Annotated in this window: 61 protein-coding genes and 1 riboswitch (2 of these 62 running past the window's edge); of the genes, 46 read left to right on the top strand and 15 right to left on the bottom strand. The window is 42.4% G+C overall.

Annotated features, from left to right (window positions below; all coding sequences use genetic code 11):
• The 3 genes in view from ribD to MKY18_RS17915 are tightly spaced (each overlapping or abutting the next) and all read right to left on the bottom strand, a layout consistent with a single transcriptional unit that may run on beyond the window.
• Positions 1 to 551 carry the 5' portion of a bifunctional diaminohydroxyphosphoribosylaminopyrimidine deaminase/5-amino-6-(5-phosphoribosylamino)uracil reductase RibD gene (gene ribD / locus MKY18_RS17925; protein WP_044140304.1) on the bottom strand. 541 nt of this gene lie to the left of the window's left edge, so 551 of the gene's 1,092 nt are visible here — the first part of the coding sequence; the start codon lies at positions 549 to 551; the stop codon falls past the left edge of the window.
• Positions 538 to 1,299: a GTP cyclohydrolase II gene (locus MKY18_RS17920; protein WP_044140303.1), complete on the bottom strand. Its 762-nt coding sequence runs from the start codon at positions 1,297 to 1,299 to the stop codon at positions 538 to 540. The genes ribD and MKY18_RS17920 overlap by 14 nt, the downstream gene beginning before the upstream one ends.
• Positions 1,277 to 2,170: a VOC family protein gene (locus MKY18_RS17915; protein ID WP_113767888.1), complete on the bottom strand. Its 894-nt coding sequence runs from the start codon at positions 2,168 to 2,170 to the stop codon at positions 1,277 to 1,279. Before MKY18_RS17915 ends, MKY18_RS17920 begins: the two co-directional genes overlap by 23 nt.
• Before the next feature lie 175 nt (positions 2,171 to 2,345).
• Here MKY18_RS17915 and MKY18_RS17910 point away from each other — a divergent pair, with 175 nt between their 5' ends.
• From MKY18_RS17910 to cydC, 15 genes are all read left to right on the top strand, one after another.
• The gene (locus MKY18_RS17910) at positions 2,346 to 2,678 is read left to right on the top strand and encodes a helix-turn-helix domain-containing protein (RefSeq protein ID WP_106065983.1); all 333 of its coding nucleotides are present in this window, start codon (positions 2,346 to 2,348) and stop codon (positions 2,676 to 2,678) included.
• A gap of 369 nt (positions 2,679 to 3,047) precedes the next feature.
• A complete protein-coding gene (locus tag MKY18_RS17905) occupies positions 3,048 to 3,506 on the top strand; it encodes an NEAT domain-containing protein (protein ID WP_342487564.1) in 459 nt (152 codons plus the stop codon).
• Between the two features lie 20 nt (positions 3,507 to 3,526).
• The gene (isdC, locus tag MKY18_RS17900; protein WP_044140380.1) at positions 3,527 to 4,183 is read left to right on the top strand and encodes a heme uptake protein IsdC; all 657 of its coding nucleotides are present in this window, start codon (positions 3,527 to 3,529) and stop codon (positions 4,181 to 4,183) included.
• Between the two features lie 18 nt (positions 4,184 to 4,201).
• Positions 4,202 to 6,010 carry an NEAT domain-containing protein gene (locus MKY18_RS17895; protein WP_342497620.1) on the top strand — a complete coding sequence of 603 codons (1,809 nt, stop codon included), beginning with the start codon at positions 4,202 to 4,204 and terminating at the stop codon, positions 6,008 to 6,010.
• A 75-nt stretch (positions 6,011 to 6,085) separates the two neighbouring features.
• Complete coding sequence (gene isdE / locus MKY18_RS17890) at positions 6,086 to 6,973, top strand: heme ABC transporter substrate-binding protein IsdE (protein ID WP_268453235.1); 888 nt, start codon at positions 6,086 to 6,088, stop codon at positions 6,971 to 6,973.
• Between the two features lie 33 nt (positions 6,974 to 7,006).
• A complete protein-coding gene (locus tag MKY18_RS17885) occupies positions 7,007 to 7,993 on the top strand; it encodes an iron ABC transporter permease (protein ID WP_268453234.1) in 987 nt (328 codons plus the stop codon).
• Entirely contained in the window at positions 7,980 to 8,750 is a 771-nt protein-coding gene (locus MKY18_RS17880; protein ID WP_111911679.1) for an ABC transporter ATP-binding protein, read from the top strand. Before MKY18_RS17885 ends, MKY18_RS17880 begins: the two co-directional genes overlap by 14 nt.
• A gap of 26 nt (positions 8,751 to 8,776) precedes the next feature.
• The gene (srtB, locus tag MKY18_RS17875; protein WP_185108076.1) at positions 8,777 to 9,529 is read left to right on the top strand and encodes a class B sortase; all 753 of its coding nucleotides are present in this window, start codon (positions 8,777 to 8,779) and stop codon (positions 9,527 to 9,529) included.
• 18 nt (positions 9,530 to 9,547) lie between these two features.
• Positions 9,548 to 10,486, top strand: coding sequence for an ABC transporter substrate-binding protein (locus tag MKY18_RS17870; protein WP_185108074.1), 939 nt, complete (start codon positions 9,548 to 9,550; stop codon positions 10,484 to 10,486).
• A complete protein-coding gene (locus tag MKY18_RS17865) occupies positions 10,483 to 11,496 on the top strand; it encodes an iron ABC transporter permease (RefSeq protein ID WP_044140293.1) in 1,014 nt (337 codons plus the stop codon). Before MKY18_RS17870 ends, MKY18_RS17865 begins: the two co-directional genes overlap by 4 nt.
• Before the next feature lies 1 nt (position 11,497).
• Positions 11,498 to 12,619: a heme oxygenase gene (gene isdG / locus MKY18_RS17860; RefSeq protein WP_321160732.1), complete on the top strand. Its 1,122-nt coding sequence runs from the start codon at positions 11,498 to 11,500 to the stop codon at positions 12,617 to 12,619.
• 331 nt (positions 12,620 to 12,950) lie between these two features.
• Entirely contained in the window at positions 12,951 to 14,366 is a 1,416-nt protein-coding gene (locus MKY18_RS17855; protein ID WP_106066957.1) for a cytochrome ubiquinol oxidase subunit I, read from the top strand.
• Positions 14,353 to 15,369, top strand: a complete 1,017-nt coding sequence (gene cydB / locus MKY18_RS17850; protein WP_185108070.1) for a cytochrome d ubiquinol oxidase subunit II — start codon at positions 14,353 to 14,355, stop codon at positions 15,367 to 15,369. The genes MKY18_RS17855 and cydB overlap by 14 nt, the downstream gene beginning before the upstream one ends.
• The gene (cydD, locus tag MKY18_RS17845) at positions 15,369 to 17,105 is read left to right on the top strand and encodes a thiol reductant ABC exporter subunit CydD (protein WP_185108068.1); all 1,737 of its coding nucleotides are present in this window, start codon (positions 15,369 to 15,371) and stop codon (positions 17,103 to 17,105) included. Before cydB ends, cydD begins: the two co-directional genes overlap by 1 nt.
• Entirely contained in the window at positions 17,095 to 18,828 is a 1,734-nt protein-coding gene (gene cydC / locus MKY18_RS17840; protein ID WP_126740978.1) for a thiol reductant ABC exporter subunit CydC, read from the top strand. Before cydD ends, cydC begins: the two co-directional genes overlap by 11 nt.
• 57 nt (positions 18,829 to 18,885) lie before the next feature.
• On the opposite strand, the gene MKY18_RS17835 is transcribed toward cydC, so the two are convergent.
• Entirely contained in the window at positions 18,886 to 19,923 is a 1,038-nt protein-coding gene (locus MKY18_RS17835) for a pectate lyase (protein WP_044140379.1), read from the bottom strand.
• Between the two features lie 474 nt (positions 19,924 to 20,397).
• Between MKY18_RS17835 and sigY the strand changes: the two genes are divergently transcribed.
• The 13 genes from sigY to MKY18_RS17770 all read left to right on the top strand — a co-directional run bounded on the left by sigY (position 20,398) and on the right by MKY18_RS17770 (position 31,692).
• Positions 20,398 to 20,931: an RNA polymerase sigma factor SigY gene (gene sigY / locus MKY18_RS17830; RefSeq protein WP_106066959.1), complete on the top strand. Its 534-nt coding sequence runs from the start codon at positions 20,398 to 20,400 to the stop codon at positions 20,929 to 20,931.
• Positions 20,928 to 21,239: a YxlC family protein gene (locus tag MKY18_RS17825; protein WP_065099263.1), complete on the top strand. Its 312-nt coding sequence runs from the start codon at positions 20,928 to 20,930 to the stop codon at positions 21,237 to 21,239. Before sigY ends, MKY18_RS17825 begins: the two co-directional genes overlap by 4 nt.
• Entirely contained in the window at positions 21,236 to 21,448 is a 213-nt protein-coding gene (locus MKY18_RS17820) for a transcriptional regulator (protein ID WP_185108066.1), read from the top strand. The genes MKY18_RS17825 and MKY18_RS17820 overlap by 4 nt, the downstream gene beginning before the upstream one ends.
• Before the next feature lie 307 nt (positions 21,449 to 21,755).
• A complete protein-coding gene (gene gdhA, locus MKY18_RS17815; RefSeq protein WP_044140284.1) occupies positions 21,756 to 23,126 on the top strand; it encodes an NADP-specific glutamate dehydrogenase in 1,371 nt (456 codons plus the stop codon).
• Positions 23,127 to 23,209: 83 nt separating this feature from the next.
• Positions 23,210 to 23,323 (top strand): hypothetical protein, encoded by a 114-nt coding sequence (locus MKY18_RS17810; RefSeq protein WP_003214702.1) that lies wholly within the window; start codon positions 23,210 to 23,212, stop codon positions 23,321 to 23,323.
• A 126-nt stretch (positions 23,324 to 23,449) separates the two neighbouring features.
• On the top strand, positions 23,450 to 24,832 hold the full coding sequence (locus tag MKY18_RS17805) for a copper amine oxidase (protein WP_185108064.1): 1,383 nt from the start codon (positions 23,450 to 23,452) through the stop codon (positions 24,830 to 24,832).
• 77 nt (positions 24,833 to 24,909) lie between these two features.
• On the top strand, positions 24,910 to 25,524 hold the full coding sequence (locus tag MKY18_RS17800) for a class F sortase (RefSeq protein ID WP_185108062.1): 615 nt from the start codon (positions 24,910 to 24,912) through the stop codon (positions 25,522 to 25,524).
• Between the two features lie 237 nt (positions 25,525 to 25,761).
• Positions 25,762 to 27,705 carry a PRD domain-containing protein gene (locus MKY18_RS17795; protein ID WP_342497618.1) on the top strand — a complete coding sequence of 648 codons (1,944 nt, stop codon included), beginning with the start codon at positions 25,762 to 25,764 and terminating at the stop codon, positions 27,703 to 27,705.
• Between the two features lie 122 nt (positions 27,706 to 27,827).
• Positions 27,828 to 28,133: a PTS sugar transporter subunit IIB gene (locus MKY18_RS17790; RefSeq protein WP_003214824.1), complete on the top strand. Its 306-nt coding sequence runs from the start codon at positions 27,828 to 27,830 to the stop codon at positions 28,131 to 28,133.
• A gap of 14 nt (positions 28,134 to 28,147) precedes the next feature.
• A complete protein-coding gene (gene celB, locus MKY18_RS17785; RefSeq protein ID WP_113767876.1) occupies positions 28,148 to 29,497 on the top strand; it encodes a PTS cellobiose transporter subunit IIC in 1,350 nt (449 codons plus the stop codon).
• 26 nt (positions 29,498 to 29,523) lie between these two features.
• Entirely contained in the window at positions 29,524 to 29,850 is a 327-nt protein-coding gene (locus tag MKY18_RS17780; RefSeq protein ID WP_003215078.1) for a PTS lactose/cellobiose transporter subunit IIA, read from the top strand.
• Positions 29,847 to 31,175: a 6-phospho-beta-glucosidase gene (locus MKY18_RS17775; protein ID WP_265208707.1), complete on the top strand. Its 1,329-nt coding sequence runs from the start codon at positions 29,847 to 29,849 to the stop codon at positions 31,173 to 31,175. Before MKY18_RS17780 ends, MKY18_RS17775 begins: the two co-directional genes overlap by 4 nt.
• A 118-nt stretch (positions 31,176 to 31,293) precedes the next feature.
• Entirely contained in the window at positions 31,294 to 31,692 is a 399-nt protein-coding gene (locus tag MKY18_RS17770) for a hypothetical protein (protein ID WP_113767874.1), read from the top strand.
• Positions 31,693 to 32,009: 317 nt separating this feature from the next.
• On the opposite strand, the gene MKY18_RS17765 is transcribed toward MKY18_RS17770, so the two are convergent.
• Complete coding sequence (locus MKY18_RS17765) at positions 32,010 to 33,101, bottom strand: branched-chain amino acid aminotransferase (protein WP_003215056.1); 1,092 nt, start codon at positions 33,099 to 33,101, stop codon at positions 32,010 to 32,012.
• A 368-nt stretch (positions 33,102 to 33,469) separates the two neighbouring features.
• On the opposite strand from MKY18_RS17765, the gene MKY18_RS17760 reads away from it, so the two are divergent.
• The 5 genes from MKY18_RS17760 (at position 33,470) to MKY18_RS17740 (ending at position 39,714) form a co-directional block, all read left to right on the top strand.
• Complete coding sequence (locus MKY18_RS17760) at positions 33,470 to 34,897, top strand: right-handed parallel beta-helix repeat-containing protein (protein WP_185108058.1); 1,428 nt, start codon at positions 33,470 to 33,472, stop codon at positions 34,895 to 34,897.
• 116 nt (positions 34,898 to 35,013) lie between these two features.
• Positions 35,014 to 35,123, top strand: a riboswitch (SAM riboswitch).
• A gap of 169 nt (positions 35,124 to 35,292) precedes the next feature.
• A complete protein-coding gene (locus tag MKY18_RS17755; protein ID WP_185108056.1) occupies positions 35,293 to 36,411 on the top strand; it encodes a sugar ABC transporter substrate-binding protein in 1,119 nt (372 codons plus the stop codon).
• Positions 36,412 to 36,480: 69 nt separating this feature from the next.
• Positions 36,481 to 37,977: a sugar ABC transporter ATP-binding protein gene (locus MKY18_RS17750; RefSeq protein ID WP_185108054.1), complete on the top strand. Its 1,497-nt coding sequence runs from the start codon at positions 36,481 to 36,483 to the stop codon at positions 37,975 to 37,977.
• Positions 37,974 to 38,987: an ABC transporter permease gene (locus MKY18_RS17745; RefSeq protein WP_044140271.1), complete on the top strand. Its 1,014-nt coding sequence runs from the start codon at positions 37,974 to 37,976 to the stop codon at positions 38,985 to 38,987. Before MKY18_RS17750 ends, MKY18_RS17745 begins: the two co-directional genes overlap by 4 nt.
• Positions 38,988 to 39,081: 94 nt before the next feature.
• Positions 39,082 to 39,714 (top strand): GTP pyrophosphokinase family protein, encoded by a 633-nt coding sequence (locus tag MKY18_RS17740; protein ID WP_003215004.1) that lies wholly within the window; start codon positions 39,082 to 39,084, stop codon positions 39,712 to 39,714.
• Between the two features lie 47 nt (positions 39,715 to 39,761).
• Here the strand turns inward: MKY18_RS17740 and MKY18_RS17735 are convergent, their stop codons facing one another.
• Positions 39,762 to 39,902, bottom strand: coding sequence for a hypothetical protein (locus MKY18_RS17735; RefSeq protein WP_165840211.1), 141 nt, complete (start codon positions 39,900 to 39,902; stop codon positions 39,762 to 39,764).
• A 19-nt stretch (positions 39,903 to 39,921) separates the two neighbouring features.
• Entirely contained in the window at positions 39,922 to 41,007 is a 1,086-nt protein-coding gene (locus MKY18_RS17730; protein WP_342497617.1) for a Rap family tetratricopeptide repeat protein, read from the bottom strand.
• A gap of 527 nt (positions 41,008 to 41,534) precedes the next feature.
• On the opposite strand from MKY18_RS17730, the gene MKY18_RS17725 reads away from it, so the two are divergent.
• The 3 genes from MKY18_RS17725 (at position 41,535) to MKY18_RS17715 (ending at position 43,738) form a co-directional block, all read left to right on the top strand.
• Positions 41,535 to 42,299 (top strand): transporter substrate-binding domain-containing protein, encoded by a 765-nt coding sequence (locus MKY18_RS17725; RefSeq protein WP_342497616.1) that lies wholly within the window; start codon positions 41,535 to 41,537, stop codon positions 42,297 to 42,299.
• A gap of 69 nt (positions 42,300 to 42,368) precedes the next feature.
• Positions 42,369 to 43,013, top strand: a complete 645-nt coding sequence (locus MKY18_RS17720) for an amino acid ABC transporter permease (protein WP_265208714.1) — start codon at positions 42,369 to 42,371, stop codon at positions 43,011 to 43,013.
• The gene (locus MKY18_RS17715; RefSeq protein ID WP_342497615.1) at positions 43,010 to 43,738 is read left to right on the top strand and encodes an amino acid ABC transporter ATP-binding protein; all 729 of its coding nucleotides are present in this window, start codon (positions 43,010 to 43,012) and stop codon (positions 43,736 to 43,738) included. Before MKY18_RS17720 ends, MKY18_RS17715 begins: the two co-directional genes overlap by 4 nt.
• Positions 43,739 to 43,815: 77 nt before the next feature.
• Here the strand turns inward: MKY18_RS17715 and MKY18_RS17710 are convergent, their stop codons facing one another.
• Complete coding sequence (locus MKY18_RS17710) at positions 43,816 to 44,199, bottom strand: VOC family protein (RefSeq protein WP_342497614.1); 384 nt, start codon at positions 44,197 to 44,199, stop codon at positions 43,816 to 43,818.
• Between the two features lie 118 nt (positions 44,200 to 44,317).
• Here MKY18_RS17710 and MKY18_RS17705 point away from each other — a divergent pair, with 118 nt between their 5' ends.
• A complete protein-coding gene (locus MKY18_RS17705) occupies positions 44,318 to 45,499 on the top strand; it encodes a class I SAM-dependent rRNA methyltransferase (protein WP_278177096.1) in 1,182 nt (393 codons plus the stop codon).
• Between the two features lie 38 nt (positions 45,500 to 45,537).
• Here MKY18_RS17705 and MKY18_RS17700 read toward each other — a convergent pair whose 3' ends face one another.
• Positions 45,538 to 46,218 (bottom strand): CidB/LrgB family autolysis modulator, encoded by a 681-nt coding sequence (locus MKY18_RS17700; RefSeq protein WP_044140267.1) that lies wholly within the window; start codon positions 46,216 to 46,218, stop codon positions 45,538 to 45,540.
• Positions 46,212 to 46,595, bottom strand: coding sequence for a CidA/LrgA family holin-like protein (locus MKY18_RS17695; RefSeq protein WP_012011691.1), 384 nt, complete (start codon positions 46,593 to 46,595; stop codon positions 46,212 to 46,214). Before MKY18_RS17695 ends, MKY18_RS17700 begins: the two co-directional genes overlap by 7 nt.
• A 165-nt stretch (positions 46,596 to 46,760) precedes the next feature.
• Between MKY18_RS17695 and MKY18_RS17690 the strand changes: the two genes are divergently transcribed.
• The 4 genes from MKY18_RS17690 (at position 46,761) to MKY18_RS17675 (ending at position 49,654) form a co-directional block, all read left to right on the top strand.
• Positions 46,761 to 47,648, top strand: coding sequence for a LysR family transcriptional regulator (locus MKY18_RS17690; protein WP_003214744.1), 888 nt, complete (start codon positions 46,761 to 46,763; stop codon positions 47,646 to 47,648).
• A 17-nt stretch (positions 47,649 to 47,665) separates the two neighbouring features.
• Positions 47,666 to 48,490 carry a hydroxyethylthiazole kinase gene (thiM, locus tag MKY18_RS17685; protein WP_217012703.1) on the top strand — a complete coding sequence of 275 codons (825 nt, stop codon included), beginning with the start codon at positions 47,666 to 47,668 and terminating at the stop codon, positions 48,488 to 48,490.
• Positions 48,477 to 49,145, top strand: coding sequence for a thiamine phosphate synthase (gene thiE, locus MKY18_RS17680; RefSeq protein ID WP_044140264.1), 669 nt, complete (start codon positions 48,477 to 48,479; stop codon positions 49,143 to 49,145). Before thiM ends, thiE begins: the two co-directional genes overlap by 14 nt.
• Before the next feature lie 134 nt (positions 49,146 to 49,279).
• Positions 49,280 to 49,654 carry a nuclear transport factor 2 family protein gene (locus MKY18_RS17675; RefSeq protein WP_217012702.1) on the top strand — a complete coding sequence of 125 codons (375 nt, stop codon included), beginning with the start codon at positions 49,280 to 49,282 and terminating at the stop codon, positions 49,652 to 49,654.
• 26 nt (positions 49,655 to 49,680) lie between these two features.
• Here MKY18_RS17675 and MKY18_RS17670 read toward each other — a convergent pair whose 3' ends face one another.
• The 3 genes from MKY18_RS17670 to MKY18_RS17660 all read right to left on the bottom strand — a co-directional run bounded on the left by MKY18_RS17670 (position 49,681) and on the right by MKY18_RS17660 (position 52,217).
• On the bottom strand, positions 49,681 to 50,019 hold the full coding sequence (locus MKY18_RS17670; RefSeq protein ID WP_044140262.1) for a DUF4288 domain-containing protein: 339 nt from the start codon (positions 50,017 to 50,019) through the stop codon (positions 49,681 to 49,683).
• 345 nt (positions 50,020 to 50,364) lie between these two features.
• The gene (locus MKY18_RS17665) at positions 50,365 to 51,906 is read right to left on the bottom strand and encodes a cation acetate symporter (RefSeq protein WP_003214799.1); all 1,542 of its coding nucleotides are present in this window, start codon (positions 51,904 to 51,906) and stop codon (positions 50,365 to 50,367) included.
• Complete coding sequence (locus MKY18_RS17660; protein ID WP_106066975.1) at positions 51,903 to 52,217, bottom strand: DUF485 domain-containing protein; 315 nt, start codon at positions 52,215 to 52,217, stop codon at positions 51,903 to 51,905. The genes MKY18_RS17665 and MKY18_RS17660 overlap by 4 nt, the downstream gene beginning before the upstream one ends.
• A 323-nt stretch (positions 52,218 to 52,540) precedes the next feature.
• Between MKY18_RS17660 and MKY18_RS17655 the strand changes: the two genes are divergently transcribed.
• Together MKY18_RS17655 and MKY18_RS17650 are read left to right on the top strand one after the other, a co-directional pair.
• On the top strand, positions 52,541 to 52,777 hold the full coding sequence (locus tag MKY18_RS17655) for a hypothetical protein (protein WP_106072007.1): 237 nt from the start codon (positions 52,541 to 52,543) through the stop codon (positions 52,775 to 52,777).
• 177 nt (positions 52,778 to 52,954) lie between these two features.
• Entirely contained in the window at positions 52,955 to 53,332 is a 378-nt protein-coding gene (locus tag MKY18_RS17650; RefSeq protein ID WP_106030652.1) for a hypothetical protein, read from the top strand.
• Between the two features lie 466 nt (positions 53,333 to 53,798).
• On the opposite strand, the gene MKY18_RS17645 is transcribed toward MKY18_RS17650, so the two are convergent.
• The gene (locus MKY18_RS17645; protein ID WP_340962103.1) at positions 53,799 to 54,377 is read right to left on the bottom strand and encodes a hypothetical protein; all 579 of its coding nucleotides are present in this window, start codon (positions 54,375 to 54,377) and stop codon (positions 53,799 to 53,801) included.
• A 604-nt stretch (positions 54,378 to 54,981) separates the two neighbouring features.
• Between MKY18_RS17645 and MKY18_RS17640 the strand changes: the two genes are divergently transcribed.
• The 3 genes from MKY18_RS17640 to MKY18_RS17630 all read left to right on the top strand — a co-directional run bounded on the left by MKY18_RS17640 (position 54,982) and on the right by MKY18_RS17630 (position 56,847).
• A complete protein-coding gene (locus MKY18_RS17640) occupies positions 54,982 to 55,152 on the top strand; it encodes a hypothetical protein (protein WP_161792787.1) in 171 nt (56 codons plus the stop codon).
• Positions 55,153 to 55,481: 329 nt separating this feature from the next.
• Positions 55,482 to 56,609, top strand: coding sequence for an aspartate phosphatase (locus tag MKY18_RS17635; protein WP_342497613.1), 1,128 nt, complete (start codon positions 55,482 to 55,484; stop codon positions 56,607 to 56,609).
• Entirely contained in the window at positions 56,599 to 56,847 is a 249-nt protein-coding gene (locus MKY18_RS17630; protein WP_342497612.1) for a hypothetical protein, read from the top strand. The genes MKY18_RS17635 and MKY18_RS17630 overlap by 11 nt, the downstream gene beginning before the upstream one ends.
• Positions 56,848 to 57,098: 251 nt before the next feature.
• On the opposite strand, the gene MKY18_RS17625 is transcribed toward MKY18_RS17630, so the two are convergent.
• On the bottom strand, positions 57,099 to 57,671 hold the 3' portion of the coding sequence (locus MKY18_RS17625; RefSeq protein ID WP_106066017.1) for a glycosyltransferase family protein. Its footprint extends 96 nt past the window's final position; the window shows 573 of its 669 coding nt (coding positions 97-669); its start codon lies beyond the right edge, outside the window; it ends in the stop codon at positions 57,099 to 57,101.

The following is a 57,671-nucleotide window of genomic DNA, read 5'->3' as shown; positions in this document are numbered from 1 at the left end:
ATATGATGAGCATCATAACGGGATGTCTCAGATGTAATCCATTTGCTGTCAGACGTAGCAGACGCAATTTTTCCATCTAAGGTAATACCTGCCTTGAGCGTCACGAAAGGTGTTTTTTTCGTAATAAAATGATTAAACACTTCATTCATGAGAATGGATTCCTGCTCAAGTACGCCTGTAATCACTTGGATGCCAGCATCTTGTAAAATGGCGATTCCGCGGCCAGCGACAAGCGGGTTCGGGTCAAGTGCTGCCACGACAACGGTTTCGACGCCTGCTTTCACAAGTGCCTCCGCACAAGGACCTGTACGGCCATGGTGAGAGCAAGGCTCGAGGGTCACATAAATGGTGGCTCCTTTTGCCTTGTCTCCAGCCATTTTAAGTGCATGAATTTCAGCATGTGGTTCACCGGCTTTCATGTGAGCACCGACTCCAACAATTTCATTATCGCGCACAATCACAGCCCCGACGAGCGGGTTCGGTGATGTCTGTCCTTTCATTGCACGTGCATTTTCTAGGGCTAGATTCATATATCGCTCATGATGTGGCAATCGTATGCACCTCTTGCTCCGCCTTCATATGACCTGAGCGGTTGATTTTTGTCTGCAAGTATTTTTCATTAAACTCTGAGACATCACCCCAAAGCGGAATACGTCCAGAAAGAGATAAACCTGCATGGCTGATGGCATCTGTCTTTTTCGGATTATTGGTAATGAGTCTGACTGGCTTTGTACGAAGTGTTTGAAGAACCGCGATGGCTTCTTCATATTGACGCGTGTCATCTTCAAAGCCGAGTGCTTCGTTCGCTTCTACTGTATCGTAGCCGTTTTCTTGGAGGATATAAGCCATGGCTTTCGTGAAAAGTCCAATACCGCGGCCTTCATGGTTGGCTAAATAAAACAGGGCACCTGCACCATTGTCCTCAATCATTCGCATGGACTGCTTCAATTGGAATCCGCAGTCGCAGCGCTTGCTTCCGAAAATATCACCAGTGTGACAAATGGAATGCATGCGGATAAGGGCTTCGTCAGCGTGCTCGAAATCTCCATACACTAGCACGCTTGACTGCTGATGATCGGCAAGCTGGCGGGACGAGAGGCTTTCGATTAAAGCTTCATCTGACAATGGCTCTAACCCATCGTCTTTTAACCATGAATACCAGTTGAACATCACCGTTCTGCCGTCTAAATTCACTGGCAATTTAATGGGTCCAGTGATATATATATACCCGTCCTCTTGCTGTACTCGTTTGATTTTATCTTTTAAAATGGCTGTTTTAAGATCTGTGTGTTTGTCCATATTCTGCACCTTCTTTTTTGTCTGTTTCTTCAATCTGTAAACGAACGAGAACGCCAAATGGATCAACAAATTCGTTACTTTTTCCTATTGTTTTCACTTGAGTGCCTGCTGTTGTTAGACGCTCAACGACGGACTGTCTGTCTGCTTCTTGTGGGAATACGAGTGTATAGCTTCTAATTCCTGAAAAACGTGGATCAATGGCTCCTTTTCGTCCGCGTCCCCATGCATTAAAGGCAAGGTGATGGTGGTACACACCAGCGGCGATAAATACGCTTGCTGGTGGAGCCATTCGGATATGAAAACCGAGCGTATTGACATAAAAGGAATCAGCTTCTTCTGGGTTCAGATGGAAATGTAAGTGTCCCATCACTGTGCCAGCCGGAAGTCCTTCCCACGTCGTATCAGCGGCTTCTTGCAGGAGACCATCTCCATCAAGAGGTGCATTTCCGCCACCTTTCAGTTCCCCATGCTCACCTACCCAAACGTCCTCAGGGCGATCAGCATATATTTCTACGCCAATGCCGTCAGGGTCACTTAAATAAATGGCTTCACTGAAAAAGTGATCGCTTGCTCCAATTAAAGGATAGCCTTTTTTCATCACATGTGCCAGCCATGTGCCCAGGTTTTTTCTGGTAGGTAATAAAACAGCAAAATGATAAAGTCCTGGCTCATGATCAGGCTTCTCCTTGAGCTGTGCATCTTCTTTTAACAAAAGAATGGGTTCCTTTGCATTGCTTCCAAGAGTTGTGGTGGATTCCGTCTGTTCTAATATGGTAAATCCTAAAATGTCTGTATAAAAAGGTAAAGAACGCTCAAAGCTGGATACATGTAACTCTGTTACACCCAATCTTAGCTTCTCAATTGTCTTCAAGCTCGGTCATCTCCTTCATGATATATGCATCGCATGTTCAAATGTTTTTGAAAATATATAAAAATGAATACCTTGTTACTTAAAGTAACTAAACTATATAATAGTTAGTTGCTTATTTCAAGTAATTAATTATGTTATAATGAAAAAAAGAGAGAAAAGCGGGAGGGAGTAAGATATGGCTCAAGTAGATGGCTGTCCAATCACAGATGCCATGGAGATTCTAGGCAAGAAGTGGGTCATTCTCATCATCAATCAGCTTCTGACAGGCCCTAAGCGTTTCTGTCAGCTTGAAAATGAAATGAACATCAGCGGACGATTATTATCAGAAAGGCTGAAGGATTTAGAAGCTGAAGGACTCGTTGAGAAAAACGTATACCCTGACATTCCAGTACGGATTGAATACGAATTAACAGCGCAAGGGAAGAAAATTGAGCCGATTATTCGTGAAATGTATGATTGGTCTTTAGAACGTAAAAACAGCAAAAAAGGGGAACATGTCCCTTCCTAATCGATTTCGATCAGTCTGTCTGATCGAAATTTTTTTGTGCGATTTTCCAGAAATCTAAGTCAATAGTATGAAAAATGATGTTGACAATAAATTCACTCATCATATAAGATCAAGAAGAAGAGGGTTCTTTTCCCTGTAATGGAATGGAGGTCATGCCATGGTATCATGAATGGGACAGATTGCCTAAAACACGTGTCAAATCATCATTTAGAAACAGACATCTTTGGCTTTCAGGAAGCAAAGATTTATTTTTTCAACTCAATTGATAATGATTATCATAATCATCTATAAGCGTGATCCAGCGCCTATGAAGGTTATTTTTTTATTATCCATTGAGAATAATTATCAATATCATTTAGGAGGGTTCACATGAAAGCCATTCGTTCAACATCACACGTATTATTGTTCTTTAGTTTTGTTCTATTATTTGCTCTAGCCCCGATTAGCTCAGCCTCAGCAGCAGGCTTAGCAGATGGTCAACATTCAGTACAATATGTGGTATGGAAGGCAGATAGCGATTCGACTTCAACAGCGAATACGTATTTTGAAAAACCAGCCAAGCTTGTTGTGAAGGAAGGAAAAATCAAAGCACAAGTCACGTTAACGAATAGCTCTTGGATCACAAGCTTTAAAACACTTGATCAAGGTGTCTACAAAGATGCGAAGGTGATTAATACAAACACAGCTGCGAATAAGAGAACAGTAGAATTCAACGTGAACAGCCTGACAGAAGTCGTACCAGCAAAAGTGAGCGTGACTGTACCGGTCATCGGATATACAGGCAATTATGACGTCCGTCTCAAGTTTGATGCAGCATCTGTTCAATAAAAAGGGAGGAAATTCGCTTGATGAAAAAAATGATGAGGCTATCAGTCTTCATGACCGCTTTATTATTGGCACTCATGCTGCCTTTTTCAAACGCACAGGCTGCCACGTTAAAGGATGGTACATACTCCGTCAACTATACTGTGCTGAAGGCTGAAGGAAATGCGGTCTCCATGGCAAATGATTACTGGCTGAAGCCAGCAAAAGTGATTGCAAAAAATGGGAAGCTGACAGTACAAATGACCATTAAAAATAGCAGCTGGGTGACGGAATTTAAAGTCCCCGAAAATGGCGGCTATGTCGATACAACGGTTCTCTCAACCAATAAAAAAGCCAACACAAGGATTGTTCAGTTCCAAGCTCAGAGCTTGTCTAAACCAATCAAGTCAAAAATTCATGTCACTGTAAAATCTGCTGATTATGATCATGATTATACCATTCAGCTGAAATTTGATGAGAGCAGTATCAAGTCACTTTCTTCTAACAGCTCAAACGAAACAGCGGGTGCAGCAGAAAATCATCAATCATCAAAGGAATCAACCAAAAAATCTGATTCATCCACTCATACGAAACAAGAAGAGAATCCTCAAACTGGTGATACAAACCAGACAGGGTGGCTCCTTGTGCTTGCTCTATGCTCAGGCGGATTTTTAGCAAGAAAGTGGATCATCAAGCATTAAGGAAGGAAGTGTCACCATTTGAAACGTCTTTTTCACCTAAAGGCAGCCATTCTGCTCGTTTTATTCAGTTTATTGACTGCATTTCAGATTCCTCAAGGAACGGCTCAAGCTGCATCATTTGTTGATGGTGAATACACGGTCGGATTCACTGTTTTAAAAAATGGCAGCACAGAAGCGTCCATGATGGATACGTATACAGAAAAGCCAGCTAAGCTGATTGTGGAAAATGGCAAGACGACTGCCTATGTCACACTGAAGCAAAGCAAAGAGATTACAGATTTCAAGGTCGAACAAAATGGCGCTCTTGTCACCACTGAAACCGTCAGTGAAGATGAAACTGCCAATACACGTGTGATCAAGTTTGATGTTGCCGACTTATCAGCCAAATTAAACGGCTGGGTGAAAATTTACTGGGATTTAGGCGGCCTTATTTATGACGAAGCTTATGACGTACAGCTTGCATTCGATCAAAGCAGCCTAACGCTCGTTACACCTGCAAAGCCAGACGATAACGAAACAAAACCAGATGACCAAACTGGCACAAAGCCAGACGATAACGAAACAAAACCAGATGACCAAACTGGCACAAAGCCAGACGATAGCGAAACAAAGCCAGATGATCAAAACGGTACAAAGCCAGATGATAGCGAAACAAAACCAGATGATCAAAATGGTACAAAGCCAGATGATTCTGCGCAAAATCAATTAAAAGATGGTGTGTATCGTGTCAATTACAGTGTGCTAAAAGGGGATGAGGACGAGGCATCTCGGATGAACCAATACTTCTCACATCCTGCATCCTTAACCGTCAAAAACGGAAAGCAAACCATTTCCTTTACGGTGAAGGACAATACGTCGGTTGCTTCTTTGAAAACAGAGAAAAACGGCTCTTATCAAGAAGTGAAAACCGTCAGCACAGATCAAGCAAAGAACACAAGAATCGTCTCATTTGATGTAGCTGATTTGAAAAAAGCTGTCAAAGGAAAAGTACACATTGTGGTGGCAGCTGCTCACTATGACCAAACCTACGATATTCGTTTTCAATTTGATTCAAAGAGTATCTCTCCACTTAAGGACGGTCAGGTAGAGGAAGAAACACCAGCCACTCCAGAAACACCAAAACCAAATACACCAGCACCAGAAACAAATAACGGTGGAGCTGGTCAAGAGACAGCTCAACTAAAAGATGGTGTATACAAGCTTCCTTTTTCAATGAAGAAAGCAGACAAGGATGAGCCTTCTCGAATGAACGATTACGTCGTGAGCCCTGCGACATTGGTGGTGAAAAATGGCCGCCATTTCGTTTCATATACAGTGAAGAACAGCTCAGCCATCACGTCCTTCCAAGTAGGGACAGGCGGGAAATATGAAGAGACTCTTGTCGCAAAAACAGATCAAAAAGCAGATACAAGAGTGATTCAATATGAAGCAAAAAGTTTAAGCAATGACCAGGCAGCACGCGTGAAAATTGACATTCCAGCTGCGAATTACCATGAGCAGTACGATGTCAAACTTGTTTATGACACAAAAGGCATCGCACTTGGTGAAGGAAGCGGAATTGCGACGGTTATTGGAGACGATGAGAGTATCGGCTTTGTCAAAAATCCAAATGATCGCGATTCTCAACCAAATCAACTTGAGAATTTAGCGCCAGAGGAAACAGGCGCAGAGCAGATGACATTTACGCCATCAGATGACCAAACCAAGTCTGAGACTGGACAGCTGAATCCGAAAACAGGAGATACCTCTCTTCTCTGGATGTATATTCTTTTATTCGGCGGGTCGTTATTCGTGCTCGTGAGAAAGTATCAAACTAAGGCAAGATAGATTGTTTATTTTAAGTGAGATGCGCCATTCAACTCGGCGCATCCACTCTCTTTTTTCGAAAGGAGGCTTCTGTTTTTGAAGCATCGAATGTTACGTTCCCTGATCGCTGCTTTAAGTGTGTGCGTGATCTTGTCAGGGTGCTCACAGTCGGCTGAAAGCTCAGCGAAAGGCAAGAAAAGCGCGGAATCAAGTGCGCGCATTGTGGCAACGACTGTAGCTGCTGTGGAGATCATGGATGCTTTAGAGGTGGATCTTGTCGGGGTGCCAACAAGTCAAAAATCCTTGCCAGCTCGTTACAAAGGACTGCCAGAAGTCGGCAACCCAATGAGCCCGGACATGGAAATCATCCAATCACTTCAACCGACAGATGTCCTGTCCGTTACAACCCTTCAATATGATTTAGAGACACCCTTTCAACAAGCAGGTGTCCCTGCCACATACTTAAATCTCGAGAGCATGGCTAACATGGAGAAGGCGATTACGAAGCTTGGAGCTCAGTATGACAGAAAGAAACAAGCCGAGCGCATTGTGTCTGACTTTGAGCAAAAAAAGAAAGACATACAAGAGAAGACGAAGGGAAAACGAAAGCCATCCGTTCTGATTTTGCTTGGTGTACCAGGCAGTTATTTGGTGGCGACAGAGCATTCATATATTGGTGATCTTGTGCGTATCGCAGGCGGAAAGAACATTGTCAAAGGCGAGAAGATGGAGTATTTGGCTTCCAATACGGAGTATTTACAAAAAGCCAATCCAGATATCATCCTCCGGGCCGCACATGGGATGCCAGATGAAGTCGTCCGCATGTTTGATCAAGAATTTAAAACAAATGACATTTGGAAGCATTTTCATGCAGTCAAGCAAGACCGGGTGTATGACCTCGAAGAAAGCTTATTCGGGACAACGGGCAATTTAAAGGCAGCAGAAGCACTAGATGAACTAACGCGTATGCTGTACCCGTCATAAGCGGCGAGTCTGAATGATAAAAGGACGTATAAGATGAAAAAAACAGGGATTTTATTTCTGACAGTCAGTGTCTTACTAGTGTGCGTGTTTATTTATTCCGCCATTACTGGGAGCATTCATGTCACCCCGATTGAATTATTGGAAGGGCTCATCACCGGTCAACATGCACAGGTAGAAATCATTAAAGATCTCAGAATTCCTCGCATGCTCATTGCAATGTTTACAGGGGCAGCCTTATCTGTCTCCGGTGTACTGCTGCAGTCGGTCATGAGGAATCCATTAGCTGATGCCGGCGTCATTGGGATTTCATCAGGAGCCAGCTTCTTTTCTTTAATGGCAATAACAGCACTTCCTCAATTTTATTTCTACTCTCCTTTATTTTCGGTGTTAGGTGGAGCCATTGCGTGTTTCCTCGTGTATGTTCTGTCTTGGAAGGGTGGATTAAGCCCCATCCGTATGATTTTGGTTGGGATCGCCATCAATGCCATGTTTACTGGAATGGCAGAAGCGTTCGTGACCATTTGCAGCTATTTCAATATCACGATCAATCAGTCAGGACAGTCGAATCTTACGATGAAAACGTGGGGAGATGTCCGTTTAATCGGAGTCTATGGCGTCGTCGGCCTTGTCGTAGCCCTTTTCTTCAGCAGATGGTGTAACCTCTTGGCTCTTCAGGACAAGACAGCGAAAAATTTAGGATTGCGTGTGACCAGAATGCGCCTTTTGATTTCCATCACAGCTGTATTGCTTGCGGCGGTGACAGCAGCGGTAGCAGGCGTGATCGCCTTTGTCGGTTTGCTTATCCCACACATTTCAAGAAGACTTGTCGGCTCGGATCACCGGGTACTCATTCCATTTTCTGCGTTAAGCGGGGCTTTGCTGATTCTGACGGCTGATACGCTCGGCAGGACGCTTGTCGCGCCAAATGAAATTCCTGCTTCTACGATCATGGCCGTGATTGGCGGGCCATTTCTGATCTTTTTACTAAGAAGGGGGGACCGTCTCGATGGACATTCGTGAGGTGTCATTCTCATATGACCAGCAGAAGGACATCGTTCAATCGGTCACAACACACATTGAAAAGGGAAAAATCACAACCATTATCGGTCCGAATGGCTCAGGGAAATCCACACTGCTTTCATTGATGGCGCATAACCATGCTCCAAACAAAGGGCAAATTCACTTAGACGGCCAAGCACTGAATGCGTTTAAGCCAAAGGAGCTGGCAAAAAAGCTGGCTGTCGTCCATCAGCAAAATGAAGCGCCGCTTGATTTAACGATCGAGAGGGTCGTGGCATTCGGCAGAACGCCGTACCAGACGATGCGCGGAGGAGACAAGGAAGAGGATGAGAGAGCGATAGAGTGGGCGCTTTCCAGTACAAAGCTAACGGAAAAACGAAAGGTGCCGCTCGCCTCACTGTCAGGCGGTGAGCGGCAGCGAGTATGGATTGCGATGGCACTTGCGCAAAAAACGCCGATCCTTTTCTTAGATGAACCGACAACCTATTTGGATATCTATTATCAATTTGACATTCTTGAGCTGATTCGAGAGCTTAATGTTGTGCATGGGTTAACGATTGTCATGGTGCTGCACGACATGAACCAGGCTGTCCGATACAGCGATGTCATCATTGCGATGAAGGATGGACAGATCATTAGTGAAGGACAGCCAAACGATGTGTTAACTGAAGAGATGGTGCGGCACATTTATCATGTGTCCGTCACGATTAGACAGGATGCAGAAACAGGGATGTACATCGTGCCTGTTGGTATATAAGCTGTGCAAAAAGCAGGTGAGACAGTGTGAAAAGAGGAAAACGGGTCTGGCAGCGGATGCTGACGATCGTCTGTTTAGGTGTATTCATTTATAGCGGGTCGGCCATTGGCTTAGAGCTGTTCGGCTATTATCAAAATCGTCAGGTGCTTGCAAAGGCTCAGACGATGTATGGTCATGAGAAAAGAATGAATGAAAAAAAGGAGCCGGGAACCATTCGTACGTCATTTGATGAACTGCGGAAGGTAAACGACGACATTGTCGGCTGGATCAATATGAAGGACACGATGATCCAGTACCCAATCGTCCAATCTAGCGATAATGCGTTCTACTTAACCCGTAATTACTTGAAAAATGACACCCGGGCAGGCAGTATTTTTATGGATTATCGCAATGATGTCTTGCATGAAAGTCCGAATACTGTGGTGTACGGTCATCGGATGAGAGATGGGTCCATGTTCGCTGGACTCACAAACTATTTAAAAAAGGATTTCTTCGATGAGCATCGGACATTTCAGTACGATACGCTGTATCAAAGCTATGAAGCGGAGATTTTTGCCGTGTATGAAACAACGGTGGACTTCGATTATATTCAAACCGATTTTCAAGATCTTGGCGAATATGCGCACTACTTGCAAGCTGTGCGAAAAAAATCAATCTACCAAACGAAGACAGACGTGTCCACTGATGACCTCATTCTCACTCTATCGACCTGTGATCATGTGCTTGCACCGAAAAACGGGCGTCTCGTGGTACAGGCAAAGCTAAAGAAAGTTTACTAGAAAAGGAGAGACAGGCGGTTGAAATTTTCACATGTGATCTTCGTGGGACTTGTCTTGATGCTTCTCCTCGGCGGATGCAGTCAGGCAGCACCTGTAGAGAAAGGGAGCGAACAAGGTGCGCTGAAGATAAAGGACTTTGCGGGCAGAACGCTGTCGTTTGAAGACTCCCCTCAGCGTATTGTCTCATTATCGACTGGAGACATGAGCATCCTATATGCCTTAGGCGGTGAGGTGGTCGGTCGTCCGGCCGCCGAATTACCAGAGAGCTTACAACAGGCTACATCAGTCCAAACAATTGGTACCACACATCAATTTGATGTAGAGCTCATCACAAGCTTAAAGCCCGATGTCGTACTTGGGAATGAACAATTAAACAGCAAGGACATCTCTATAATAGAAGGAATTGGTTCACAGCTTCTTTTGACAAGTGCCAATTCAGTGAAGGACATCCAGCGCCAAATTACGTTATTCGGAGATTTGCTAGGGAAGCAGCAAAAGGCAAAAGCGCTTAACAAGCAAATCGATCAGCGGAAAAAGCAGGTCAAACAGCCTCAGAAAAAAGTGAAGACACTCGTTGTATACGGGGCACCTGGCACATATATGGCGGCACTTCCTCAATCCTTAAGCGGAGATTTACTGCACATCGCTGGAGGGACGAACATTGCCGAGAATGAACCGGCACTCGAGAAATTCCCTCAATACGCTCAAATCAATGCAGAAAAGGTCATTGAAGCTGATCCTGATCTTATCCTGCTTATGACCCACAGCAATCCTGAAGATGTGAAAGCGGGCTTTATGAGTGAAATGAAACAGAATGCCGCATGGCACGATGTGTCAGCCGTCAAACATGGACACGTCGAGATTCTGCCTAGTGATCTATTTGGGACGAATCCAGGCGCAGACGTGATGAGAGCGATTGATGAGCTAGAGAAAAGATTGAAGCGATTGTCATCATGAAAATGAATGCAGAATTAGATTTTCAAAAAAGACAGTCGAGGCGAAGATGGCTGATACCCGGGCTATTCATCTCGTTAGTTGTAGGCGCATGCCTAGGGCTTGCATTAGGTTCTGTTCAATTATCACTGCAAGACTTACTCTCTGCTTTGACGGGATCAGGTCAGCCTGTTCATGAAAAAATTGTGATGGATTTACGCCTGCCGCGCGTTCTCATCGGTTTCATCGTTGGGGCCTGTCTCGCAGCATCAGGGGCGATTTTACAAGGAGTCGTCCGAAATCCACTCGCTGACCCTGGCATCATCGGTGTGACGGCTGGCGGCGGATTGGCTGCTGTGCTCAGCATGATTGTGTTTCCACAATTCACATATTTGCTGCCAGCCGCTGCTTTCCTTGGCGCTTTATTAGCGGCACTTGTGGTGTATATGCTCTCATTTGATCAAGGGGTTTCACCGCTGAAGCTGATTTTGGCGGGAGTGGCAGTCAATGCCCTGCTTGGGGCGGTGATGAATGGGTTTATGGTGCTTTATAGTGAGCGTGTGCAGGCTGTCCTGCCCTTTTTATCAGGAGGATTAAATGGACGGAGCTGGCATCATCTAACCTTCGTGTCGCCCTATGCGCTCGCTGGGTTGTGCCTTTGTTTTTTTGCCATCAAGCCGGCAAATCTTCTTTTGCTTGGCGATGAATCGGCTCAGCTGCTCGGTCTCAGAGTAGAGCGCACCCGGTTTTTCTTAATTGCACTGGCGGCACTTTTAGCTGGTGCAGCAGTAAGTGTGAGCGGCTTAATTGGATTTGTCGGACTGGTCGTTCCTCATTTTATCCGTCTTTTAATTGGCGATGACTACCGGTACCTGCTGCCGATCTCGATGCTGGGCGGAGGCGTGCTTGTGGTTTTTGCAGATACAGCGGCACGGGTATGGTTTACACCGGTTGAACTGCCTGTCGGTATCCTGCTTGCCTGCATCGGTGCACCTTTCTTCCTCTATTTATTAAAAAAGAAAGGGAGGGGTTAAGTTGGATGTGATCGCTATGGATGACGTGAGTCTCAGTCAAGGAGGCTTTCAGCTGTCATCTATATCAGCAGCTGTTCCTAAAGGAAGCGTGACAGGAATTATTGGACCGAATGGATCAGGGAAGTCGACTTTTATTAAAGCAGCCGCACGTCTTACGTCAATCGAAAGCGGCACGATATACATTCACGATATACCGCAAAAAGAGATGACCGCTCAGGAGATCGCAAAGGAAATCGCCGTTCTCATGCAGTCGAGAACAGCCATTCCATCTATGACCGTACGGGAGCTGGTCGCACTTGGACGCAGTCCGCATCGTTCGATCTGGAAAAAAAGCTCGAAGACAGATCAAGAAGCGATTGAGTGGGCGCTTAATGTAACCAATAGCCGTATCAATGAAAATAGAATGCTGCATACATTGTCTGGCGGAGAAAGGCAAAAAGCGTATATTGCGATGGCGCTCGCTCAGAAGACGGAGACGATTATTCTGGATGAGCCGACAACTTACTTAGATATTGCGCATCAGCTTGATTTACTAGAGCTGCTCAAACAGCTGAATAAGACGCATGGAATCACCATTTTAATGGTTCTTCACGACCTGCAGCAGGCAGCAAAATATTGTGACCGCCTTATTGCGATGAAGCGTGGTCAGATTTATCAAATAGGGACACCAAAAGAAGTATTAACAGAAAGCTTTTTCAAAGAGGTCTTTGGGATTCAGGCTGAAGTTCACTTAGACGGTGAGCATCCGCTTATTATTCCAATCGCTTCGATCCAACAACAAAAGGGAGATGAACAAAACATGATCATTGTCAACAACCAGGTAAGAGTAGAAAAAGGCAGTGCCGACCACCTCGTCAAGCGTTTTAACAAGCAGGGACAAGTAGAATTCATGGAAGGATTTTTAGGCATGGAAGTATGGGTCACACAGCAGACAACCGATTACGATGAGGTGACCATTCATACACGCTGGAATCGAAAAGAAGACTTTGTGAATTGGACAAAATCTCAGGCATTTGGTGATGCGCACGCTCATGGGAAAGCGAAACCTGAAGGCCTATTAAAAAACAAAATTACGTACTATGAAGTGCAAGTCACTAGACCAGCTTTACAGAAAAAAGCCTAAAAAGAAACACAGCGCTGCAGCTCACGTGCAGCGCTATTTTTTTTGCGTTTTTTTACTTTCTGTCACATATCTTTGACAAAGTATTCAAATAACTGACACAATACCATCCAATTTTTAGGTAAAATTTACTTTATTTTTGAAGCGTATGGGTGTAAAGTACAGGTATAAATAACTAACCGAATGAAAAGCAAGAGTAAAATTTCACCGAGCAAATCATTTCAAACAGGCTATCATTTGTGAATCATTGAACAAATATTGAACATTTTGTGAAATGGTGAGCATAGATGTTTCGAATCATTCGGCATGTGAAAGTAAGGGAGGATGTAAGGCTGTGAGTGAGCTGTTTTTAGCAAGATTTCAATTTGCTTCAACGACATTATTTCATTTTATTTTTGTTCCTATGTCAATAGGTTTAGTGTTTATCGTTGCATTGATGCAGACCCTTTATGTCGTCAAGAAAAAAGAGATTTATAAAAAGATGGCGAAGTTTTGGGGTCATCTATTCTTACTCAATTTTGCAGTAGGTGTGGTGACAGGGATTCTCCAGGAATTCCAGTTTGGGATGAACTGGTCAGATTATTCAAGGTTTGTCGGTGATGTCTTTGGTGCACCGCTTGCCATCGAGGCACTATTGGCCTTTTTCCTTGAATCTACATTTATTGGCCTTTGGATTTTCGGCTGGGATCGTTTGCCTAAGAAAATTCATTTATTGTGTATTTGGATTGTTTCCATTGGTACGATTTTCTCAGCATTTTGGATTTTAGTAGCCAACTCATTCATGCAGGAGCCAGTCGGATTTGTGATAAAAAATGGCCGTGCAGAAATGAATGATTTTGGGGCTCTTATCACGAATCCGCAGCTCTGGGTAGAGTTCCCACACGTTCTGTTTGGTGCACTTGCAACAGGTGCTTTCTTTATTGCAGGTGTTAGTGCCTATAAAATGATCAAAAAACAAGAAGTAGCTTTCTTTAAAAAATCTTTCCAAATTACTATGATACTTGCTTTAATTGCTGGCTTAGGTGTGGCGTTCTCTGGACATGACCAAGCAAAGCATTTAATGAAAGCACAGCCGATGAAGATGGCAGCAAGTGAAGCCCTTTGGAAGGATAGTGGAGATCCAGCGGCTTGGACACTATTTGCCAATATTGATACAGATAAAAAAGAAAACTCTGCGGAGATCAATATTCCGTTTGCTTTAAGTTACTTGGCTTATTCGAAGTTTAGTGGAGATGTGCCAGGCATGCTGACTCTTCAAAAAGAATATGAAGCAAAGTTTGGTCCTGGAGACTACATTCCGCCAGTAAAAACAACCTTCTGGAGCTTTAGAATCATGGTTGGTGCCGGCATGCTGATGATTTTTGCCAGTATGATTGGCTTGTACTTGAGCTTTAGAAAGAAACTCGAAACGAACAAATGGTTTTTACGCTTCATGGTAGGGATGATTGCATTCCCGTTTATTGCGAACTCAGCTGGTTGGATCATGACTGAAATTGGGCGTCAGCCGTGGACGGTCTTTGGGATGATGACGACGGCTCAATCGATTTCGCCAAACGTATCGTACGGCATGCTGTTATTCTCAGTCATTAGCTTTACGACGATGTATCTGATTCTTGCCATCTTGCTTGCCTACCTATTCATTCGAGAAATTAAAAAAGGTGCACATTCGGAAGAGGATAAAGATCAAAAGGATGAAACGGACCTGTCTACAGATCCATTTGATGGAGGCGCATATCATGGCATATCTTAACGAGATTTGGTTTATTCTTGTCGCAGTATTGTTTGTTGGATTTTTCTTCTTAGAAGGATTTGATTTTGGTGTTGGGATGTCCATGCAGTTGCTTGGAAAGGATGCGCACGAACGCCGCATATTAATTAACACGATTGGTCCTTTCTGGGATGCGAATGAGGTCTGGCTGATTACAGCTGGGGGCGCTATTTTCGCTGCTTTCCCTCACTGGTATGCCACGATGTTCAGTGGATACTATATACCGTTTGCGGTTCTCCTTTTAGCGCTCATCGGGCGCGGGGTCGCCTTTGAATTCCGAGGGAAGGTTGAGAAAGCCTCTTGGATCAAAGCATGGGATTGGGTCATCTTCTTTGGCAGTCTGCTGCCGCCGTTTCTACTCGGTGTGCTATTCACAAGTATTTTACGCGGGATGCCAATTGATCAAGACATGAACATGTACGCTGGTTTTACGGATTTTGTGAACCTTTATTCAGTGATTGGCGGGTTAGCTGTAACGGTTCTTTGCCTTTTGCACGGATTGATTTTCGTCACACTTCGTACAGAGGGTGATTTAAGAGATCGTGCGAGAAAGCTTGGCAAGCGTGTCCTGCTGATTGTGCTGCCAGTTCTTGTCCTATTTGTTGGTGTATCTATCATGGAAACTGACATTTATACGGTACGCCCAATCATCACCATTCCGTTAACTGTCCTCATTGTGGTTTGTTACGTAGCAGCTCTATTCTTTATGAAAAAAGAACGTGATGGCTGGACATTCCTATTCACAGGTGCGGGTATCATGGTGACAGTGACGATGCTGTTCACTGCATTGTTCCCGCGCGTCATGATTAGCTCAATCAACCATTCGTTTGATCTGACCATTCAAAACGCTGCATCTGGATCTTATTCACTGACGGTCATGACGATTGTTGCCATTTCTTTGCTGCCCTTTGTGCTTGGGTATCAAATTTGGAGCTATTACGTCTTCCGTAAACGTGTAAGCGGTAAGGAGCCAATGACCTACTAATGGATAAACGTTTGCTTCAATTAAAAGGAATGAGAGGGCTTCTTGCCCTCTTAGGTATTGTGTCACTCATCCAAGGAGCAAGTATTATTTTCCAAGCACAGTGGCTGGCACATGCCATTACTACGCTGTTTGACGGGAAAAGCCTTTCGCAGGCAACGCCTTATGTCCTGCTGTTTCTTGCTGCGTTTCTGGTGCGGCACGGTCTTACCTTGATTCGGGAGAAGGTCATGTTTACCTACTCTTCCCGAATTGGAGCAGACGTCAGAAAACAGCTATTAGACCAACTCTTTCGTTTAGGTCCAGCTTTCACAAAGAAAAAGGGTACAGGAAAGCTTGTCACTTTAGCGATGGAGGGAATTGCTCAATATCGTCAGTATTTACAGCTATTTTTACCAAAAATGGTGAACATGGCTGTGATACCGGCAATGGTCCTCATCTATGTTTGGACATTAGACGAGACATCTGCCGTCATTTTAATCGTGACGCTGCCGATTTTAATGATCTTTATGATTTTGCTAGGTCTTGTCGCTCAGCGTAAAGCGGCCAAACAATGGAGATCGTATGAGAAATTATCCAATCATTTTACTGATTCTCTCCGCGGCCTTGAAACGCTTCGTTACTTAGGCATTAGCAAAAAACATTCCCGCAATATCGGGGAAGTGTCAAAGCGATATCGAAAGGCGACCATGAGCACGCTGAAGGTCGCATTTCTTTCATCATTTGCGCTTGATTTCTTTTCCATGTTGTCGATTGCAACCGTCGCTGTCTTTCTTGGCTTGCGATTAATTGAAGGAGAGCTTCTGTTATTGCCGGCTTTGACGGCGCTCATGCTAGCACCGGAATATTTCCTGCCAGTACGTGAAGTGGGAAATGATTATCATGCCACGCTAAATGGAAAAGAAGCGAATGAAGCGATGCAGGTCATTTTAGAAGAAAAGGGCTTTCGCACGCAGGAGACACAATCAGTGCAGTTGAACGAGTGGAATGAACAGTCTGCGCTCACCCTGCAAAATGTAAGTGTCCAGCATGACGAACATGCCCCTTATTCGATTCAGGATGTAGATCTCACTGTCAAAGGGAAGAAGAAAATCGGAATCATTGGTGCCAGTGGTTCAGGGAAATCGACGTTAACCGATGTGCTCGGCGGCTTTGTTGAACCGACCTCAGGTCAAATCACGCTAAACGGCCAGCCGCTTGTTCATTTACAGATGAAGGAATGGCAAAAGGAAGTCGTCTATATGCCGCAGCACCCTTATTTATTTCACATGACATTAAGAGAAAACATTCGTTTTTATGAACCACATGCAACAGATGAAGATGTGGAAAGAGCTGTCTGTGAAGCTGGCTTATCTCAGCTCGTGGCGCAGCTGCCAAATGGTATTGATGAGGTCATTGGAGAACAGGGAAGAGGGCTAAGCGGCGGACAGGCACAAAGAATTGCGCTTGCGCGAACGGTGCTGGGCAAGCGGTCCATTATGCTGTTAGATGAACCAACGGCGCATCTCGATATTGAGACAGAGTATGAATTGAAGAAAACAATGCTTCCACTGTTCGAAGATAAACTTGTGTTCTTAGCGACACATAGGCTTCATTGGATGCCAGACATGGATGAGATCATTGTCATGGATCAAGGAACGATTGCGGAAATGGGTACACATGAATCATTAATGCGAAGAAAAGGCGTGTATTATCAATTGGTACAGGAGCAAATGGGGGCGGTCACACATGGTAAGTAAAGGCTGGTTTATACCTTATATCAAGGAGAATCAAAAGCTGTTTGCGCTGGTTTTATTTCTAGGGGCAATTGCAGTATTCTCTGCTTCTATGCTGATGTATACGTCAGGATTTCTCATTTCAAAAGCTGCCACAAGACCTGAGAATATACTGATGGTCTACGTCCCAATTGTAGCTGTCCGTACCTTTGGTATTTCACGCTCAGCTGCCCGCTATGCAGAAAGATTGGCGAGCCACCAGCTCATTTTGACCATGATTGAAAAAATGCGTGTCCGCCTATATGACATGGCTGAACGAAGTGCGAAACAGACAAAGCTGGGTACAGGTGAAATGCTGGGGCTCTTGTCAGATGATGTTGAGAGACTGCAGGATGCCTATTTAAAAACCATCTTTCCATCTATCGGTGCGCTGCTTTTATATGCCGCATCCATTGGGGCACTTGGTCTATTCTCGTGGCCTTTTGCTGGCTTGATGCTGCTTTATATGGCACTTCTCGTATTTGTTTTTCCATACGTCACCGTGCTAGTGAACCGGGCGAGACAAATTCAAATGAAAAAAGGCAGAAATGAACTGTACAGCCATTTAACAGATGCCGTCATGGGCGTGAGTGACTGGTTGTTTAGCGGCAGGCAGAAAGATTTTGTTGATGAATATGAACAGAAAGAAGCGCAGCTGTTAGCGCTTGAAGCAGCTAAGCACCGGTTTATCCGTCTGCGCCAGTTTTTTGCACAGCTTATCATTGGAGGAGCTGTCGTGCTTGTCGTGTATTGGAGCGGTTCAGTTGTTCAGTCAGGATCGATGTCACACACCCTGATTGCAGCCTTCGTGCTTGTGCTTTTTCCGTTAACAGAAGCCTTTCTTCCACTCTCAGATGCAGCAGGTGATATTCCAGTCTATCAGCATGCTGTCAGCAGATTACATCATTATGAAAAACTTTCGTATGAAGGAGAATCTGAGCGCAAGACAGTTGACCAGCCGGTTGTTTCTCAAGGTGAAGCTGTTTCTTTTGATCAAGTGTCCTTTGGGTATGATTCGCATCAACACGTGCTAAAGCATCTGTCATTTTCATTGAAGCAAGGAGAATCGCTTGCTCTCTTAGGAAAAAGTGGTGCAGGAAAATCGACTATTTTGAAATTGTTAGAAGGAGCTGTCGTGCCAAATCAAGGAGCTGTCAGTATCCAGGGGAAACCGGTCGAAAGCATTCGAGAGAACGTATCCACCTATGTGTCAGTGCTCAATCAACAGCCGTATTTATTCGATACCACTGTTTTAAACAATATTCGCTTAGGCTCTCCAGATGCGACAGAAGAGCAAGTAAAAGAAGCAGCGAGACAAGTGCAGCTGCACGATACCATCGAATCTTTGCCAGAGGGTTATCACACCGGTGTTCAGGAGACAGGTATTCGTTTCTCAGGTGGAGAAAGACAACGGATGGCGTTAGCACGGATTTTGCTGCAAAACACTCCGGTTGTTGTATTAGATGAGCCCACCGTCGGACTTGATCCACGCACAGAGCGTGAGCTGCTTGAAACCATTTTCCGTGTGTTAAAAGGAAAAACGGTCATTTGGATTACCCATCATCTCACTGGCTGTGAGGCATGTGACCGCATTATGTTTATTGAAGATGGACAAATTGAGATGCAGGGGGAGCATCAGGATTTACTGAAAGAAAACCCACGCTATCAAAAATTGTATGAGATGGATCGTCCGTTTTCTACAATATAAATAGATGAAATGACAAGAACGTTCGGACAGAGATTTCTGCCCGAACGTTTTGTGGTTTTAAGGGTTTACTTTTCCAACACCAGCATTTGATACCACTTCTGATTTGACATTGTTCACGTTAAGCAAAGAGTAGTTATAGGGAGGGTTGTACGTACCTGTAGAAGACGTTGGCAGACTGCCTGAGCTGTTAATATATGAGTTGTTGATGACATGCCATGTACCGACTTGACGGCTATCCCAGCTGCCGATCGCATTTTTTGTATTTTCAAATACGTTGTGCTCAATTCTCATTTTTGCACCCATACGAGAGTTGATCGCTGTCGTATGGATACCTTTATAGTAGTTGTTATACACATGACCTTCCCCATAGCGCATAGATGGTACACGGGAATTCAGGTTTTCAAAACGGTTGTTGTGGAATGTTATTTTTCTGTTGTAATTGTCGTTATCAGAGTTGCCCATGAGCATCGTTTTCCAGCTGTCATGAACATAGTTCCATGAGAAGGTAATATAGTCGGAGTCATTTTTCACATCAAATAATCCATCATAATCATCTTTACCAGAGTTTAATGTATTGTACAGTTCATTATGGTCGACCCATACGTTTTTAGAAGCGCCTTCGATTCCGATGGCATCCTTGTCACCGATTTTGCTGTGATGGATTTTCAGGTTGCGGATGATGATGTTATTGGAACGCCATACTTTAATGCCGATTCCATTAAATTCACCTTTCGTGCCTTTGCCGACGATCGAGACATTGTTTGTATCTTTCACATCGATTTTATTGGCAGATGTATTAGAAGGAGTAATCGTCCCGTCGACAACAATTTTTAATTTTTCGTTTGTTCCTTTACTTTTGAGGGCAGCCAATAGTTCATTTCCAGTTTTGACTGTGACGGTTTTACCGCCTTCACCGCCTGTTGTACCACCATTTAATGTGGAGAATCCTTGTTGATTAAAATTGGCCATAATAGAAGGGCTTTCCGGATACTTTGCTGCCGCTTTTGCCTCCCCATTAGGTGCAAATAATGAAGTCACGAGACCAACCGCTAACACACCAGCTAACATTGGAACTTTTTTCTTCAAAGTCAACATCTCCATTCAATTTTGTTTTAATGTAAACGTTTCCAAAAATAAGCTGCAATTCAACTGCTCCTCCTTTCTTCGCCAGTATTGCCTTTTTCGGAATGTAGGAAGAGCATAGCACGCAAAAAGGTATCATCGGCTAAGAATTGGCGTTGTGTATTCCATGATTTTCTAGAAAACTAAGGCCATGATTATTTTATTTTCGTCTAAATGAGACAAGGATCATTGACGATAGGTATTGGGATAACCTAGTGATTATGGGGGAGAGCATCTCCGCTTGATAGAAAATCAGAACACATCATTTTATTAGAGACGAAAGAATGTCATAATCATTACATAAGAAAAAACTGGGTATTTAACGCTTCAAATACTGGATCAACAGGGAGAAAAGCAGACAAGCTAAAAAAATAAAACTTATTTTGAACGATATCGTTATACGTGTCGTCTCATGAATAAGAGAAGAAAGAGGAAGGAGGGGTGTGTTTGGAGCAGACAGAAGAGACATTATTGATTCAGCGGGCAAAACAGGGGGATGATGCTGCATTTACAGCCCTATATCGTCATCATTATTCCTTTCTTTACCGTTATATAATGAAGCTCACCCTTCAACAAGAGCTTGCAGAAGAAATCATGCAAGAAACGATGCTGAAAGCGCACATGAAACTCTCTTCATTTAGAGGAGATTCCTTATTTTCAACATGGCTCATATCCATTGCATCTAGACAATTTTTGGATCACCAGAAGAAAAGAAAACGTGAACAATTGAGGGAAGAAAAGGCGAATCAAGAGACGATACGCCGTTTTAAATGGGAGATTCAGCAAAAGGGACATACATGGCATGAGATGTGGGATGCTCTTAACGAATTGAAGGCTCAGGAGAGAGCGCCGATTATTTTGCACTATTATTATGGCTTTACTTATCCAGAGATTGCTTCAATGCTTGGGATGAGAGAAGGTACTGTGAAGTCGAGGGTTCATCATGGATTAAAGAAAATTCGAAAGGAGTGGTCTCAATGAAGGAAGATCAGTTCACCGAACGTTTAAAGGAAGAGTTACAGCAGCTAGATGAACAAATTGAAGTGAAAGAGCCAAGTGAACAGGCTGTCATGATGATGCTGAAGCAGGCGAAGGAACGAGAGAAAAGGCGTTTTAAACGAGAAGTACTGGCATACGTTCTCATCAGTCTGACCATTCTGGCACTATTTGTCGCTGCCATCACCCATTTGCCTATCATCTTCATTCTACTTCAAGTAGTGAGTGTGCCGCTCTGCGTCGTTGTCGGCATCAAGGAATATCAACATATTAAAGGAGGGTCTTCCTTATGAGTCAGTCGGAGATGATCATCTTATTGTGCGCATTGCCGTTACTATTTGCGCAGGGCCTTCTTTTATTTATGGATGCAAAGAAAAGAGGGCGTTATAAGTGGTTTTGGGGCATTGTCGGTTTAATTAACTTCCCATCGTCTTCTATTTTATATTGGTTTTGTGTCGTGTACCCTGATCGAAAAAAAGAGGAGAAGATCCGAAAAGATTGAGCAGACGGCCTATAAAACTTTAGGCCTTTTTTTCTTGTTGAAGATCAACTAGAAATCATTCATGGTTCATCTAATTGTCAAAGAGTGCGGGATATATAACGTCTAAATCATGATTTCTAGCTCAATAGTCATTCTGTAAGAGATACTTTCTAAAAACGATTGCGGCGGCTGCTTGATTCATCTCAAATCGGCATCATTTTCATCTGTTATCAGTATTGATCCGTTTTTACAAATGGTGTTAAATTAATCTCAATATGCGTTAGAAAATCTAACAGGATAAAAGATATACAAAGGAGGCAGATGAGACATGTTGACCTTAGATCGAGCAGCGCAAACAGCACAAAGCTACATCGACCGTGTGTTAGAAGAGGTGGAAAAACGAAATCCTGGTGAGGAGGAATTTCAGCAAGCCGTAAGAGAAATTCTAGAATCACTCGTTCCCGTTTTTGCAAAGCATCCAGAGTATGAAAAACAAGGCATTTTAGAACGACTCATCGAGCCTGAGCGGCTTGTGGTATTTCGCGTACCATGGGTAGACGATGAGGGGAAAGTACAAGTCAATCGGGGATTCAGGGTTCAATTCAATAGTGCCATCGGACCTTATAAAGGAGGCATTCGTTTCCACCCATCTGTCAATGCAAGCATTATTAAGTTTTTAGGATTTGAACAAATCTTTAAAAACGCACTGACTGGTATGCCAATCGGTGGAGGAAAAGGTGGATCAGATTTTGATCCTAAAGGGAAATCGGATGGAGAAATCATGCGTTTCGTTCAAAGCTTTATGAGTGAGCTCAGTCGATATATTGGACCTGATCAAGATGTGCCAGCAGGTGATATTGGCGTAGGGGCACGCGAAATTGGCTATATGTTCGGGCAGTACAAGAAAATGCGTGGTGCTTATGAAGCAGGTGTACTCACAGGGAAAAGCCCTGGATTTGGAGGCAGCTTAGCGAGAAAAGAAGCGACAGGCTATGGATTGGTGTACTTTATGGAAGAAATGTTAAAAGCACATGGACTTCAATTTGAAGGACGTTCAGTTGTCGTGTCCGGCTCAGGGAATGTGTCTATTTATGCGATGGAGAAGGTCATAGAGCTAGGTGGTAAGGTCGTTGCGTGCAGTGATTCAAGCGGAGCGATTTATGATCCACAAGGCATTTCATTAGAAACAGTGAAACAGCTGAAGGAAGGAAGCAATCAACGGATTGGGGCATACATAGACATTCACCCGCATGCTGAATTGATTGAAGATTGCGAACAAATTTGGTCTGTTCCTTGTGACATTGCACTTCCATGTGCAACGCAAAATGAAATATCTGAGATGCAGGCACAGCAGCTCGTGGAAAATGGTGTCATTGCGGTAGGAGAAGGAGCGAATATGCCTTCTACTCTAAAGGCAGTCAAAGTTTTTGAACAGAATGATATTCTATTCGCGCCGGCAAAAGCGGCGAATGCAGGCGGGGTAGGTGTCTCAGCGCTGGAAATGGCGCAAAATAGTGCAAGAATGTCTTGGACATTTGAGGAAGTAGATGATCAGCTGAAACAAATGATGCAGACGATTTATCGTCAGTGTACAGAGACAGCTGATGAATATGGACACTCTGGAAACTTAATAGTAGGAGCAAATATTGCAGGATTTCGCAAAGTGGCAGATGCGATGATCGCACAAGGCGTGATTTAACTCCTGCTCTCCCGCACCTGTTTATTTCATGCCAAGATGGGGAATCTTCCTTGTAAGAATGACAATAAGGAGGCGCGGGAGAAATGAAAAAATGGCTGAAACAAATTTTTAAATGGGCACCTGTGATTTATCCAGTGGTGAGAAAAATATATAAAGAGCGGAAAGCATCTAAACGTCGTAACGTATCAGCCGGATAATCCGGCTTTTTTTTATGCAAGCATGACCGATTGTGCGCTAAACAAAAAAAGATGATAGATTTGAATGATCCATTTCATGCTTCTTTCCGTTAAGTACATAACAAACGGAAAGAGGAGGAAAAACAGATGAACATGAAAAAAGTGATTTTAACCATTCCGCTTAGCGCAGCATTACTATTTCCGGCAGCTCATAGCGCAAGTGCACACGAAGGACATATGCATGGAGAGGCAAAGAAGACATCTTCGTCACAAGAGGTGTCAAACAAAGCAACCGATCTTCGCGCAGCACTAGACCAGCTATTTTCGGAGCATGCCTACTTAGCAGTCATCACAATGCAAAAGGGAATTGACGGGAGCAAAGATTTTAAACAAGCAGCGGCAGCGCTAAATGACAACACAAATGACTTATCGGAAGCCATCGCTTCTGTGTACGGAAAAAAAGCAGGGAAACAATTCAAAGACATTTGGTCAAGCCATATTGGCTACTTTGTTGATTATGTACAAGCAACCGCAAAGAAAGATGAGGCAGGTAAAAAGAAAGCAGTCAAGCAGCTTGACCAATATCGTATGAAACAAGCCGACATGCTCGATCAAGCAACAGGCGGCAGATTGAAAGCAAGTGAGCTTGAAGAAGGCTTGAAGATGCATGTGAATGAACTGCTAAAAGCGTTTGACAGCTACACAGAAAAGGATTTTGATACGACCTATGAAACCGTTAGAAAATCCATTCATCATATGTTTGAAGTCGGTAAAGGCGTATCGTGGGCGATCACAGATCAATTTCCTGGGAAATTTAATCATAAATCTGTCGATACACCAGCCGCAGATCTTCGTGAAGATTTAAACTACTTGTTCTCAGAGCATTTGGCACTTGCGGTCGTTGCCATGCAAAAAGGAAATGATGGCAGCAAGGACTTTGATCAAGCAGCCGCAGCTTTGAACGAGAATACAAATGATTTATCTGATGCGATTGCATCTGTTTATGGTAAGGATGCAGGAAAACAATTCAAAGACATTTGGTCAAGCCATATTGGTTACTTAGTTGATTATGTCAAAGCAGATGCATCAGGAGACAAAAAAGCGAAAGAAAAAGCTGTGAAAAACTTGGATGCATATCGGATGAAGCAAGCGAAATTCCTAGAGCAAGCGACAGATGGCCGTTTAAAGGCGGCGGATTTAGAAGCTGGTTTAAAAATGCATATTGATGAGCTGATCAAAACATATACGTCTTACCATAATGGTGAATATGATCAGCTTTATCCAACAGTGAGAGAGGCGTACGGTCATATGTTCATGGTCGGTCAAGATGTCGCAGCAGCGATTGTTGATCAGCATCCTGAACTGTTCAAATCTAACATGCCTAACGAAATGCCGAAAACAGGTATGGGAGGCACAGCCGGTCCTTTAGGTATGTCATATGAAGCATTTGCGGGATTAATCGCAAGCTTGATCCTAGCTGGCGGTGCAATGGGTGCGTTCTTCCTAATTCGTCGTAAGACATCAAATTAAGCTCATATCAAAACAAAAGGGGGGAACGGAACGTGCACAATCGTGCCGTTCCTTTCTTTCAAAGGAGGCAGACTGACTTGAAAAGGTGGCTGTTGGGTCTTCTGATGCTTCTTGTCATCACGGGCTGTGCATCAAAATCGATGGATGATTCGTCATCCGCTAAAACAACCTCATCTCCTGAAAAAATGACAACAAACCAAGCCACAAAACAGTCTCATTCAAAAGCCATGTTAAAAGACGAACCGTCCGGTATTATCCCGGCTGAAATTGCGATTCCGGCGATTGATGTCAAAGCAAAAATAGAGAAAACCACTTTATCAAAGGATGGCAGTATGGGCGTTCCAAAAAATACGGACAACACAGCTTGGTTTAAAGATGGTCCAAAGCCAGGAGATAAAGGAAATGCCGTCATGAATGGCCATGTTGATAATAAATGGGGACCTTCTGTTTTTTATCGATTAAAGGAGCTGAAAAAGGGAAACAAGGTAATCGTGACATCCTCATCAGGAAAAAAGCGAACCTTTGAAGTGATCAAAGTACAAAGCTATCCGCGTGAAGAAAAGCCACATGCGTTTTTCGGGTATGCTTTTACACGAAATCTCAATTTAATCACATGTACAGGGACGTTTGATCATGTAGCTGGGACTCATGAAAAAAGATTGGTTGTCTTTACCCAGCTAATCTCTTCATAAAAAAGGCGATGACACGAAGGTGTATCGCCTTTTTTTCATGGTTTCCAAACGCTCCTACAAAAAAATGCATAGGTCATTGGATATGGTTTGTTGTATAAATAGGGGCGTTTGTCATATAAATGAGATGGCCATTTTTATTTCTTTTCAGTAGAATATGAGTAATGAAGAGAACTGCAAGCGTATACACCTTGTCCAGACAAGGCAGATTCTCCACCCTTACATAAGGAGGCTGATCTGATGCTGAGTAAAAGACTGGCGCAAATCTTAAGTCAGCTCATGGCAGCGGAGACCCCGCTCACAAGCGCTGCGCTTTCTGTCAGTTTACAAGTAACAAGCCGCACCGTTCGTACAGACATCAAGGAATTGAACGACCGTCTTACTCCTTATCAAGCGGCTGTAACAGCTGTTCGAGGAGCTGGTTATGAGCTGTTGATCAACGATGAGAATGCCTTTCGCCGTTTTATGAAAGAGGAGGTCGAACAGGAAGAGCCGCTGGCTGTTCTGCCAGAGGAGCGCGTTCGGTTTATTTTAAAAAAACTGCTTCTCGCAGAGTCTTATGTGAAACTGGAAGACTTACAGGAGCAGCTGTTTATTAGTAAATCGACGATGAGTAACGATATGAAATGGGTCAAACGCAAGCTTGGGCCCTTTGATCTGAAGCTGGAAGCGAAGCCGAATAAAGGCTGCCGGATCAAAGGATCGGAGATAAAAATTCGTTATTGTATGTCAGAATATTTATTCAGTGAACGCCGATCCTGCCAAACGATGCTGAACACGGCAGTCACCATTTTGCCAAAACATGAACTGGAATTGATTCAGAAAACAATCATTGATTATATCAATGAAGAACGAATGAATCTATCAGACATTTGCATGAATAATTTAATCGTTCATGTCGCGATTGCCTGCAAACGAATTAGACACGGAAACTATGTATCTGTTTTGCCAGAGGAAATCAATGAGATTCCACGGGCAAAGGAATACGAGATGGCTAAAAAAATGGTGGAATGCCTTGAAGGACTGCTGGACGTCTCTTTTCCACAAGAAGAGATCGTCTATATCGCCATTCATTTATTAGGAACAGCCAAAATGGTGCAGTCCTTTTCATCGAGCGCTCAAAAACAAATTGTGGATGATGACACGAGCCGTCTTGTCCAGCTGATGCTCCAAGCCGTTGATCAAAAGCTGCAGCTTGATTTAGCCGGTGATGCGGAATTAATGATTGGACTGAGTCTGCACTTAAAGCCAGCCATGACCCGGTGTAAATATGGGATGAACTTAAGAAATCCGATGCTTGATGAAATAAAGGCAGGGTATCCACTTGCCTTTGAAGCAGGAATTATCGCCAGCAGGGTCCTTGAAGAAGAGGAGGGGCTGAGTATTCATGAGAATGAAATCGGATATATGGCGCTTCATTTTGGTGCGGCTTTAGAGCGGAGGAAAATGGAGATTCCGCCGAAGCGATGTCTCATTGTCTGTGCATCTGGTGCAGGGAGTGCAAGGCTGCTTCAGGATCGTTTGCGGTCACAATTTGGGACTAAGCTGACCATTTTAGGAACAGCAGAGCTTTATTCGCTTCCGCATGTCTCTTTACATGCCATGGATTTGATTATTACAACGGTCCCGATTCAGATGGATTTACCGATTCCAGTCATACAAGTGAACACCATTTTGGGAGGCGGTGACTTTTTAAAAATTGAAGAAGCCCTGACGAGTGAAACAAGAGTGACACTGGCCTCTCAATATATGAAAAAGGAATTGGTCTTTACAAAACGCGCCTTTCAAACAAAGGAAGAGGTCATCACTTTTCTCACGAAACAAGTCATCGATATGGGATTAGCACCAGCAGAGCTTACACCTTCTGTGATGGAAAGAGAAGAGGCTGCTCCTACATCCTTCGGGCATTATACAGCCATTCCGCATCCGATGACGCCGCTGACAGAAGAGACATGTTGGGCGATCTGTTCATTAGAAAAACCGATCATATGGGGAGAGAAAAAAGTTCAATTTGTTTGCTTGCTTTGTGTCGAAAAAGAGAATGCCAAAGATTTAAAAGGGATGTATCGTCTGCTGGGCGAGCTTGTGCACAATGTGAAATTGATTCAGCATCTCATCGCCTGTGATACATTTGAAGACATGCTCGATATCATGTATAAAAAGGCCCCTTCGTACAAGAGCTAACAATGTGATCTTAACTTTTTCCGCTTCCTAAAGGAAAAAGTATAGGTGTTTATGAAAGCGGTTTCATAATAAGATGAATGTGTAAAGAAAAGCTACACACTTTCAAAAGGGGGCGTTTACACATGAACATCTTATTGGTATGTGCAGCAGGTATGTCAACAAGCTTACTAGTCACAAAAATGGAGAAAAGCGCACAAGAACAAGGAAAAGACTATCGCATTTGGGCAGTATCTGGAGATTCAGCAAAAAATCATATTGATCAAGCCGATGTGCTTTTATTAGGACCACAGGTTCGATATTTATTACCACAAATGAAAAAGCTCGGAGAAGAAAAAGGGATTCCAGTCGACGTCATCAATACCGTGCATTACGGCGTATGTAATGGGGCTGAGGTTTTAAAATCTGCTGAACAGTTAGTGAACGGATAAAGGGGGCGGAAGGGATGAATGGATTCAACCGATTTCTAGAAGAGAAGGTCATGCCGTTTGCAGGGAAGATTGCCGCTCAAAGACATTTACAAGCATTGCGTGACGGAATTGTTTTAACCATGCCTCTCATTATTGTCGGTTCACTGTTTCTCATTTTAGCCAACCTTCCGATCCCAGGATACAGCGATTTTATGGCAAGTATCTTCGGAGCAGAATGGGCCACGAAACTATCCTATCCTGTTAATGCAACCTTTGACATTATGGCACTTGTTGCAACCTTCGGGATTGCCTACAGGCTTGCTGAAAAGTATGCAGTGGATGCCCTATCATCTGGTGCGATTGCTGTTGCAGCTTTCCTTTTGGCAACACCATATCAAGTTCCTTTCACACCTGAAGGCTCAACAGAAGCCATCTTAGTAGGTGGGGGAATTCCAGTTACATTGATGGGCAGTAAAGGGTTATTCGTTGCCATGATTATTGCCATGCTTTCAACTGAAATTTACCGATTCATTGTCCAGCGGAATATCGTCATTAGGATGCCTGATGGTGTACCGCCAGCAGTGAGTAAATCGTTTATCGCACTTATTCCAGGTTTTGTGGTCATCACGCTGATCTGGGTCGCAAGACTTGTGATTGAGATGACACCATTTGAGAGTATTCATAATATCATCACGGTCTTAATTGGCACACCGCTTTCCATTCTTGGTGGAAGCTTAGGCGGAAGTATTGTCGCCATTGGTGTGCAAATGCTCCTCTGGGCATGTGGTATTCACGGAGCAACCATTGTCGGCGGCGTCATGGGCCCAATTTGGCTCGGTGCAATGGATGAGAACCGTCTCGCATTCCAAGCAGGAGAAGTGCTGCCAAATATCTTCACAGCGCAGTTCTTTGAAATCTTCATCAATGTCGGCGGAAGCGGTGCAACGCTTGCCTTGGTGCTGACGATGATCTTACGTGCCAGAAGTAAACAAATGAAACAGCTTGGTCGACTTGCCATTGGGCCAGCCATCTTTAACATCAACGAACCGATCATCTTTGGAATGCCGATTGTCATGAACCCAATGCTTCTGATTCCGTTTATCCTTACGCCAATCATGATGGTCATTACCACATATATCGGAATGAGCACAGGGCTTGTCGCAAAACCGGCGGGAATTGCGGTCCCATGGACGATGCCGCCTATCATTTCAGGCTATCTAGCCACAGGAGGCAAAATCTCAGGTGCTGTCATGCAGCTGATTAACCTAGCGTTGTCATTCGCTTTATACTACCCATTCTTTAGAATGTGGGATAAGCAGAAATTAAAAGAAGAAAGTGAACTAGAAACAAAAGCAACAACTGATGAAAATGTCGTCAGCATGTAATAGAGGAAACAAGGGGGATGCGGCCGATGGAAATGGAACAAATTGTGTTTCAACTCATCTTACACGGCGGGAATGGCAGAAGCTCTGCGATGGAGGCCATTACATGTGCAAAGCAAGGAAACTTTGATGAGGCGAAGCAAAAATTGCAGGAAGCACAAGACGCGTTAAATGAGGCGCATCACGCACAGACAGAGCTGATCCAAGGAGAAATTAGAGGAGAAAAGACCGATATTAGCCTCTTAATGATTCATGCACAGGATCATCTCATGAACGCAATGACCGTCAAGGAGCTTGCAGCGGAAATCATCGAGCTCCATGAAAAAATGAAGCAACTCGGAGGTGTCAATTCATGAAAGATGGAATCAAAATTGTCACAATAGGCGGAGGATCGAGCTATACGCCTGAGCTTGTCGAAGGATTTATCAAACGATATCATGAATTGCCTGTAAAGGAATTATGGCTCGTGGATATTGAAGCAGGTCAGGAAAAGTTAAACATCGTGGGTGCTCTCGCGAAACGCATGGTTGAAAAAGCCGGTCTGCCGATTGAGGTACACCTGACGCTTGACCGCCGGGAAGCCCTGAAGGACGCAGATTTCGTGACAACACAATTTCGTGTAGGACTGCTGGAAGCACGGGCTAAGGATGAGAGAATCCCACTTAAATATGGCGTCATCGGTCAGGAAACGAACGGACCAGGCGGCTTATTTAAAGGCCTTCGAACCATCCCAGTCATTCTAGACATCGTGAAGGATATGGAAGAGCTTTGTCCGGATGCATGGCTTGTCAACTTTACAAATCCGGCGGGCATGGTCACAGAAGCTGTGCTGCGCTACACAAATCTAAAAAAAGTAGTCGGTCTATGCAATGTCCCAATTGGGATAAAAATGGGGATTGCCAAGGCGCTTGATGTGGATGTTGAACGGATCGAGGTACAGTTTGCCGGCCTCAATCACATGGTCTATGGATTAGACGTGTATTTAGACGGGGTCAGCATTATGGATCAAGTACTCGATGAATTAGGAAATCCGAATAGTCAGTGGTCTATGAAGAACATTGAAGCGAAAAACTGGGAACCTTCTTTTGTAAAAGGCTTAGGAGTGATCCCATGTCCGTATCATCGCTATTACTATAAAACAAAAGATATGCTGGAAGAAGAGCAAAAAGCGGCCCAAGAAAAAGGAACAAGAGCAGAGGTTGTCCAGCAGGTCGAGCACGAATTATTTGAGCTCTATAAAGATCCTGATTTATCGATTAAACCACCGCAGCTCGAAAAAAGAGGCGGGGCGTACTACAGTGATGCGGCATGTAACTTAATCAGCTCCATCTATAATGATAAACATGACATCCAACCAGTCAATACAGTGAACAGAGGGGCGATTGCCAGCATTCCGGCTGAATCAGCGGTTGAAGTGAACTGTATTATTACGAAGGACGGACCAAAACCAATCGCGACGGGTGATCTGCCTGTAGCTGTGAGAGGGCTCGTTCAACAAATCAAATCATTCGAGCGTGTGGCAGCAGAAGCGGCAGTCACAGGAGATTACGAGACGGCTCTTGTAGCGATGACGATCAATCCGCTTGTCCCATCTGACGAAATTGCAAAGCAAATTTTAGATGAAATGCTCGAAGCGCATCGTGAATATTTACCGCAATTCTTCAAATCAGTCAAAGCGTAAAACAAAATGACCCCTTTATGGGGTCGTTTTTTTATCATTGCCCCATATGGAAATTCAAGAAAGAAGTGTATGATATAAAAAACAGCATGTATGGCTTCAAAGAAAGGACGGTTTGAGTATGGTTGCAATTGGTTTAATGCTTTACGGCTTTATCGTTCAACCTCTGTTGAGTTATGGCACAGTGGTCTTGTTTTTGTATGGAATCATCGCTTCATTTATTGGTCTTATTCGTCATAGACAGTATGTGTGGATTTATGTTCTCCGCCTGCTCGTTTGTTTTACCATTCCAGTAACCAACCTGTTGATGTATTTCGCAACGATTGGTGGAGATGAAAGAGACTTTGATTTCCAGCCGATGCCGTTTGTTTATTATCTTGTCTTTATCCTAGAAATCATCATCGTCTTTTTACCAGAGATCTTTTTACTGATCGAAAGAAAGCGGAGCATCAAAGGGAAACAGTGGATATATGCAGGGGCGATTGTGGGTGTATCGATCTTGTTTTGGTGCACAATTTGATGGAAGGCTGACTGGACATCTAAGTCTATTTCGCCTTTTTGTTGCGTAACCTTTTTCGTCTAACCTTTACAAAAGTAATAGAAAGAACAAAGATAGAAATTCCGAGAAACTTAAATAGAAACCGGGTGTGGAACGGTGAATCGTCGAAACCTGTAGCGATGATGATCGATCCGATGCAAAGACCAAAGAACGCTAGTAGATAAGTAAAAAACATACCATCACTCCTTATTATACGTGTGATTACCATTATAAGGTATATCAGAGGGGTAAATAAACAAAAAAAGAACCCTTCATGATTGAAAGGTTCTTTTACATGCTTAAGCTTGTTTGACGACCGAATCGACTTCTACTGTCCAGCCGAAGATATCTGGTTGTGTTCCTTTTTGAATACCCGTAATGGCTTCATACAATTTCTTCGATACTTCACCTGTTTGACCATCTTGAATCACATATGGCTGATCGTGATAAATTAATTCCCCCACAGGAGAGATGACGGCCGCTGTTCCAGTTCCAAAGATTTCTTCAAGCTCACCTGATTGATGTGCTTCAATTAACTCATCAATCGAAATTTTACGCTCTGTCACTGGAATTCCCCAGTGTTTTAATAGCTCAAGTACAGAGTTACGTGTGATGCCTTCTAAAATGCTGCCGTTCAATTCAGGCGTCACGATTTCTCCATTGATTTTAAAGAAAATATTCATACTCCCGACTTCTTCAATGTACTTTTTCTCAACTCCATCAAGCCAAAGAACTTGTGAAAAACCTTTCGTTTCAGCAACTTGCTGTGCCTTGAGGCTTGAGGCGTAGTTTCCAGCTGTTTTGGCATTTCCTGTTCCGCCTTTAACGGCACGGACAAATTCGTTTTCAACGGCAATTTTGACCGGATGGATGCCTTCTTTATAGTAAGACCCCACTGGAGATAGGATAATAAGCAGCTTATATGTGCTTGACGGCGCAACGCCTAAATACGGCTCAGTGGAAATAATGAATGGACGAATATACAAGGAAGTGCCCTCTGCATCAGGTACCCAATCCTTATCAATGCGAATGAGTTCATTTAAGCCCTCTAAAACCGTTTCTGTATCAATTTGAGGGATGCACAGGCGGTCATTGGATCTGTTTAAGCGTTCCATGTTCTTTTCCGGACGGAACAAGAGAATTTTCTGATCCTCAGAAACATAAGCCTTCAAGCCTTCAAAAACAGATTGCCCATAATGGTAGACCATCGAAGCTGGGTCCATTGGAATGGCCTGATAAGGGATAATTCTTGGATCATACCAGCCTTGATCAATGGAATAATCCATCACAAACATGTGATCTGTGAAGATTTTTCCGAATTCAAGTTGATCAGATTGAGGTTTTGGTTTTTTTGTTGAACTAAGTTCAACGCGGATGGGTTGTTTTGGCATCGTAAATCTCCTTGCTGTTTGATTATTTGAAAATTCTAATAATATGAAATAATTATGATTCTATTCTATACCTTCACAAAATATTAGCAATAGGTTTTCTGGAATTCAGACAAGAAAAATCTGTTAAAGCGCTTTCCTTCTCTCTGCCGTCAGTCTGCCTCATGTCACCCCTTTTTAATAAAGAAATAAAATCCAAATACATTATTAACTGATTAATCTGACAATTTAAAAGCGGATAAATTTCCTGTAAGATATTCTTTCAACCATACACCTTTTGACCGGTACATTGCAAGGGGCATTGTCATATTTTAATCCTCTTTTTTTTAACCGATAAAGAAAGAAGAGAAGTGAAAGGAGCAAACAACAAGATGAAACGAGCGATACCAGGCATTTTACTTATTTTATTCATGACCGTGATCAGCTTCGGTTGTCAAGCGATGACGGAGGAGGCTGGCGCCAAGCAGGGAACTGCCTATTACGTGGCGACAAACGGAAACGACAAAAACCAAGGAACGAAGCAAAAACCTTTTCGCACGCTGAAAAAAGCGGCAAGTATGGCGAAAGCCGGGGCAACCATTTATGTTAGAGGCGGCACATACAAAGAGAAATTGATTGTCCGCCATTCAGGGACAAAGAAAGCACCTGTTATCTTTCAAGCTTACGGAAAAGAAAAACCTGTCATTAGCGGGGCTTCACTAAAAGGAAATCAAGCAGATGGCGGTCTTGTCACGATCGATCAAAAAAATTACATTACCCTCAAAGGTCTGACGGTGGGACATCTCAAGACGAATAAGGAAGATCTGACCCCAGTCGGTATTTTCATCAAAGGAAGCGGGAAAGGCGTCAAACTTCTCAACAACCGAGTGTATGACATTCAGACGACACACAAAAATGGAAATGCGCACGGTATTGCGGTCTATGGAACAAAAGCTCCTGCGGCCATTGAAGACATTGAAATCAAAGGGAATACTGTTGAAAAATTAAAGCTGGGCTTCAGTGAAGCGCTTGTGCTGAATGGGAACGTCAAAAAGTTCCGTGTGACACATAACACCGTCCGCCACACTGATAATATAGGCATTGATTTAATTGGTTTTGAGAACGTAGCACCTTCTAAAAAGTACGATCAAGTCAGAAATGGTGTTGTATCTAGAAACAAAGTGTATGAGATTACGAGTGTAGGAAATCCAGCCTATGGCAAAGACATCTCCGCTGGTGGAATTTATGTGGATGGCGGGAAGGACATTGTGATTGATCATAACATCACACATCATAATGACCTAGGGATTGAAGTCACAAGTGAACATAAAGGAAAAATGGCAGATCGTATTCGCATTGAACACAATCAAGTGTATTTGAACCGTTATACAGGCATTTCAATTGGCGGTTATGATAAAAAGCGAGGCGGAACAACAAATACGACGATCTCACATAATATTTTATACAAAAATGACACAGCCGGCTTAGAAGGCGGTCAATTGTTGATGCAATATCAAGCCGTGAACAATCGAATCACGAACAATATCATGACAGCGAGTACCTCGCATTACTTAGTCGTGAATCTTTATGGAGTAAATCAAAAGAATACCTTCCAGAAGAACGTGTATGACGACCGCAAAGGTGCGAAAGCATCACAGTGGGTATGGCGCGGGAAATGGATAGAAGGTTACAAAACGTATCTCTCTAAAAGCGGCCAAGATAAAGGATCAGCACACCTCAATCCACAATTTGTGAGTGAGAAAAAATATGATTTTCGCCTGAAGAAATCATCACCTGCTAAGAAAATCATCGGAAGTTAAGTATGTCTGAGCCACAAACTCATTGTTTTAAATTTTCAAAAAAATCATTGACATTAATGTGACATCACATTAAAGTAAAGAAGACATTTCAACGAAAACAAAATTTCATAACGGATCTCTTATCAAGAGAGGCAGAGGGACTGGCCCTATGACGCCCGGCAACCGTTTCTACTATAGAAATTGGTGCTAATTCCTGCAAAGCTGTGACAGCTTTGACAGATAAGAGAGGAAGAATTCCCGATACATGTTTCATGCAACGGTGATCAAGCCTCTCTTTCCAAGAGAGGCTTTTTTTCGTCTCTTTTTCAAATGGGAGAACAGTTTACTGGCGTTTCTCCACATTTTTACCTAGTTTTCCGATGTGAAAAATAAAAACAACTTGAGGAGGAACAGCAATGAAGCGTAAGTATTTTACATCTTGTCTTATATTATTAACGGTATTGACCGTCCTATTAACAGGCTGCGGCACTGGATCAAGTGCAGGCTCAAAGGCAAATACGAACGAAAAGGTCTCCTTTGACAATGTACCGAAGCGATTTGCAAAGGGACAGGGAGCCAAAATTAAAGTCATCCGTAAAATCGGAGGAGATGATCATACAGCGCAGTTTTTAGCTGGGACGAAGGCAGAAGGTGAAGCGCTTGGCTTTACGGTAGATGTCTACACCGCAAATGGAGATACAGCGAAGTTCCATGACGCGATCTCTCAGGCGCTGGAAGAAAATTATGATGGTTTTATCATCTCTCATGGGGATGACGAGACGACCGTCGCTGACGTGAAAAAGATCACAGCGAAGGGCATTCCAGTCGTAGCGTTCGATTCAAATCCTAAGCTGAAGGACATCAAAGGAGTCACAGTGACGTCTCAAGATGACGAACAATTAGCGAAAAAATCACTAGACGCACTCGTGTCTGATTTTAAAGGAACAGCAAATATTGCGTACCTCTGGGTAGATGGATTCCCGCCAATGGTGAGACGAAACAAGGTCTACCAAGAAACGCTCAAACAACATTTAGGGATCAAGGAACTTGACCGCTTTGGTATTGCCTCTTCTGATACGTCTGTTCAAACACAAAATGCAGTGGCAGCGATGCTGAATAAATATCCAAAGGGTAAACTTGACGCTATTTTTGCCACGTGGGATGCCTTTGCCATTGGTGCAGCAAGAGCGCTAAAGGAAGCAGGAAGAACAGAAGTGAAGATTTATGGGATTGATGTATCAAATGCGGATCTTCAAGAAATGACAGCAAAAGACAGTCCATGGAAGTACACAGCAGCGGTTGATCCGAAGCTCATTGGCGCAGTTGACGTGAGAATTCTTGCGAAGAAAATAGCGGGTGAGAAAACCCCGTCTTCCTATGACCTTGAGGCCTCTCTCATCTCACAAAAACAGCTTCAACAATCAGGAAAGGCCATCAATATGGTCAATCTTGCAGACGAAGTGAAGGGGTTCGGTTCATCGACTGCCTTTGAAGAAGATTGGATGAAGACCTTGAAGAAGCATTATTCAAAATAAACGCCGTGCACTCTCTTCTATAGAGGGTGTTTCGTTTTTCAGATGATGATCATGAGAAGGAGGACATCTATGACTTCGCCGCTAGTTTGTATGAAACATATTTCGATTGAATTCCCAGGAGTAAAAGCGTTAGATCAAGTGAATTTCACATTAAAAAAAGGGACAGTTCATGCACTGATTGGAGCGAATGGTGCTGGGAAGTCCACGTTAATGAAAGTTCTTTCTGGCGCTCATTCTCACTATGAAGGAAGCATCCAAATCAATGGTCAGGCGGCATCGATTCAAACCCCAAAGGATGCGGTCTCATATGGTGTGCAGACGGTTCATCAAGAAGTGGATACAGCTCTCGTTCCCTACTTAAGTGTTGGTGAGAATATGATGATGCATCAGATTGAGAAAAAAACATTTGTCGACTGGAAAGTGCTGCACCGTAAGGCAGCTCAACGATTAAAAGAACTGGACATCGACATCTCCACAAAACGCCTTGTGAGTGATCTGACCCTTGCGGAAAAACAGATGTTGCTCATCGCCAAGGCCGTTTCAATTAAATGTAGCATTTTAATTTTAGATGAACCAACGGCCCCGCTAAGTCATACAGAAACAAACAAGTTATTTTCAATGATTGACCGGCTGAAACAGAATGGAACGGGCATTGTGTTTATCTCTCATCGTATGCCTGAAATTTTCACCATTTGTGATGAACTGACAGTGATGCTAAATGGAACCGATGTCGCAGCTCATCTTGTTCAAAATACAGATCCGCAGCAGATCATTGAAGAAATGCTTGGTGCGCCATTAGAGGAGCAATTCCCGCCTCGTACACCGTTGAAGGATGCACCTATTGCCCTTGAAGTGAAGCAGCTAAACGACCAGCATAAATTACGCAATATTCATCTTCATGTGAAAAAGGGTGAAATACTCGGAATTGCAGGCCTTGTCGGTGCTGGAAAAACGGAATTGTGTAAAGCCCTTTTCGGCGCCTCAGAAAAAACGACGGGGACTGTACAGCTTCATGGTCAAACTGTTCATATCGCATCGCCTCATCAAGCCGTGAGAGCTGGAATGGCCCTTGTGCCAGAAGAACGGAGAAAGGAAGGGATCCTGACGGAAGAGAGCGTGGGGTGGAACTTAACGGCCGCAAGTCTTCGTTCATTCTCAAGCGTGTTCAGCTTCTTACATCGTTCGAAGGAAAAGCGGGAAGCAGACGAAATCGTCAAACGACTTGGCGTCAAAACCCCATCTCTTGAAGCAAAGGTGAAGCATCTATCCGGTGGAAATCAACAGAAGATTGCCATTGGAAAATGGCTGCTGGCTGAAGCGGATGTCTATCTCTTTGATGAACCGACTAAAGGTGTTGATGTTGGAGCGAAAAAAGATATTTTCACGCTGATTGCAGAGCTTGCCGCCCGCGGGAAATCTGTGATTTATGCGTCAAGTGAGCTGTCGGAGATTGCAGGGATCGCAGACCGAGTCTATGTGCTGTATGATGGCAGCATTGCCCGGGAAATGACTGCCCCAACGACTGAGGAAGAGCTTTTATATCATTCAACAGGAGGACAATCATGAGTGAACAACAAATTCCAGCCCCTGTACAGCAAACGAAAAAACAGCGGCCATCCTTTCATCTATTTGATTTCTTTTATCGATATGGCACGATCTTAACCATTGTTGTATTGATTGTGGTATTTGCGGCAGCGAATCCAGCGTTTTTGCAATCAGGGAATATCATCAATATTTTACGGTCTATCTCCATTGTGACCATTATTGCGGTGGGCCTTACCATCTCATTGGCAGTCAACGGCTTTGATCTATCAGTCGGATCAGTCGCAACGTTATCGAATGCAATCGTGATTTCTATGTTTGTGTGGTTTTCGCAAAACCCGCTGATTGCAATCCTCTCTGCGCTAGCAGCTGCCCTTATTGTTGGTTTACTTAATGCCTTGATGATTGTCAAAATGAAAATTCCAGATATGCTCATGACATTAGCCATGATGTTTATCATTCAAGGGCTGGCTCAGACGTATACGAAAGGGGCGACCATTTCTGAAAACATGGTGCTGCCTGACGGTACATTCTCAACGGGTACAATTCCTGCCTTTTTCAGCAAAATTGGACAGGTGCCATATATCATTCTCTTAATGGCAGTGATTGTGCTATTTGCACATGTTTTCATGACCTACACAAAGCACGGACGATTTATGTACATCATTGGAGGGAATAAGGAAGCGGCTCGATTGTCCGGTATTCATGTGAATAAATATAAAATCGCGGCATATCTGCTTTCGGCTTTATTTGCAGCAATCGGCGGTATTGTGCTGGCATCAAGGGTAATGACAGCGGAAATAAATGCGGGCACACCATATTTAATGGATGGCGTAGCGGCAGCTTTTATCGGTTTTTCCGTCATGGGAGCAGGAAAACCAAATGCATTTGGTACGTTTATTGGGGCTGTGCTCATCGGAATTTTGCAAAATGGGCTTGTGATGATGTCTGTCCCTTATTATGCGATGGATATTGTGAAAGGCTCTGTACTCGCCCTTGCGCTGGCGTTGACATATTATAAACAGCGAGGCTGACGACGCATTTTTTAAAACCTTTCGAGTCCTGTCTCCGTCTAGTAAACGGAAAGCGGTGCAGCCGCCGTTTCCCAAAAGGAGATGACAAATAGAAATGAATATGTCAGCAACTCATGTAGAAGATTTGAAGAACGTCATGGAAGACTGGAAAAATGAATTATTAGTATATAAATTTGCATTAGATGAAATGGATACGAAGTTTTCAATCATCAGCCAGGAATATAATTTAATCCATGGCCACAATCCAATAGAGCATACAAAATCACGGATCAAATCCTTTGAAAGCATTGTAAATAAATTAGCAAGAAAAGGGTGCGACATCACAACACAATGTGCCAAGGAGTATATTCATGATATCGCAGGTGTCCGTATCATCTGCTCCTTTATTCAAGATATCTATAATATTATGGATGTATTGAGGCAAAGAGAGGATCTGAAAATCCTTGAAGTGAAGGATTACATTCAACATCCAAAACCAAATGGCTACAGAAGTCTTCATTTAATTGTGGAGATCCCTGTGTACTTAACGAATCGGGTGGAGCATGTGAAGGTTGAGATTCAGGTGCGGACCATAGCGATGGATTTTTGGGCGAGCCTTGAACATAAAATCTATTATAAACTGCAAAACGATGTCCCTCATCAGCTAACCGATGAACTGAAGGAAGCGGCAGATATCGCCCATTACTTAGATGAAAAAATGCAAAATATTAAACGAGAAATTGATTAACGTATAAAAAAGAGCAGCTGCGATATTCACAGCTGCTCTTTTCATGTTTAAGGATTGGTGCCGCGGTCTCTCTTTTGAATGATATCTTGAGATTGTGCAGATTGGCTGTTTTTTTGGATAGAAGCGCCAATGGAGACACCTGTTATCAAGAGTGTCAAAATCGCAGTTGTGATAAGCCATTTTTTCATCATACATCACTCCATATTCTTAACAAGTTTTTAAGGACAACGCCTTGTTCCAGAAATAAGTGGATTCTTCATGAAGTCCCAGATCCGTTAAGTAAGCAGCTGCATCCTGACAGATGGCTTCAAGATCGACAAGAAAATTCATAGATTCTAATTGATCACAATAAGACTTGATTTGCTCTATCATGTTGTCTGGCTGAAGCATAAGTGTTTCTAAAATAGATAATTTAAGTGAAATATTTCGTTGCTTTAAAGTTTCTGCTTTTTGAAGTGAAAGCTGTACATAATAGTGGAACAAACCAGGCTTTTTCAGCTTGAATAGTGCTTTTGTGTAGGCATACATGGCTAGTAAGTAGCCGCCTGGAGAAGACGTTTCAAATGTCTCGATCAATAAAGCTTTTTCTAGGAGCGGCACAGCTGCACTGTATTCATTTCTAAGACTTTTAATAAAAGCTGCATTGCAATACGCATGACCAAGTAAATCTGGGTCTTCCATTTGTTCTAGTGAATGAATCACTTCTTCAAATAATGACTCTGCCTCATCATATTTTGATTGATCAGCATAATTCAAAGCGAGCATCATTTGACAGCTGATTGATTTTTTCACATAACATGGATCTGCGTCATAAATAGATGAAGCCATTTTCAAGTGGTGTATGGAGAGGAACGTGGATCTTATATTATAGTAAAGACACCCTGTTTTATAATGAAATTCTGCTTTTTCAATGTCATCGTGGACGAGATCTAATTTATCCTCTGCCAATTTTAAAAGGTGAAATGCCGTATCCTGATTGCCTCTGCGCATTTCATACATCCCTTTAAAGAAATAGAAATAGTAGCTGAGCATGTCATCTGTACGGATTGCATTTTCATCAACAAAAAGACTATGATCCAACGAGGCTGTATCTTCAATGAGATCCTTAAAACGGTACTCTAGCAATTGATAGTAAAGTAAGACGTCTTGATTCTCTTCCATGCGATCAAACGCTTGAAGAATCTCTTCTTTTAGCTGGATCGCACCTTGTATTTCTCTTTTTTTCATCATGACATACCAGTCATTTAACATATTCGCTACATCAACGGACGACAAAACACCTGTTTCTGCCAATTTATATCCTCCTTTCTTCATCTCTCCATCTCGTTCGATTTCCGTTCATCTGAATTCACTTTCCATATTCAGTATCTTCTTATATTTTAAGCGCTCTCTCGCAATTTGTAAAACATGTTTTTTGATGTAAATTCAACCAATTGTGAAAGAAATAGGGATCAGGTGCTTTTTTGTATACGCTTACATATTTTTAGGTAAAAAGAGGGTTTTAGAAAAAATATATTACGATATCAATAGAGAGAAGAAGGTCATTCAAGCATCTGTTTTCGTATGTTAGAAAAAACGGTGGTTTTCAAGGTGATCTCTCGTTTTTTGTAAGGTTATCTCACATTATGATTGTGAATCGCTCTTCTTTTAGAATAAAATGAGTTATTCGCAAAAAAGTAAAATTTAAAGAGACTATTGATCTAGTATTGTATGGATCTTTGGTATTGATAAAAAGTATCACACACTATAGCTTTAGCGTGGTATAGTATTATTGGTATTGCGAATATTTAGACAAAACTGACAATAGGGGGTCGTGTTTTATGAAAAAATCGATGTTACTGATCATGGGACTCATTGTTGTGCTCGTCATGGCAGCCTGTGGATCAAAATCGGACAGCGGTTCGGGAGAAGGCAAAGGCACATATAAAATAGGGATAGATACAACATATCCGCCGTTTGAATTTGAAAAGGGCGGTAATTATGAAGGGATAGACGTAGATCTAATTAACGCCATCGCGAAAGACCAAGACTTCAAAGTGAAACTTGAAGCTATGGACTTCTCAGGCATTATTCCAGCAATGCAGGCAGGCCAGCTTGATGTAGGGATGGGCGGGATGAGTATTACAGATGAGCGTAAGAAGAAGGTGGATTTCTCAGATCCGTATTTCGACGCTGGATTGACAGTTGTTGTGAAGAAGGACAGCAGTATCAAATCAATTGATGATTTAAAGGGGAAAAAGCTAGCTGTTAAAAATGGGACGACGGGTGCAAAATTTGCATCAGATAACGCAGATAAATATGGGTATGAAGTGGTTCAATTTAATGACAGCCCATCGATGTTCCAAGAAGTTTCAAACGGAAATGCAGATGCCTTAATAGAGGATTATCCTGTCATTACGTATGCAATTGCACAACAAGATTTAAAATTGAAAACAGTTGGAGACCGATTGAATGGAGACCAGTATGGTATCTCTGTGATGAAGGGGAAAAACCAAGACCTATTGAAAAAGATCAATAAAGGTCTAGAGAACCTAAAGAAAAACGGTGAATATGACAAAATTATCGATAAATATTTGAAGACATAACACAAGCGAGGCGCGCTTCGAGCGCGCTTTCTTTATGATGCGCCGTATGTGAATTAGGGAGGGAGAAACATGGAGACGATTATTAATGCATTTCCGTATTTAATGGATGGTTTGCAAACCACTTTATATATCTTTGTTGTTGCTATCATTTTAGGATTTATCATCGGTTTAATAGTGGCATTATTCCGTCTGTCACCTTTTAAAATCTTAAATTTCATCGCACTCGTCTTTGTCAATGCCATCCGAGGCACACCATTTATCGTACAGCTATTCTTCATTTACTTTGGTTTGAATACACTTGAATTCATATCGCTTGATCGAGTGCCGGCAGGGATTATTACAGTAGCGATTAATGCAGGGGCTTATTTCTCAGAAATTATTCGTGCTGGGATTCAGTCTATTGATAAAGGACAAACAGAAGCTGCACGTTCCTTAGGTTTTACAGGGGGACAAAACATGCGCTTTATCGTCCTTCCGCAGGCATTTCGCCGCATGCTTCCAGCCATTACAAACCAAGCCATCATCAGCTTGAAGGACACGTCTCTCTTATCAATTATCGGAATTGCCGATATTATGCAGCGGGGACAAGTACAGGCATCGGCAACATTTGATCCTTTGAATGTCTGGCTCATTGTCGGTATCATTTATTTCGTGATCATTTATTTACTTTCTCTACTGGCTAGCTACGCAGAAAGGAGATTTGATATCAAATGAGTATGATTACGGTGAAAAATTTAAAGAAATCCTTTGGCGATCACGAAGTGTTAAAGGATATTAATGCAGTCATCGAAGAAAAGGAAGTAGTGTGTGTGATTGGTCCTTCTGGATCAGGTAAAAGCACGTTTCTAAGATGTCTCAATAAATTAGAAGATATTACAGCTGGTGAAGTCGTTGTCCACGGACATACGATTACAGATCCAAAGGTGAATATCAATAAAGTACGTCAAGAAGTGGGGATGGTGTTTCAGCACTTTAATTTATTTCCTCATAAAACCGTCTTAGAAAACATCACGATCGCACCGATGAAGGTAAAAGGTGCCGACAAAAAGGCGGCAGTCGATAAAGCGATGGACCTGCTTGAAAAGGTTGGCTTAAAAGACAAAGCCAAAAGCTACCCTAACCAATTATCTGGTGGACAAAAACAGCGTGTCGCCATCGCAAGAGCCTTGGCAATGGACCCGAAAGTGTTATTATTCGATGAACCGACATCTGCTCTTGACCCTGAAGTTGTCGGGGATGTATTAGCAGTTATGAAACAATTAGCCGTCGAAGGCATGACAATGATTGTGGTCACACATGAAATGGGCTTTGCGAGAGAGGTAGGAGACCGCGTGATCTTTATGGATGGCGGATATATTGTCGAGGAAGACAAACCGGAGGCTCTCTTTGTAAACCCGCAGCATGAGCGTACAAAATCATTTCTTAGTAAGGTGTTATAAAAAAAGAGTAAGGGCATATGGATGCTCTTACTCTTTTTCTTTTATGGGGCATAGCCGGTCCCATTTCCTAGGAAATATTAGCGCTGGAAGAATTCGATCCATTCTTGGTCTGGCCCTCTGAAAAAGAAGTAGCAGTATCCATTTGGTAACGTCGTAATTTCTCCATCAATTAATTCGATTTGCAGCTTTTGAATACGATTGAATTCAGCATGAATATTGTCAGTTGTAAAGGCAAGATGGTGAACCTTTCCTTCAGATGGCAGATCACTGTTGTACCCTTGGATGAGCTCAATTTCCGTTTCTGCCTCATCTTTAAAGCCGAGAAATGCAAGCTCAATGACTCCGTTAGTATGAGTGATGCGATCCTTTAATTTCATGCCCACGACCTTTTCATAAAAATCAATGGATGTATCAATATTTGAAACCATAATACCTGTATGATCTAATCGTAATGTCGTCAAAAAAAGAGCCTCCTCTATGGTGTGTTGATATTTTTCTCCTCATCTTATCATAATAGAAGTAACGTATACATTCATATGATAGGATAGAGAGAGTCAATTAAGGATAAGGATGACATGAATGAAAAAAATCTCATTAAAACAAACATTTGCAGAACAAGTGAAAAAGGGATATCCGCTCATTTCCAAAGATGCTGTATCGCATGTAAACGGTGTGAAAGAAGGCGAACTGATTGAATGGGTGGATGAGCGAGGCGCCTTTTTGGGAAAAGGATATTATGGTGTGCAAAATAAAGGGATCGGCTGGGTACTTACTTTTGATGCTAACGAAAAAATAGACCACGCCTTTTTTGTCTCCAAGCTTGAGCAGGCAGAGAAAAGCAGAACGCATTTATTTCGTGATGCACAGACGACTGCTTTCCGTGTGTTCAACGGAGAGGGAGATGGCATTGGCGGGTTCACGATTGATCATTATGACGGTTTCTATCTCATCCAGTGGTATAGCGAAGGAGTGTATACATTCAAGGCGGAAGTATTGGCTGCACTTGAGCATGTATATCCAGACTATAAAGGCATTTATGAAAAGAAACGATTTGATACGTCTGGACAGTATATAGAAGATGATGATTTTGTAAAAGGGGAGAAAGGTCAATTTCCTCTCATCGTGAAAGAAAATGGCATGAACATAGCGGTTTACTTAAATGATGGTGCGATGACAGGCATTTTTCTTGATCAACGTCATGTGAGAAAAGCAATTCGAGATCGTTATGCAAAAGGAAAGACCGTGCTCAATACATTTTCTTACACAGGCGCTTTCTCTGTAGCAGCAGCACTTGGCGGAGCGAGCCGGACGACAAGTGTAGATGTCGCAAACCGCAGTTTGAAAAAAACATCTGAACAGTTTGAAGTCAACGATATAGATGTGGACGGGCAGGATATGAAAGTCATGGACGTCTTTAAGTACTTTCCGTTTGCTGCGAAAAAAGGATGGACCTATGATCTCGTCATCTTAGATCCACCATCCTTTGCACGCACGAAAAAGCACACATTTAGTGCGGCGAAGGATTATAAGAAGCTATTAAAAGAAGCCATCCAAATCACAGCTGAGAACGGCGTCATTGTGGCATCAACGAATAGCAGTGCATTTGGTATGAAGAAATTCAAAGGATTTATTGCGCAGGCCTTTAAAGAATCAGGGCAAACCTATCGTATCCTTGAAGAATATACACTTCCTGAGGATTTCCGTACGACGAAGAATTATCCTGAAGGAAATTATTTAAAGGTTGTCTTCATACAAGCATAAAAAAAAGCCATTTTCCGATAAAGGGAAATGGCTTTTTTTTATAAGGCAAACGACATGAGGATAGGCGCTGCACATAAAGTAATGATGGCTGAAAGAATCATCGACACACTTGAGATCGTCCCTGAGACGGAGCTCATTTCAAATGCCTTCGATGTTCCTGCCCCGTGTGCACCTGTACCAAGCAGGACGCCCATGGCAATGTCATTATCAATACGGAAATAACGAATGATCATTGGACCGATGATTGACCCAAACAGTGCGGTTAAAATGACGAATACTGCCGTAACGGACGGCATCCCGCCAATCATTTCTGACACACTCATCGCCACTGGTGTTGTGACCGACCTTGGGACAAGACTTTCAATAAGGCCTGTATCCAAATGAAACAACTTCGCGATAAATGCCGTAGATAGAATCGCAATGACAGAACCGCAAGCCACATTCAAAATAATTTCCACTGCATGCTTCTTCAGAATGTGAAAATACTTATAGAGGGGAATGGCGAAAGCAACAGTCGCAGGCTGAAGCATATTCGTGAGCCATTTCCCGCCTTGATTGTATGCGTCGTAAGGAATATTGACGATTAACAGAAAGACGACAAGGACAAGCGGTGTCACAAGTAATGGGGAGACATAGACCTTTGGATGTCGTTTATACACCGCTTTTGATCCGAGATATAAAAGAACCGTTAAGATCAGAAATAGTGCGCCAACTAACATAGCTTTTTTCGCTCCTTTCTTTTCGCAATCATTTGCGTCATGATACCAGTCGAGAGCATGACGACAAAGGTACTCAGTAAGACGACAAGGACAATACTTGTACCAGATTGAGAAAGCAATGTTCCATAATCAATGACACCAACGGCCGATGGGATAAAGAATAGCAGCAGTTCGCCGAGCAGCCATACGGCACCAAGTTCAATCCATTTTAATTGAATAATTTTAAAATGAAGTAATAAGAAAATGACCAGAATGCCTAAAATCGTGCCCGGAATTCTTAAATGCAAAAAGGCCGCGAGCACATTCATCAATTTCGCAAAAACAAACAAAGCCATAATCTGAAGGACAGCAATCAGCGGCGTTTTGAGCAATTTCACTTTCTGTTCACTCCTTTTTCTATATAATTTGTTCACTGTTTCACAAAAACATGACAACGTTCCAATTGATTAGCTTACTTTAAAGTGTACAGCACGTTCAGTTATAGGTAAAATACATATATCGAATAATTAGTATTCCTTTTGTCTATAGGAAGGGTGAGTCATGTGGACATTAGACATTTAACATATTTCTTAGAAGTGGCGAGGTTAAAAAGCTTCACAAAAGCATCACAATCTCTTTATGTGTCGCAGCCTACCATTTCCAAGATGGTCAAAAATCTCGAGGATGAGCTGGGGGTGCAGTTGTTTTATCGAAATGGCAGACAGGTTGAAATGACAGATGCTGGACAAACGATGTATACCCAGGCGAGTGAAATCACACAATCATTTCAAAATTTAACGAGCGAGCTAAATGATTTAATGAATGTCAAAAAGGGACATATTCGCATCGGGCTGCCGCCGATGATTGGATCGAGTTTTTTCCCGAATGTCATGGGAGAATTCCGCCAGCAGTATCCAGATGTCACATTTCAACTAGTGGAGCACGGCTCTATTAAAGTAGAGGAAGGGGTCGAGGATGGTTCGTTAGATATTGGTGTCATTGTTCTGCCTGCAAATGATAAAATCTTTCATACGTACACCATTATTAAAGAGGACATGAAGCTCGTGACGCATCCATCACATCCGATGGCAGGTCGAGATAAGGTTGATTTAGCTGATTTAAAGGAAGAGTCCTTTATTTTCTTTCGAGAAGACTTTGTTCTGCATAGCCGGATATTGAATGAATGTATGAATGCGGGCTTCCGGCCCAATGTCATTTATGAAACGTCTCAATGGGATTTCATTAGTGAGATGGTAGCCGAGAACTTGGGGATTGGCCTTCTGCCTGAGCGGATCTGCCGTGATCTTGATCCTGAAAAGGTGAAAGTCATTTCCTTAAACACGTCGATCCCGTGGCATTTAGGAGTCATTTGGCGAAAGGATCGCTATTTGTCGTTTGCGGCAAGAGAATGGTTAAAGCATACGAAATCCTATGTGTGGGGAGCAGAGTAAAAGGAAGGATGATATGGATGAAAACAAGTGACGCATCTCATTTATTGGAAAAGGTTCGAGCGGAAAATCCACTCGTCCATAATATCACGAACCAAGTCGTGACGAACTTTACAGCGAATGGTCTTCTTGCTTTAGGCGCTTCGCCAGTCATGGCAAATGCCAAAGAAGAAGTGGCTGAAATGGCGCAATTAGCCGATGCGCTTGTGCTGAATATTGGCACACTGACCAAGGAGACGGTGGAGGCCATGATTCTGGCTGGACAATCTGCCAATAAAAAAGGGATACCTGTTCTATTAGATCCTGTCGGCGTTGGTGCGACAGCGTTTCGAATGAAAGCGGCAAAACAGCTGTTAGAGCAAGTGAACATGACAGTTGTCAGAGGGAACGCTGCAGAAATTGCTCATTTACTTGAAGTGGATGGCTGGGAGTCAAAAGGCGTGGATGCGAAAGCAACGAACGGAGATGTATCGGCACTAGTCAAACAAGCGGCGAGGACACTTCAGACCGTTGTGGTGATCACTGGGAAAGTCGATGTAGTGTCAGATGGAGAGGACGTGTTGTCTATTCATAATGGACATGAATGGCTCACCAAGGTGACGGGGACCGGCTGTTTACTGACGTCTGTCATCGGGGCATTTTGTGCAGCAGGTGAAAGGCCGCTTCACGCGTCGGCAGCTGCTCTATTGTTTTATGGTGTCGCAGCTGAAAAGGCAGCTCAGTACACCCAGAATAAAGGGCCAGGTACGTTTCAAATGGAATTGCTCAATGCACTCTCACACACAACTGGCGATGATGTGTTAACGCTAGGGAAAATAGGGGGAATGTCACATGACAAAGGCTGATCAACAGCAAATCAAACAGCAATTATCGGTTTATTTTATTATGGGAACAGCGAATACAAGCCGGCAACCGCTTGATGTTTTGAAAGAGGCGATTCAAGGCGGGATCACCATGTTTCAATTTCGAGAAAAGGGTGAGGGAGCCTTGCAAGGAGAAGAGAAGAAACAATTGGCTCGCCAACTTCAAGTACTTTGCCAAGAAGCGAATGTTCCGTTTATTGTAAATGATGATGTGCAGCTAGCGATAGATCTTGATGCAGATGGCGTTCATGTTGGCCAGGAAGATACAAATGCAGTAGACGTCAGACAAAAAATAGGGAATAAAATATTAGGTGTGTCTACGCATAACCTAGATGAAGTAAAACAAGCCATGAAGGACGGCGCAGATTATGTCGGCATGGGCCCAGTTTATCCAACAGAAACGAAAAAGGATACACGCAGTGTCCAAGGAGTATCATTGATCACGGAAGTGCGTCATCATGGTCTTCATATTCCGATTGTTGGCATCGGGGGCATCACATATGGCAATGCAGCACCAGTCATACAAGCAGGGGCAGATGGTATTAGCATCATCAGCGCCATTAGCCAGAGCGCTGATCCTAAAAAAGCAGCAGAAGAATTGAAAGCACTTGTTGCATCAAAAAAAGTATCTCTTTAATCTGGAGGAGACATGGATTGACTCAATTCATGTCTTTTCTGATTTCGGGGAAAATAGACAGGTGTGAAACAATTGTGTACAATCAAATTGTTCGATTATTGTCGAAATGACAGGTAAATAAAGGAGAATGAACAATGGAAGTGCTCGATACGTATTTTCGCCGCTACGATGAAGCTGGAAAAGGGCAAGAACAAATGGATGAATTGCTCGCATTGTTTTCTGACGATGTCATGATTGTCTTAAATGGTGCAGAGAAGCCTGGGATCCAAGCGTTTACACAGTTTTTAAACACATTTTTCCACGTGCATGAAGACATCAAGCATATGTGGGATGGATGGAAAAAAAGAGAAGACGGAAAGTATGAAACCAACTGGGCCGTTTGTGGAAAACTTTCGGATGGTCGTGTTTATACAGCAGAAGGAATTGATATTGCAGAACTGGACGACAAAGGAAAAATCATTTATTTAGAAAACGTTCCGAAAAATCCAGAGTTATTTCAGCGCTATTAAAAAGCCGGCTCATCAGCCGGCTTCTTTTATTTGTCTAAAGAATAAGCCTCGATGGCTTCTTTCACCGAAGTTTCTTTATCAAAAATAAGGTGGCGGCTGTACACTTCACTTAAATGCAGTGGTTCTTGATCTAAGTCATCTAGAAGCTCAAAGACATCTAATATAGCTGCTAATTTTTTGGTCGTTTGTCCACCTGCCGCATTATCAAAGGTTTCTTCTAGAAAGCTCTTTTGGATGATATCTTTTACTTTACGATGGTTTTTTGCACGCACCAAAATGATCCGTTCTTCAAATATTTTATCGGGCATACTGCTTGGTGATGAGATGGATTCAAATAATAACTTGGCAGAATATATCTGACGCATCAGTAATGTCACTTCTTTCTTGCAGCTTTTTCATTGTACAAATATGAGTTCCTCAACGTGTGAATTGATTTCCAGTATGTGTATATCATGATAACATATGAGTGACGCAGAGCGTTTGTACAACATAAAAGGGGAGGTGAAAAAGGTGAAGAGTGTGATTGATAATAGAGGAGAAACGCATGAAATTCTGTTGATCCTCGTCACATGCTGCTCTCTGATCACATGTAGAAGGTTTGCCAGATTAGAGAAATATAAAAATAAGTTAAAAGGTCAGTTTATCCCTTACTGAGAGCTGCTTTTTTAGAGAAAGAAAACAAAAAAGCCGGCTCATCAGCCGGCTCTTCCTTATGAATCGGTATCCATATGCATCCCTGTATGTGCCTTTACTTGTATTTCTGTAAAGGTGTCTTCATCTGCTTTTTCAGAGGAGAAGATCGTGCCTAAGTAAGCGGCAAGGAATCCGAGTGGGATCGAGATAATTCCAGGGTTCGACAGCGGGATGAGCGGGTCTCCTGTAAAGATGGCTGCTCCCGATGGGTCCCAGACGCTTGGGCTGAGCGAGACGATAATCAGTGCGCTCAGCAGTCCTACTAAGCTCCCTGCAATGGCACCTGTAGAATTAAATCGTTTCCAAAAGACAGTGAAGATAATCAATGGTAAATTTGCACTTGCTGCCACTGCGAAGGCAAGTGACACAAGGAAAGCAACGTTTAACGATTGGGCAAATAATGCGAGAATGATAGAAAGAATGGCCACGCCGATGGAAGCAAAGCGTGCCGCTTTTACCTGTTCCCGTTCACTCGCTTTCCCTTTGCGGATGATCTGACTATAAAAGTCATGCGCAAAGGCAGACGCGGCGGATAGGACGAGACCAGTTACCACCGCCAAAATGGTCGCAAAGGCAATAGCGGAAACAAAGGCAAATAACAAATCTCCTCCAAGGGCTTGGGCAAGCAGTGGAGCGGCCATATTTCCTGCTGCATCTGCTGCTGTGATCGCTTCTGTTCCAACAAAGGCAGCAGCACCGAAGCCAAGGAAAACTGTCATTAGATAAAAAATACCGATGATCCACGTAGCGGATAGAACAGATTTACGCGCAGAAATGGCATCCTTCACCGTATAAAACCGGATCAAAATGTGCGGCAAACCTGCTGTCCCAAGCACTAGAGCAAGGTTCAAAGACAGGGTCTCTAAAGGCACATCATATTTATTTCCCGGGTGAAGAAATGCCCCACCGAGCGGGGTCGCTGTTTTCATCTCCTCAAACATCTTCAGCAGGCTAAAATCAAACTTTGCAAATACAAGCAGTGAAATAATCAGTGTCCCAAGCATGAGAAGTACAGCCTTTGTAATCTGTACCCAGCTGGTTGCGATCATGCCACCAAACACGACATAAATGGTCATCAAGACACCGACGATCAGTACCGCAATCCAGTAATCAATGCCAAGAAGCAGCTTGATTAATGCACCTGCCCCAACAAGCTGTGCAATCATATAAAAAGTAGAGACTGTGATTGTGTTAAACGCAGCAACTCCTCGAATGGCAGGACGCTTAAATCGTGCAGCAATCATATCGGCCATCGTATATTTCCCTAGATTTCGAAGCGGTTCGGCTACAACGTAAAGTACGACAAGATACGCTACTAGAAAGCCAATGCTATAGAAAAAGCCATCAAATCCATTTAACGCGATCATTCCAGCGATTCCTAAAAATGATGCGGCAGACATATAGTCCCCAGCGATGGCAAGTCCGTTCTGAAATCCAGTCAGACCTCCACCTGCTGTGTAAAAATCGCTCGCATTGCTCGTTTTCTTCGCAGCAAAATATGTGATGACCAATGTGAGCCCTACGATCGCTATGAATAAAATAAAAGCGGTCATGCTCATTCGCCATCACCTCTCGATTCAATTTTTAAAGCGCTTACATATTTGTCAAACTGAGCTGCTTTTCTCGCATAAAGTCCACATAATACCCAGGTCATCACAAATTGTGTGAGGGCGAATAACCAAGCCCATGAGATCGCGCCAATTGCCGGCTTGTTCAAAAAGGTGAAGTAGGATGTAGCAACCGGAAGTGAAAAGTAAAAGAGAAAAAAGAAAATCGTCATCGGTACGATAAATCTGCGTTTTTCCTCGAGAAGTTTTCGAAAATCCTCTGAAGCGGCAACCTTCTTATAATGAACTTTTTTGTCTGCCATTGTTTCCTCCTTTGTACGAATTAGGGACAAGGTACTCCAATGCATATGAGACGATCTGGTTGTTTATGACAGTATATCATAAAAAAGGCACCCGAAAAGGGTGCTGAGCCTGATCAAAACATGACTTTATCTTGAGGTATTGTGTTAAGTCGAGAAGGGGCAAGCATTCTATTATATGAAATATCGGCCTTGGAAGAGTGAAATATGGAAAGGTTACTGACCGTCTTGCAGGCGCAAGACGGTATTTTTTGCTTCGTACTGGTTTAGTATATACTCGTGTTGAGATATGCGAGTATATACCTGATTCTGTGGAACACGCTGCAATGACTCCTAATGTTGAAGATGAAACGGCAGAGACTGTTGAATATGTACATTTACGTTTGCCAGACGGAAGTACAATTCAACAAAGGCCCTATCCGATCTATTACTGGTTTAAGATTTTCTTCGATCGGACCGGAAAAAAAGAAGCGCAGTATAATCATTATGATAGCCCAATCAATTTTAATCAGTCACTTGAACAGGCAAACTTATACACTTTAAAAGGATTTAATCTGATTTGAACGAGATAAAAGACAATATTCGTGAAATCGTTTCGCTTGTATAGTTGGCCACACTTTTTCATTCGTGTTTTAGCTCATTTTGGATCTTCCAGGGCAGCTGTTTTGTTCGCATTCTCTCCACACAACAAAAAACTGAAATTCGTTATTTTAACATGAAACTTAAAGGAGGATTTAGACATGGCAATTATTAAAGAACAATATTTAGAGCAGCATACAGAATTTAAACCACCATTTCAAAAGGAAGAAGCAACAATCATTATTCAGGAACAGAGTAGCCAACCGACTTTAGACTTTGCTTTAGCATTGTTGCCGACATTAGGAAAGGTCACACGTATTACGCATTTTAGAAATGGTCAAAAAGTGAGATATTATACGTATGTGGAGACTGTTGCCTATAAATTATTTATTTACCAAGGTTTAGCCAGTAATTATAACGGCGAAGGCAGCCACGCTTTTCAGTCATTTTTAATAAATGTGGGAATTCCAGAAGAAGAGGTTTCTTTCATAACAAAGTCCAATGGTGAAGATGTGGCCGTAATTGAAATAGCTTTATAAAAAGGGTATTTTGAAGTCGAGGATCAAGGAGAAAATCGTATTATGGAATATAAATTAGTACCGGTACACGCCGGCATACCCGAAATGGAATAGTCGCGCGCTATAATCTTTATTGAAACATACAAGGATGGTATGTTAGATAAAGATGATAAAAATTCATTCCAGAGAGGTTTTCAACTGTGCCTTATAGATTTCGGATATAAAATAGTGGAAAAGTGAAAATCAACATAAGAAGCCGTTAATGGCTTCTTTTTTATGTAAAAAGGGTTGTTTTACTAGGAGAAGAATGTGAGGGCTTACCGATCGTCTGCACGCTGCAACACTTTCTATACGCTTACCACTAATTAATGCAGAACCAAAATATTTTCAGGAATTTCAAAAATTTTGTGTTGAAGTCTTATATTAAGAGTAAGCAGGCTCTTACTGGAGCCTGCTTTTTTTATTTATTGTTGCTTAACAGTTATTTTTAAGGTATTTTTACAGTATATGCTAAATTAACAAACATAATATTTACGCCTACATCAACTTTCTTATATTTGTTTTTAACTGCCCATGCAACAGCACCAGAAGTTCCAGCAGTAATAGCCGCAGCTGCTCCAGCACCCCATGGTCCGGCAGCAGCAATTCGACTTGTGTACCAACCGATATATCCGGCTGCAAATCCACCTGCTACTATGGCATTCATGCTTCTAACTTTCGGTCCTAATTTGAGGTGTAAACCTACAAAACCTAAAGTCTGCATGTCACCTTTTTTCTCATTCTCTTCAAAGCTAAATTCTTCTGATTTCATTGAAGTCATTAGTAGACTGTCGTGTTCTGAAATTCCCATTTCCATAAGGGTTTCTTTATCAGCTGTAAAATGAATATTTCCATCCTTATCTAATTCGAAGTAATTAGATAGTTTCTCTGCTAATTCCAATTGTTTTTTATCTACACTGACTGGAGGGGTCTCGTTATTACCTTGACTGGCATGACTAATCATTGGAGAAGAGAAACCAAATGTAATAGTAAGCACACTTAACACTACTAGAAATTTTTTAAACATACGTACCACTCCTATTTGTTTTTTGGGGTAACGCATACATGATATTTCCTTCTATTGGGGTGGAATACTTAGAGGTTAAGGAGAGTAATAAAATGTATTTATTCTTATTCACTTTGATTTATTGTGTAATCACACAGATGTTGAGTTTTTCCTTTGAGATGTCTTTTGGTGTGTACTTGATAGGTTTAGCTTTAATCAAAGGACTTTCTAGTGTGGAAATTAAAGACATCTTTAATTTCAAAAAGACAAGGGACGTGTTCAAAGAAAACAGATTTATAGATTCTTTGATGGAATTGTTTTCTTTGGTAATAGTGTTTATTAATGCATACATAATTGATTATGAACCATTCTCTCCCTTTGAGTTTGTTTATACTTTTTTCTTGCTTGTAATTCTGTACAGGTTCCTATTTTGGGGGATCATAAGAGAGTCAAAAAAATGGTTGCATAAAGAAGCATAGGAGACATGGATTTATAAGAATCACTCACTTTCTTTGATATATTTCCATGCTACCATTTATTTCTTGATAATTGGTAATGTGATGGAAATTTTCTTTTTGGGTTGCGGTAACCGCAATATAGGTTCTTTTATTAGGGAGGATAATTTATGATGACTGTAATACCAGTATTGATGATGTTAATTGGTGCTTCTTATTTTGCTGTTTATATGAAAAAACGTAAGAATAATAAAGAAAAAGAGATGGGTTATAAAGTTGTTTTTGCCGTTGTTTACTTTTTACTGAGTGTCCCATTCATCAATATGGTCATCACTGGATAATAAAAAACAGGCTAAAGAGCCTGTTTTTTTGTTTCTTAAAAAACATGGCACCTATTTTAAAAACACCACCAAGAGCGTTCATATTCGTTTCTAAGCATCTTTATTTATGCTCGGGTTTTTCATAGTGTGATGCTTCAAGAACGCTTATATGGGATTTAAATGCGTTAACTGCTGTGATAGCATCTAAAAACCGATATGTCTTGGCTCTACTTGCTTAAAAAGTGCTTGCGCCATGCCGAAAATTTTACATATAAATGGATAAATAGGGCTTTATTAGGAATTATTGTGCTAACATTTATTAAAAATTGGTTTTCTAGGGGGGATTGTAGATGGCGTCTATACCGTCTCCAGTTGTAGCGATCAAGATAAATGAATGGTATAAGCATATAAAAAGATTCAATGTTAAAGAGGCCCAAATACTAAGAGAAGAGGTTAGAAAAGATATCGATGTCATGGAAGAAGATGAACAGGCGGTTCTTTATTTTCAGTTGATGGAGTTCCGTCATCAATTGATGACAGACTATGTGCAGCCTTCTAAAGAACCACTTGAAAAATCGGATTACTTGAAAGCTGTAGAAGGACAAGGAAAGAAGATGTCAGCCATTCTTGAATACTATTTTAATTTTTTTCAAGGAATGTATGAATTCAAAAATGGTGAGTTTATTAGAGCTATTGTGTTCTATAAGCGCGCGGAAAAGCGCTTGGAGCAAGTAGGGGATGAGTTAGAAAGAGCGGAATTTTATTACAAATTATCAGAAGTGTTTTATCACATGAAACAGACACACGTGTCTATGTATTACGTTGGTCTTTCTTATGATACTTATAAGGCACATAAGAGTAATTCACTTTATATGATTCGAGAAATTAATTGTCTAACTGTTATGGCAGGTAATTTCATTGATTTTGAATGCAGAGAAAAGGCGCTTCCTCATTTATTGTCAGCTTTAGAAAAATCTAAGGCAATTTCTAATAAGCCAATGATTGTGAAGTCATTATTTAATACTGGGTGTTGTTATAAAGGATTAGGTGATTTTAATAGGGCGCTAGCTTATTTTAATCAGGTTATTCTAGAAGGAGAGCCTATTAATGCTACAGAGTTGCTTTTGGTTTATTATGAATTATCGTTATTTCATTTGAGTCAAAAGGAATTTATTGAGGGTGAAAGATTTTTCAAAAGAGGCTTGGAAGAAGCGAAGAATAGAAAAAATGATCTGTTTTTATCGTTGCTGATGGTATTGGAAATTTTATTTTTAAAAACAGCAAACCTAAGTGAAGTCTTGAGCTCGTTGGAAAAATTAGAGAATGAGAGGGGTTATCCATATATGGAAGACCTAGCGCTTGAAGCGGCTCGGTACTATAATGAGAATGGGCGTATGGATGAATCTGTAAAAATGTATGAAAAAGTGATGTACGCCCGAAAACAAATCCAAAGGGGCGACTGTTCATATGAATTTTAAAACGGTTCTTACTGGTTTTTTGAGTGCTTCAGCATTGGTAGGTGTGATCTCTTTATCATCTGTCGATTTTGATGTGAATTCAAGAAATGCTACTTCTCCAGAATCCACTGATCTGACTGTAAGGAATGCTACAGGCAGTAGCGTTACTACTGAGGATTTTGCTGTGAGGAATGGAACCCGTTCTAGTGAAAATCCTGATGTTCGTTTTGGAACACGTGATTCTAGATTATCTACTTGATGAATCAAACAGACCTTTAGGGTCTGTCAGGCTGTCGAGAAAATCTCGACAGCCTTATTTTCTCGGAAAGGTTATCGGTTCAACAAATCAGATCCGAAAGCATGTGCTCCGTGACCTTTTCTTGAAAGCTGCACAAGATCTCAAAAGCACCAAAAGACCCATTCTCACCTAACATCATGATGTGGAAAATAAAAAAGAATGTAGAAAAACATGAGTTTCTCTACATTCTGGACACCCGAAAAGGGTGCTTTCTACCGATAATTTGCAAGAAATGTTTGTCTCGCTTTTTCATACGCTTCCGCATCAAAATGATCTCCGCATTTGTGGATGCACCAAGGCTCTTCTTGCCTCGCAATTCCAACCTCATAGCCCTGCTGGACGAATTCAAAGGACTGCGAAACATCATAAAAATGAAAGCCATCAAAGAGGTCCTCACGCCACTTCACATCATATTGCGTCGCCATGAAAAGACCATCAATCGCCGAAGCGTTCATATAATCTTGCGCTTCTGCCTGTTGACGACCACTTTCAAACGAAAGCAGCTGATAGGTGTCGTGACGATATTCAATGACTTTCCCCCTGCAATCAGAACTCTCCCACCAAATCCCATTGTCAGGCACGCTTTCTGCACCTATGACCCCAATCATCCCAAGTGATGGATGCTGTAAAAAAAGCGGGATCAACTCAAGTAGCATATGCTGTTTGACAATCAAGGTATCTTGATGAAGATAAATTTTAAACTGAGCTGGATGAGTGATGGCTTCATTATAAGCAGAGGTCATACTGGATGCATGTCTAATTGGCAGTACCTCCACATGATATCC

Origin of the sequence: Bacillus sp. FSL R7-0672 (assembly GCF_038601465.1) — a bacterium.
GTDB classification, from domain to species: Bacteria; Bacillota; Bacilli; order Bacillales; family Bacillaceae; genus Bacillus; species Bacillus pumilus.
The sequence above is the reverse complement of the archived record's forward strand: the minus strand, read 5'-3'. Positions and strand labels throughout refer to the sequence as shown.

Bases quoted from the DNA above. Each gene is read 5' to 3' on its own strand.
- MKY18_RS17770 (WP_113767874.1), top strand. From the start codon at position 31,294: ATGGTTGCAATTGGTTTAATGCTTTACGGCTTTATCGTTCAACCTCTG.
- MKY18_RS17775 (WP_265208707.1), top strand. From the start codon at position 29,847: ATGAAAGATGGAATCAAAATTGTCACAATAGGCGGAGGATCGAGCTAT.
- isdC (WP_044140380.1), top strand. From the start codon at position 3,527: ATGAAAAAAATGATGAGGCTATCAGTCTTCATGACCGCTTTATTATTG.
- MKY18_RS17910 (WP_106065983.1), top strand. From the start codon at position 2,346: ATGGCTCAAGTAGATGGCTGTCCAATCACAGATGCCATGGAGATTCTA.
- MKY18_RS17795 (WP_342497618.1), top strand. From the start codon at position 25,762: ATGCTGAGTAAAAGACTGGCGCAAATCTTAAGTCAGCTCATGGCAGCG.
- MKY18_RS17675 (WP_217012702.1), top strand. From the start codon at position 49,280: ATGGAAGTGCTCGATACGTATTTTCGCCGCTACGATGAAGCTGGAAAA.
- MKY18_RS17750 (WP_185108054.1), top strand. From the start codon at position 36,481: ATGACTTCGCCGCTAGTTTGTATGAAACATATTTCGATTGAATTCCCA.
- MKY18_RS17735 (WP_165840211.1), bottom strand. From the start codon at position 39,902: ATGAAAAAATGGCTTATCACAACTGCGATTTTGACACTCTTGATAACA.
- MKY18_RS17880 (WP_111911679.1), top strand. From the start codon at position 7,980: ATGGACATTCGTGAGGTGTCATTCTCATATGACCAGCAGAAGGACATC.
- MKY18_RS17645 (WP_340962103.1), bottom strand. From the start codon at position 54,377: ATGTTTAAAAAATTTCTAGTAGTGTTAAGTGTGCTTACTATTACATTT.
- thiM (WP_217012703.1), top strand. From the start codon at position 47,666: ATGAAAACAAGTGACGCATCTCATTTATTGGAAAAGGTTCGAGCGGAA.
- MKY18_RS17740 (WP_003215004.1), top strand. From the start codon at position 39,082: ATGAATATGTCAGCAACTCATGTAGAAGATTTGAAGAACGTCATGGAA.
- MKY18_RS17720 (WP_265208714.1), top strand. From the start codon at position 42,369: ATGGAGACGATTATTAATGCATTTCCGTATTTAATGGATGGTTTGCAA.
- MKY18_RS17820 (WP_185108066.1), top strand. From the start codon at position 21,236: ATGAGTCAGTCGGAGATGATCATCTTATTGTGCGCATTGCCGTTACTA.
- MKY18_RS17790 (WP_003214824.1), top strand. From the start codon at position 27,828: ATGAACATCTTATTGGTATGTGCAGCAGGTATGTCAACAAGCTTACTA.
- MKY18_RS17745 (WP_044140271.1), top strand. From the start codon at position 37,974: ATGAGTGAACAACAAATTCCAGCCCCTGTACAGCAAACGAAAAAACAG.
- gdhA (WP_044140284.1), top strand. From the start codon at position 21,756: ATGTTGACCTTAGATCGAGCAGCGCAAACAGCACAAAGCTACATCGAC.
- MKY18_RS17670 (WP_044140262.1), bottom strand. From the start codon at position 50,019: ATGCGTCAGATATATTCTGCCAAGTTATTATTTGAATCCATCTCATCA.
- MKY18_RS17905 (WP_342487564.1), top strand. From the start codon at position 3,048: ATGAAAGCCATTCGTTCAACATCACACGTATTATTGTTCTTTAGTTTT.
- MKY18_RS17920 (WP_044140303.1), bottom strand. From the start codon at position 1,299: ATGGACAAACACACAGATCTTAAAACAGCCATTTTAAAAGATAAAATC.
- MKY18_RS17660 (WP_106066975.1), bottom strand. From the start codon at position 52,217: ATGGCAGACAAAAAAGTTCATTATAAGAAGGTTGCCGCTTCAGAGGAT.
- MKY18_RS17665 (WP_003214799.1), bottom strand. From the start codon at position 51,906: ATGAGCATGACCGCTTTTATTTTATTCATAGCGATCGTAGGGCTCACA.
- MKY18_RS17835 (WP_044140379.1), bottom strand. From the start codon at position 19,923: ATGTTGACTTTGAAGAAAAAAGTTCCAATGTTAGCTGGTGTGTTAGCG.
- MKY18_RS17630 (WP_342497612.1), top strand. From the start codon at position 56,599: ATGAATTTTAAAACGGTTCTTACTGGTTTTTTGAGTGCTTCAGCATTG.
- MKY18_RS17810 (WP_003214702.1), top strand. From the start codon at position 23,210: ATGAAAAAATGGCTGAAACAAATTTTTAAATGGGCACCTGTGATTTAT.
- MKY18_RS17765 (WP_003215056.1), bottom strand. From the start codon at position 33,101: ATGCCAAAACAACCCATCCGCGTTGAACTTAGTTCAACAAAAAAACCA.
- MKY18_RS17705 (WP_278177096.1), top strand. From the start codon at position 44,318: ATGAAAAAAATCTCATTAAAACAAACATTTGCAGAACAAGTGAAAAAG.
- MKY18_RS17635 (WP_342497613.1), top strand. From the start codon at position 55,482: ATGGCGTCTATACCGTCTCCAGTTGTAGCGATCAAGATAAATGAATGG.
- MKY18_RS17865 (WP_044140293.1), top strand. From the start codon at position 10,483: ATGAAAATGAATGCAGAATTAGATTTTCAAAAAAGACAGTCGAGGCGA.
- cydB (WP_185108070.1), top strand. From the start codon at position 14,353: ATGGCATATCTTAACGAGATTTGGTTTATTCTTGTCGCAGTATTGTTT.
- MKY18_RS17650 (WP_106030652.1), top strand. From the start codon at position 52,955: ATGGCAATTATTAAAGAACAATATTTAGAGCAGCATACAGAATTTAAA.
- celB (WP_113767876.1), top strand. From the start codon at position 28,148: ATGAATGGATTCAACCGATTTCTAGAAGAGAAGGTCATGCCGTTTGCA.
- MKY18_RS17700 (WP_044140267.1), bottom strand. From the start codon at position 46,218: ATGTTAGTTGGCGCACTATTTCTGATCTTAACGGTTCTTTTATATCTC.
- cydD (WP_185108068.1), top strand. From the start codon at position 15,369: ATGGATAAACGTTTGCTTCAATTAAAAGGAATGAGAGGGCTTCTTGCC.
- MKY18_RS17825 (WP_065099263.1), top strand. From the start codon at position 20,928: ATGAAGGAAGATCAGTTCACCGAACGTTTAAAGGAAGAGTTACAGCAG.
- MKY18_RS17755 (WP_185108056.1), top strand. From the start codon at position 35,293: ATGAAGCGTAAGTATTTTACATCTTGTCTTATATTATTAACGGTATTG.
- cydC (WP_126740978.1), top strand. From the start codon at position 17,095: ATGGTAAGTAAAGGCTGGTTTATACCTTATATCAAGGAGAATCAAAAG.
- MKY18_RS17885 (WP_268453234.1), top strand. From the start codon at position 7,007: ATGAAAAAAACAGGGATTTTATTTCTGACAGTCAGTGTCTTACTAGTG.
- MKY18_RS17640 (WP_161792787.1), top strand. From the start codon at position 54,982: ATGATGACTGTAATACCAGTATTGATGATGTTAATTGGTGCTTCTTAT.
- MKY18_RS17655 (WP_106072007.1), top strand. From the start codon at position 52,541: ATGACTCCTAATGTTGAAGATGAAACGGCAGAGACTGTTGAATATGTA.
- MKY18_RS17715 (WP_342497615.1), top strand. From the start codon at position 43,010: ATGAGTATGATTACGGTGAAAAATTTAAAGAAATCCTTTGGCGATCAC.
- thiE (WP_044140264.1), top strand. From the start codon at position 48,477: ATGACAAAGGCTGATCAACAGCAAATCAAACAGCAATTATCGGTTTAT.
- MKY18_RS17780 (WP_003215078.1), top strand. From the start codon at position 29,524: ATGGAAATGGAACAAATTGTGTTTCAACTCATCTTACACGGCGGGAAT.
- MKY18_RS17805 (WP_185108064.1), top strand. From the start codon at position 23,450: ATGAACATGAAAAAAGTGATTTTAACCATTCCGCTTAGCGCAGCATTA.
- MKY18_RS17760 (WP_185108058.1), top strand. From the start codon at position 33,470: ATGAAACGAGCGATACCAGGCATTTTACTTATTTTATTCATGACCGTG.
- MKY18_RS17725 (WP_342497616.1), top strand. From the start codon at position 41,535: ATGAAAAAATCGATGTTACTGATCATGGGACTCATTGTTGTGCTCGTC.